At 70.7% G+C, this 48518-nt stretch carries 43 protein-coding genes, 1 rRNA gene, 1 other RNA gene and 1 pseudogene; 31 read left to right on the top strand and 15 right to left on the bottom strand.

Features of this window, described 5'->3' with window-relative positions; genetic code table 11:
* Positions 1-350 precede the first annotated feature (350 nt).
* Genes WBA97_RS08585 through WBA97_RS08575 form a run of 3 tightly spaced genes read left to right on the top strand, consistent with a single transcriptional unit; the run spans position 351 to position 2552 of the window.
* Positions 351-809 (top strand): hypothetical protein, encoded by a 459-nt coding sequence (locus tag WBA97_RS08585; RefSeq protein WP_424230184.1) that lies wholly within the window; start codon positions 351-353, stop codon positions 807-809.
* A 57-nt stretch (positions 810-866) separates the two neighbouring features.
* The gene (locus tag WBA97_RS08580; RefSeq protein WP_424230183.1) at positions 867-1964 is read left to right on the top strand and encodes a potassium channel family protein; all 1098 of its coding nucleotides are present in this window, start codon (positions 867-869) and stop codon (positions 1962-1964) included.
* 39 nt (positions 1965-2003) lie between these two features.
* Positions 2004-2552 carry a hypothetical protein gene (locus WBA97_RS08575; protein ID WP_424230182.1) on the top strand — a complete coding sequence of 183 codons (549 nt, stop codon included), beginning with the start codon at positions 2004-2006 and terminating at the stop codon, positions 2550-2552.
* Here WBA97_RS08575 and WBA97_RS08570 read toward each other — a convergent pair.
* Positions 2507-3844, bottom strand: coding sequence for a neutral zinc metallopeptidase (locus WBA97_RS08570; protein WP_424230181.1), 1338 nt, complete (start codon positions 3842-3844; stop codon positions 2507-2509). The genes WBA97_RS08575 and WBA97_RS08570 overlap by 46 nt on opposite strands.
* A gap of 67 nt (positions 3845-3911) precedes the next feature.
* On the opposite strand from WBA97_RS08570, the gene WBA97_RS08565 reads away from it, so the two are divergent.
* The 4 genes from WBA97_RS08565 to nudC all read left to right on the top strand — a co-directional run bounded on the left by WBA97_RS08565 (position 3912) and on the right by nudC (position 9365).
* Positions 3912-5666, top strand: a complete 1755-nt coding sequence (locus tag WBA97_RS08565) for a DUF2207 domain-containing protein (RefSeq protein ID WP_424230180.1) — start codon at positions 3912-3914, stop codon at positions 5664-5666.
* Positions 5667-5737: 71 nt separating this feature from the next.
* The gene (locus WBA97_RS08560; protein WP_424230179.1) at positions 5738-7021 is read left to right on the top strand and encodes a M16 family metallopeptidase; all 1284 of its coding nucleotides are present in this window, start codon (positions 5738-5740) and stop codon (positions 7019-7021) included.
* Positions 7018-8373 (top strand): M16 family metallopeptidase, encoded by a 1356-nt coding sequence (locus WBA97_RS08555; RefSeq protein WP_424230178.1) that lies wholly within the window; start codon positions 7018-7020, stop codon positions 8371-8373. Before WBA97_RS08560 ends, WBA97_RS08555 begins: the two co-directional genes overlap by 4 nt.
* Positions 8370-9365: an NAD(+) diphosphatase gene (nudC, locus tag WBA97_RS08550; protein ID WP_424230177.1), complete on the top strand. Its 996-nt coding sequence runs from the start codon at positions 8370-8372 to the stop codon at positions 9363-9365. Before WBA97_RS08555 ends, nudC begins: the two co-directional genes overlap by 4 nt.
* Here nudC and WBA97_RS08545 read toward each other — a convergent pair.
* Positions 9323-9781, bottom strand: a complete 459-nt coding sequence (locus WBA97_RS08545) for a hypothetical protein (protein WP_424230176.1) — start codon at positions 9779-9781, stop codon at positions 9323-9325. The two genes, nudC and WBA97_RS08545, sit on opposite strands and share 43 nt — an antisense overlap.
* Positions 9782-9846: 65 nt before the next feature.
* Between WBA97_RS08545 and WBA97_RS08540 the strand changes: the two genes are divergently transcribed.
* Positions 9847-10785 (top strand): cobalamin biosynthesis protein, encoded by a 939-nt coding sequence (locus tag WBA97_RS08540; RefSeq protein ID WP_424230189.1) that lies wholly within the window; start codon positions 9847-9849, stop codon positions 10783-10785.
* A 19-nt stretch (positions 10786-10804) separates the two neighbouring features.
* Here WBA97_RS08540 and WBA97_RS08535 read toward each other — a convergent pair whose 3' ends face one another.
* From WBA97_RS08535 to WBA97_RS08515, 5 genes are all read right to left on the bottom strand, one after another.
* On the bottom strand, positions 10805-11635 hold the full coding sequence (locus WBA97_RS08535; protein WP_424230175.1) for an SURF1 family protein: 831 nt from the start codon (positions 11633-11635) through the stop codon (positions 10805-10807).
* 25 nt (positions 11636-11660) lie between these two features.
* Positions 11661-12497 carry a fructosamine kinase family protein gene (locus tag WBA97_RS08530; RefSeq protein ID WP_424230188.1) on the bottom strand — a complete coding sequence of 279 codons (837 nt, stop codon included), beginning with the start codon at positions 12495-12497 and terminating at the stop codon, positions 11661-11663.
* A 5-nt stretch (positions 12498-12502) separates the two neighbouring features.
* Positions 12503-12973, bottom strand: coding sequence for a low molecular weight protein-tyrosine-phosphatase (locus tag WBA97_RS08525; protein ID WP_424230174.1), 471 nt, complete (start codon positions 12971-12973; stop codon positions 12503-12505).
* An 86-nt stretch (positions 12974-13059) separates the two neighbouring features.
* Positions 13060-13551: an NUDIX domain-containing protein gene (locus WBA97_RS08520; RefSeq protein WP_424230173.1), complete on the bottom strand. Its 492-nt coding sequence runs from the start codon at positions 13549-13551 to the stop codon at positions 13060-13062.
* Entirely contained in the window at positions 13548-14834 is a 1287-nt protein-coding gene (locus tag WBA97_RS08515; protein WP_424230172.1) for a helix-turn-helix domain-containing protein, read from the bottom strand. Before WBA97_RS08515 ends, WBA97_RS08520 begins: the two co-directional genes overlap by 4 nt.
* 540 nt (positions 14835-15374) lie before the next feature.
* On the opposite strand from WBA97_RS08515, the gene cobC reads away from it, so the two are divergent.
* The 17 genes and pseudogenes from cobC (at position 15375) to WBA97_RS08430 (ending at position 31593) form a co-directional block, all read left to right on the top strand.
* Entirely contained in the window at positions 15375-16385 is a 1011-nt protein-coding gene (gene cobC / locus WBA97_RS08510; protein ID WP_424230171.1) for an Rv2231c family pyridoxal phosphate-dependent protein CobC, read from the top strand.
* Complete coding sequence (locus tag WBA97_RS08505; protein WP_424230170.1) at positions 16382-17191, top strand: Nif3-like dinuclear metal center hexameric protein; 810 nt, start codon at positions 16382-16384, stop codon at positions 17189-17191. Before cobC ends, WBA97_RS08505 begins: the two co-directional genes overlap by 4 nt.
* Before the next feature lie 18 nt (positions 17192-17209).
* On the top strand, positions 17210-17947 hold the full coding sequence (locus tag WBA97_RS08500) for a zinc ribbon domain-containing protein (RefSeq protein WP_424230169.1): 738 nt from the start codon (positions 17210-17212) through the stop codon (positions 17945-17947).
* Positions 17905-19008 carry a bifunctional RNase H/acid phosphatase gene (locus WBA97_RS08495; RefSeq protein ID WP_424230168.1) on the top strand — a complete coding sequence of 368 codons (1104 nt, stop codon included), beginning with the start codon at positions 17905-17907 and terminating at the stop codon, positions 19006-19008. Before WBA97_RS08500 ends, WBA97_RS08495 begins: the two co-directional genes overlap by 43 nt.
* Positions 19009-19065: 57 nt before the next feature.
* Positions 19066-19465, top strand: an RNA gene (gene rnpB, locus WBA97_RS08490) — RNase P RNA component class A.
* A 472-nt stretch (positions 19466-19937) separates the two neighbouring features.
* A complete protein-coding gene (locus WBA97_RS08485; RefSeq protein WP_424230167.1) occupies positions 19938-20210 on the top strand; it encodes a hypothetical protein in 273 nt (90 codons plus the stop codon).
* 136 nt (positions 20211-20346) lie between these two features.
* A complete protein-coding gene (locus WBA97_RS08480; protein WP_424230166.1) occupies positions 20347-20727 on the top strand; it encodes a hypothetical protein in 381 nt (126 codons plus the stop codon).
* A gap of 169 nt (positions 20728-20896) precedes the next feature.
* Positions 20897-23788: an ATP-binding protein gene (locus tag WBA97_RS08475; RefSeq protein ID WP_424230165.1), complete on the top strand. Its 2892-nt coding sequence runs from the start codon at positions 20897-20899 to the stop codon at positions 23786-23788.
* 100 nt (positions 23789-23888) lie between these two features.
* Positions 23889-25928 carry a magnesium transporter gene (locus WBA97_RS08470; RefSeq protein WP_424230164.1) on the top strand — a complete coding sequence of 680 codons (2040 nt, stop codon included), beginning with the start codon at positions 23889-23891 and terminating at the stop codon, positions 25926-25928.
* A 1-nt stretch (position 25929) separates the two neighbouring features.
* On the top strand, positions 25930-26547 hold the full coding sequence (locus WBA97_RS08465) for a hypothetical protein (RefSeq protein ID WP_424230163.1): 618 nt from the start codon (positions 25930-25932) through the stop codon (positions 26545-26547).
* Between the two features lies 1 nt (position 26548).
* A complete protein-coding gene (locus WBA97_RS08460) occupies positions 26549-27559 on the top strand; it encodes a C40 family peptidase (protein WP_424230162.1) in 1011 nt (336 codons plus the stop codon).
* A 19-nt stretch (positions 27560-27578) separates the two neighbouring features.
* Entirely contained in the window at positions 27579-28052 is a 474-nt protein-coding gene (locus WBA97_RS08455) for a hypothetical protein (protein WP_424230161.1), read from the top strand.
* A 10-nt stretch (positions 28053-28062) separates the two neighbouring features.
* On the top strand, positions 28063-28251 hold the full coding sequence (locus WBA97_RS08450) for a hypothetical protein (protein WP_424230160.1): 189 nt from the start codon (positions 28063-28065) through the stop codon (positions 28249-28251).
* 74 nt (positions 28252-28325) lie between these two features.
* The gene (locus tag WBA97_RS08445) at positions 28326-29720 is read left to right on the top strand and encodes an RNB domain-containing ribonuclease (protein WP_424230187.1); all 1395 of its coding nucleotides are present in this window, start codon (positions 28326-28328) and stop codon (positions 29718-29720) included.
* A gap of 17 nt (positions 29721-29737) precedes the next feature.
* Positions 29738-30400 carry an NADPH-dependent F420 reductase gene (npdG, locus tag WBA97_RS08440; RefSeq protein ID WP_424230159.1) on the top strand — a complete coding sequence of 221 codons (663 nt, stop codon included), beginning with the start codon at positions 29738-29740 and terminating at the stop codon, positions 30398-30400.
* Positions 30401-30851: pseudogene (locus WBA97_RS08435) on the top strand (DUF4326 domain-containing protein).
* Positions 30841-31593 carry a helical backbone metal receptor gene (locus WBA97_RS08430; protein ID WP_424230186.1) on the top strand — a complete coding sequence of 251 codons (753 nt, stop codon included), beginning with the start codon at positions 30841-30843 and terminating at the stop codon, positions 31591-31593. Before WBA97_RS08435 ends, WBA97_RS08430 begins: the two are co-directional and overlap by 11 nt.
* On the opposite strand, the gene pip is transcribed toward WBA97_RS08430, so the two are convergent.
* Positions 31574-32509: a prolyl aminopeptidase gene (gene pip / locus WBA97_RS08425; protein WP_424230158.1), complete on the bottom strand. Its 936-nt coding sequence runs from the start codon at positions 32507-32509 to the stop codon at positions 31574-31576. The two genes, WBA97_RS08430 and pip, sit on opposite strands and share 20 nt — an antisense overlap.
* A gap of 23 nt (positions 32510-32532) precedes the next feature.
* On the opposite strand from pip, the gene WBA97_RS08420 reads away from it, so the two are divergent.
* Positions 32533-33465: a glutathione S-transferase family protein gene (locus WBA97_RS08420; RefSeq protein ID WP_424230157.1), complete on the top strand. Its 933-nt coding sequence runs from the start codon at positions 32533-32535 to the stop codon at positions 33463-33465.
* On the opposite strand, the gene WBA97_RS08415 is transcribed toward WBA97_RS08420, so the two are convergent.
* The 4 genes from WBA97_RS08415 to secA2 all read right to left on the bottom strand — a co-directional run bounded on the left by WBA97_RS08415 (position 33466) and on the right by secA2 (position 39480).
* Positions 33466-34086, bottom strand: a complete 621-nt coding sequence (locus WBA97_RS08415; RefSeq protein WP_424230156.1) for a dihydrofolate reductase family protein — start codon at positions 34084-34086, stop codon at positions 33466-33468.
* 88 nt (positions 34087-34174) lie between these two features.
* A complete protein-coding gene (gene panB / locus WBA97_RS08410) occupies positions 34175-35041 on the bottom strand; it encodes a 3-methyl-2-oxobutanoate hydroxymethyltransferase (protein WP_424230155.1) in 867 nt (288 codons plus the stop codon).
* A gap of 305 nt (positions 35042-35346) precedes the next feature.
* A complete protein-coding gene (locus tag WBA97_RS08405; protein WP_424230154.1) occupies positions 35347-37065 on the bottom strand; it encodes an NAD+ synthase in 1719 nt (572 codons plus the stop codon).
* Between the two features lie 39 nt (positions 37066-37104).
* Positions 37105-39480: an accessory Sec system translocase SecA2 gene (secA2, locus tag WBA97_RS08400; RefSeq protein ID WP_424230185.1), complete on the bottom strand. Its 2376-nt coding sequence runs from the start codon at positions 39478-39480 to the stop codon at positions 37105-37107.
* A gap of 163 nt (positions 39481-39643) precedes the next feature.
* On the opposite strand from secA2, the gene WBA97_RS08395 reads away from it, so the two are divergent.
* Complete coding sequence (locus tag WBA97_RS08395) at positions 39644-41251, top strand: alpha/beta hydrolase (protein ID WP_424230153.1); 1608 nt, start codon at positions 39644-39646, stop codon at positions 41249-41251.
* A complete protein-coding gene (locus tag WBA97_RS08390; protein WP_424230152.1) occupies positions 41239-41973 on the top strand; it encodes an SDR family oxidoreductase in 735 nt (244 codons plus the stop codon). The genes WBA97_RS08395 and WBA97_RS08390 overlap by 13 nt, the downstream gene beginning before the upstream one ends.
* Before the next feature lie 72 nt (positions 41974-42045).
* Here the strand turns inward: WBA97_RS08390 and WBA97_RS08385 are convergent, their stop codons facing one another.
* From WBA97_RS08385 to WBA97_RS08375, 3 genes are read right to left on the bottom strand one after another with little or no spacing between them, the layout of a single operon-like run.
* A complete protein-coding gene (locus tag WBA97_RS08385; protein ID WP_424230151.1) occupies positions 42046-43557 on the bottom strand; it encodes an MFS transporter in 1512 nt (503 codons plus the stop codon).
* A complete protein-coding gene (locus tag WBA97_RS08380) occupies positions 43554-44246 on the bottom strand; it encodes an LppX_LprAFG lipoprotein (protein WP_424230150.1) in 693 nt (230 codons plus the stop codon). The genes WBA97_RS08385 and WBA97_RS08380 overlap by 4 nt, the downstream gene beginning before the upstream one ends.
* A gap of 34 nt (positions 44247-44280) precedes the next feature.
* On the bottom strand, positions 44281-45243 hold the full coding sequence (locus WBA97_RS08375; protein WP_424230149.1) for a GlxA family transcriptional regulator: 963 nt from the start codon (positions 45241-45243) through the stop codon (positions 44281-44283).
* A gap of 101 nt (positions 45244-45344) precedes the next feature.
* Between WBA97_RS08375 and WBA97_RS08370 the strand changes: the two genes are divergently transcribed.
* The 3 genes from WBA97_RS08370 to WBA97_RS08360 form a co-directional block, all read left to right on the top strand.
* Entirely contained in the window at positions 45345-46610 is a 1266-nt protein-coding gene (locus tag WBA97_RS08370) for an MFS transporter (RefSeq protein ID WP_424230148.1), read from the top strand.
* 23 nt (positions 46611-46633) lie between these two features.
* Positions 46634-47977, top strand: coding sequence for a type I glutamate--ammonia ligase (glnA, locus tag WBA97_RS08365; RefSeq protein WP_424230147.1), 1344 nt, complete (start codon positions 46634-46636; stop codon positions 47975-47977).
* A 465-nt stretch (positions 47978-48442) separates the two neighbouring features.
* A 16S ribosomal RNA gene (locus WBA97_RS08360) occupies positions 48443-48518 on the top strand; the annotation flags it as partial.

Genomic DNA, 48518 nt, shown 5'->3' with positions numbered 1-48518 from the left:
CGTCAATCCCATCGATCACGATGAGTCACCGCCCCAGTCCACGACGGACGCCACGCCGCTACACGGGCATCCTTACGTGAGGCAACGACTCACCTTCCCGGGCATTTTCGATGAGTCAACGCGAACCCCGCCGCTGTCGGCACATCCCGGTAGAATGGGAAAGCCAGGCTGGCTGTCGCTTGCGGCCCTGAGCGGCGCGTTTCTCGGCACCGCCTTGGTGCGCGACCTTCCACGTTCTCCCGGGATGTCGCCTTGTGCAGTGTGGTTTGCCGTTCGTGCAGTTGTTTTCCTCCTCCTTTCCGCTCGTGCGACGTTGCCAGCGCAAGGGCAGCAAACCGAGGAGGTCGCCCATGGTTCGCAAGGGATTGGGAGTGTTGGTGGCGGCGCTGTGCATGGCCGTCGCCATGTCGTCGCCCGCTTCGGCGGGGGGCAAGGAACTGAGCCACAAGTCCGCCGCCGCCAAGCTCAAGGCCGCAGGCATCAGCTGGACGTCCAGCGGTGGCTGCAGCAACCGCAACAAGCCGAACTGCACCTCGTTCAGCGGCATCAAGTCCGGCACCGTCAGCGGGATCGTCACGTTCAAGAAGTCCAGCCACTGCAAGATCACCGTCACCGGTGGCACCGAGACCGGGCACGCGTCCGGCACCTACAGCCACTGGAACGGCTACAAGGTCGACATCGCGATCACGTCCTGCGTGAGCGGCTACATCAAGCGGAACTTCAGCTCCATCGGCGGCAACAAGTGGCGGTCCTCGTCCGGGAACGTCTACTACAACGAGGGCAACCACTGGGACATCACGTACTACTGACGCGAAACGTGTGGGGCCGCCATCCGCGTGGCGGCCTCCACGGCTAATCTCCCCCACGTGACCAGCCAAGACGAGCCAGCTCACCGGCGACTGCGCAAGCCGCGCCTCGCCGACCGGCTCACCGACCGGCCGGACTACTCGCTGGTCGGCGTGATCCGCATGCCGGAGAGCACGGTCAGCCCGATCACCGCGATCGCGCGGCGGGTCGTCTGGGCGCTCGTCGCGCTGTTCGCGGCCGTGCTGATCGTGTACCTGGACCGGGACGGCTACCGCGACGGCAACGGGGACGGGCTGTCGTTCCTCGACGCCGTGTACTACGCGACGGTGTCGCTCTCGACCACCGGCTACGGCGACATCACGCCGGTCAGCCCGTCGGCACGGCTCGTCAACGTCCTGGTCATCACCCCGCTGCGGGTCCTCTTCCTGATCGTCCTGGTCGGCACCACCCTCGCGGTGCTCACCGAGCGCTCCCGCCAGGCGTTCAAGCTGCAACGATGGAGGTCGAAGGTGCGTGATCACGTGGTGGTCGTCGGGTACGGCACCAAGGGCCGGTCCGCCGTGCGCTCGGTGCTGTCCGACGGCGTGGAGCCGGACCAGATCGTGGTGGTGGACACCGACCACGCGATGCTGGAGGCGGCGTCCGCGCTCGGGCTCGTCACGGTGCACGGGTCCGGCACTCGGTCCGACGTGCTGCGGGTCGCTGGCGTGCCGCGTGCGCGGGCGATCGTGGTGGCCGCGAACCGGGACGACTCGGCGGTGCTGGTCACCCTCACCGCGCGTGAGCTGGCGCCCAAGGCGCAGATCGTGGCCGCGGTGCGGGAGGCGGAGAACGTGCACCTGCTGCGCCAGTCCGGCGCCAACCAGGTCGTGGTGTCCAGCGAGACCGCGGGCAGGCTGCTCGGCATGGCCACGCACACGCCGACGGTCGTCGACATGGTCGAGGACCTGATCACGCCGGAGTCCGGGCTCGCGATCGCCGAGCGGGACGTCGAGGACAGCGAGATCGGCGGGTCGCCGAGGCACCTGCCGGACATCGTGCTCGGCGTGGTGCGTGCCGGGAAGCTCTACCGCGTGGATCACCCGGAGGCCGACGCGGTGGAGCCGGGCGACCGGTTGCTTTACGTCAAGAAGGTTACGCGCGCCGAAGAAGACTGACCCTGTCGGACCGCGGCGGGCGTCTGGGAACATCACCCGGTGCGGATCTGGGGCGTGCTCATCCCACCCGGTCACCTGAGGTGGGCGGCGGCGGGCACCGGGGTCGTCGTGCTCGGGGTGCTGATCGCCGTGCTCGTCAACACTGTCGGCCTGTTCGACGCTTCCCAGGAGGACGTGGGCACCAAGACCCGCGCGTCCGTGTTGACGGGTGTGTCCTGCGCACAGGCGGGCGCGACGGAGACGGTGTCGTTCAAGGCGGGCGGTAAGGACCACAGGGCGCGGTTCGACGGCTGCGGTCACGCCAAGGGTGAGGTCGTCGAGGTCACCGTGCCGACCGGCCCGCTCGGCGCGGGCCTGGTGGTGCACGCGGCCGACGCGGCGGTGGGCGACAGCCAGGACGGCGAAGGCCTCGGCCTCCTGCTGATCGTGGTCAGTGGTATGTCAGGCGCGGGCTACGCGTTTCTCCTGCGCCGAGGCCCGAGAACCACGCGCCTGCCCAACGCCCTCCGCATGGAACCCCGCGTGTCCAACCGGCGCGGGGGTCAGGAGACGTCTGCTGGTGGGGACAGCCACGTGTTGCACTGGTAGGTGCGGTTCAGCTGGGCGCCCTGTTCCCACCACGCGATGGCGTGTTGGTCGGAGCCGTGGTCGCGGGGGAGGCCCGCGGTGTGGTCGCCGCGGTCCTGGCTGGTGCGGGCCTCGGTGAGGATGTTGTCGTCCACCGAGCCGCGGCCGTACGCCGCGGCCAGGAACATGCCGGAGAAGCACTGTGCCTGCAGCTCGAACCGGCGGGACAGCTCCAGCCCTGGTTCGGTGTCCGCACCCGTGTTGTACCTGGCGTCCCCGTAGGTCTCCATGACGCCGCTCATGGCCTGCACGTGGTGCCCGTACTCGTGCGCGAACACCGCGAGGTACACACCGGGCCGCGCCCCGTACATGTCCGTCTGCAACCCGGCGAACGGCATGTACAGCGTGTTGTCGTAGCTGCAGTAGAACGCCGCGACCGCGCCGGCCCCGGCGGACACGTCACCACACGGGCTCGACCACTCGGTGCCCTCGGGGAACGCGATGCCCGGCGTGAAGAACGGCAGGCCCTGGTACTCCATGACCGGCCGCCACGCCGCGTCGAGACATGGCAGCGCGCTCTGGAAGAACGCGGCCGCCCCGGCCGGGCTCGTCTCCCAGCGGGTCAGGTTGCACGTCACCGCGGGCGTGCCGACGTCGCCGGCGAACAGTGGGTTGTCCTCCAGCGCGTACACCGGCCGCGGGCCCGCCTGCGTGGTCTCCGTCGGGGTGTCGTACGTGGTCTCTTCGTCGGTGGTGGTCGTCGTGGTCGTGGTCGTGGTCGGCCTGTCGTACGTCGTGGACGAGTAGTCCTCCGACGAGGTCGTGGTGGTGGTGGCCGTGTCGTCGTAGCCGGTGTCGGCGACGCTGTCGCCCTTGCCGTTCATGGAGATCACGCCGACCAGCGCGACCGCCGCGAACAGCACGACCACGATCAGCGTGCCGACAAGAGCGGCCGTGTTCGACTTCTTGCGGGGCTGCAGCAGGTGCTGGTGACCCGGGTACTGCAGCCAGGGCGGGTTGGCAGGGCGCGGCGGCGGGTACATGCCGGGCGGCGGGAACTGCGCGGTCGGGCGCTGCGGCGGATACCTGCCCGGCGGCATCCCGGGTGGCGGCCCGGGCGGCATCCCGTGCGGGGGGACCTGTGGCGGACCGGGTGGCATGCCGGGCGGCACGGCGTAGGGCCGGGTCGGGGGGCGCTGGAGGTGCTGTCCTGGCGGCGGGCCGTACCAGCCTGGACGGGGTGGCAGCGGCCTGGCCTGCGGCGGCGGCAGCGGTCCGGTCGGTCGCCACGGCCCCTGCGGCGGCTGCGTCATCCCCGTCTCCCCCTACTTGTGTCAGACAGCGCGTGAGCATATGGGCACTCGACTATCCTCCGCAGGCGTGTTGGCGAAGTGGGGGATTCCCGCGGCGGCGTTGGCCGCGTGCGTGTTGGCAGGGGCGGCTTCCTTGGCTGTGGCGGAGGAACAACCGACCCTGCCGTCGGTCCCCGTGCCACCGTCGGCCGTGCCGACGCTCCAGTGGCCCGGCCAGCCGCCGCCGAGTGGCGACCTGGGGGATCTCAAGCCGACCAAGCCGAGCGAACCGACCGAGTCCACCGGCTCCGGCAAGCCGCCGGTGGGCCGCCCGCTGCTCCCGGAGACCGTCAACATCGCGCTGAAGGTGGAGCGCGACGGCAGCCTGTCGGTCACCGAGCAGGTGTTCGTGCAGGCTCGCAAGACGATGACGCGGCACGCGCCGCTGCGCATCAGGGCCGGTGACGACCGGGACCGAGTCTTCTCCATCCGGGACGTGAAGGTCACCGGCAACGGCACCACCGAGGTGTCCGGCGACGAGTTCGTCATCAAGCTCGGTGAGGGTGCCACCACCGTGACGTACAAGGTGGACGGCGCGGTCTCCGACATCGCCGGGCACCAGGAGGTGCGGTGGCAGGTCGCAGGCGGCTGGGACACGAAGGTGCGCCTGCTGCGTGCCTCGTTCATCGCGCCGGACCGGCCGGAGTCGGTGGTGTGCCTGGCCGGGGCGTTGGGCACCGACTCGCCATGCCGGTCAGCACTGACCGACTCCTCGCAGGTTCTGCGTGTCGTGCAGGAAGCCCTTCCGGTCGGGCAGCGCGTCGACCTGACCGTGAACCTGCCAGAGGGGACGGTCGGGGAGAACGCCCGGTTCGACGACATCGGCACGGCGAGCGCGTTCGCGCTCACCTCCGCCAGCGGTGTGGGGCTTGGTGCGCTGGTGCTGTTGCTGATCGGCGGGTTCGTGCTGCTGTGGCTGGCCCGCGGCCGGGACGCGCGTGCGCTCGCCGCTGACGTCGGGCCCGTCGAGCTGCTGATGACCGGCGAGGGCGGCCGGGTCGCGTTCGCCTCACCGGACGGGGTGCTGCCCGGGCAGGTCGGCACCGTCGTCGACGAGCGTGTCGACGTCGCGGACGTGACGGCCACCGTGGTCGATCTCGCCGTGCGGAACTACCTGTCGGTGCGGGAGACCGGGCCGTCGGAGTGGGTGCTGGTGGGAAGCAACCCGCCGGACGAGTCGCTCACCGACTACGAACGCACGGTGTACCGGCAGGTCCTCGGCGGCGCCGCCGAGGTTTCCCTCGCGGCGCTCCGTGTCGACCTCGGTGCGGTACGTGAGGCGATGTACACCGACGTCGTGCGGCGGGAGTGGTTCGCGCGGCGGCCCGACCACGACCGGTCGCTGTGGTCGCTGGTCGGGGTGCTGCTGGCGGTGGCCGGGGTGGCCGGGACCGTCGTGCTGGCGCTGACCGCCGGGCATGCTCTGCTCGGGCTCGTCCTGGTCGTCGGCGGGCTCGGGCTGGCGTTCGGGGCGCGGATGATGCCATCCAGGACCAAGCGTGGTTCGGTGCTGGTACAGCAGGTCCGCGGATTGCTGAACTACCTGCGCACCACCGAGTCCGCGTCGATCCCCGCCGCCGACCGGGAGATGGTGTTGTCCCGCTCGCTGCCGTACGCGGTGGTGCTTGGCGAGGCCGACGGGTGGGTCCAGCGGTTCGCCGACCTCGACGCCGCCGAGGACGGGACGCCGGGGATCTACTGGTACGAGACCGAAGCACCCGCCGAGTTCCCGGCGCGGTTCGCCGCGTTCCTCCTGGCACTGGACGGCGCGCTGGGCCGCTGACTACGGCTTCCGCGTTCGCCGAGAGCGCACGGCGGACGCCGGGTGTCGGGGCGGACCCGTAGGCTGCGGGCATGCCAGGAAATGAGCTGACCCGGTTCACGCTTCCCAACGGACTGCGCGTGGTGCTCGCCCCCGACCCGACCGCACCGGTCGTGGGTGTCAGCGCGCACTACGACGTGGGGTTCCGCTCGGAGCCGGAGGGTCGCACGGGCTTCGCGCACCTCTTCGAGCACCTCATGTTCCAGGGCAGTGAGAGCCTGGAGAAGCTCGCCCACTTCCGGCACGTCCAGTCCTCGGGCGGCTCGTTCAACGGCTCGACGCACCCTGACTACACGGACTACTTCGAGGTGCTGCCCTCCGCCGGGCTGGAGCGGGCCCTGTTCCTCGAGGCCGACCGCATGCGGGCGCCCAAGATCACCGAGGAGAACCTGCGCAACCAGGTCGACGTGGTCAAGGAAGAGATCCGGCTGAACGTGCTCAACCGGCCGTACGGCGGGTTCCCATGGATCCTGCTGCCGCCGGTGCTCTACCAGACATTCCCCAACGCTCACAACGGTTACGGCGACTTCACCGAGCTGGAGTCGGCGAACCTCGATGACTGCGCGCAGTTCTTCGACACCTACTACGCGCCGGCCAACGCGGTGCTGACGGTGGCAGGCGACCTCGAGCTCACCCGCACCCGCGACCTCATCGAGAAGCACTTCGGTGACGTGCCCGCCCGCTCGGCGCCGGACCTGCCGGCGTTCGGGGAGCCGCGGCCGTCCGGCCAGCTGGAGGCCGAGCACGTCGACCCGCACGCGCCGCTGCCCGCGCTCGCGATCGGCTACCGCATGCCAGACCCGATCGCCGAGCTGGACGGCTACCTCGCCAACCTGGTGCTCGCCTCCGTGCTCGCCGAGGGCGACGGGTCGAGGCTGCAGCAGCGTCTGGTGCTGCGGGATCCGCTGGTGACCGACGTCAACGCCGCCTGCGGGCTCTTCGGCCCGTTCGAGGCACGCGACCCCGACACGTTCACGATCACCGCGGTGCACTCGCCGGACGTCACCCAGGACCGGGTGCTCGCGGCCGTCGACGAGGAAATGGACCGGCTCGCCACCACGGCGCCGTCCGACGAGGAGCTGGCGAAGGTGACCGCGCGCTGGGTCGCGGGCCTGCACCGCGAGCACGACCGGCTGGTCTCCCGCACGCTCGCCCTCGGTTCGTTCGAGCTGCTCTACGGCGACCCCGGCCTCGTGTACCAGCTCACCGACCGGCTGTCGGCGATCACGCCGGACGCCGTGTCCGCCGCCGCCAAGGCGCTGCGTCCCGACTCGCGCGCGGTCCTCACCGTGTCGCCCGCAGGAGGAGAGAAGTGACTTTTCGTACGGCTGCCGAGATCGGCCGCACCGAGAAGGGGCCCCGGCCGCTGCCGATCCTCGGTGAGCAGCGTTCGGCCACCGGGCTTGCGTCCGTGGACACGGTGCTGGACAACGGGTTGCGGGTTGTCGCGGTGCACCAGCCGACGGTGCCGATGGCAGAGGTGCGGCTGCGGATCCCGTTCGCGGGCACCGACCGGCGGCACGCGGCGATCGCCGAGGTGCTGTCCGCCACGATCCTCACCGGCACCGAGCGCCGCGACCGCGTCGCCATGGACACCGACATCGCGCTGGTCGGCGGCGACCTGGGTGCGGGGGTGGACCCCGAGCGGCTCGCGATCGGCGGCAACGCGCTGGCCAGTGGCCTTGACACGCTGCTCGACGTGCTTGCCGACGCGCTGACCGGCGCCGCGTACCGCGACGAGGAGGTCGAGGGCGAGCGGGCCCGGCTCGTGGAGCGGATCGCCGTCGCCCGGTCACAGCCGAGCATGATCGCGCGTGAGGCGCTGCAGCGGCACCGCTACGGCGACCACCCGTTCACCCGGGAGACCCCGGATGCGGCGGACGTCGCGACCGTCACCGTGGACGAGGTGCGCGCCATGCACCGCGACTCGTTGCTGCCGCGTGGTTCCGTGCTGGTGTTCGTCGGTGACGTCGAGCCGGACACGGTGATCGCGAAGATCGGTGCCGCGCTGGCGGGCTGGTCGTCGGAGCGGAGCGCGGTCGAGCTGCCGGACCTGCCGGACGTGGTGGGCGGCGACGTGCTGTTCGTGCCGAGGCCGGGTGCGGTGCAGTCGCAGCTGCGGCTGTCCGCGCAGGCCGTCCCGCGCACCGACCCGCGCTACTGCGCGCTGAAGCTCGCGAACCTGGTGTACGGCGGGTTCTTCTCGTCCCGGCTGGTCGAGAACATCCGTGAGGACAAGGGCTACACCTACCACGCCCGGTCGTCGGTCGAGTTCACCGTGGGCGGCGCGACGCTGCTGGTTGACGCGGACACGGCGAGCGAGGTCACCGCGCCCGCGCTGCTCGAGATGCGCTACGAGCTGGGCAGGCTCGGCGTGGTGCCGCCGACCGCCGAGGAGGTCGACACCGTCCGGCAGTACGCGATCGGGTCGCTGCTGATCGCGACGGCATCGCAGACCGGGCTCGCGTCGCAGCTCGCCGGGCTGGCGCCGCTCGGGCTGGGTGTCGACTGGCTGATCGAGCACCCGGTCCGGCTCGCGGAGGTCACGGCGGAGCAGATCGCCGAGGCGGCGCTGGAGTTCTTCTCGCCAACCAGGTTCACCGGCGTCGTCGTCGGCGACGAGGCCCAGCTGGCCGCGCTGCGATCCCTGGGCGGCGTCGTCGAGTGACCGAGCCCTTCCAGCTGGCGGAGGTGCCCCGGCTCTCGCGGTCCACTGTGGACCGCAACGAGCCGGCGCGCACCGACCCGGAGCGCCTGGCGAAGCTGTGGGAGACCGGGCGGGTGATCATCGTCGACCGCAAGGGCCGCACCCCGGTCCGCGCGGGCGCGACCGAACTGTCGCCCCGGCCGACCGCGGGCGAGCTGCCGCCGGACGCGGTGCTGCTCGGCGAGGCGGACGGCGTCGGCTACTGGGCGATGACGACCGACGAGGAGTTACCCGAGGGCGTGCCGTCGCCGGACTCGTCATGGGGTCTGTGGACCGGCGCGTCGAAGGACGGCGAGGAGTGGCACGACCTGCGCACGACCGGCGCGCTGCTCTCCGACACGGCAGCGGGTCTGTTCACGACGGCGGTCGCGCTGGTGAGCTGGCACGCCAAGGCGAAGTTCTGCGCGAACTGCGGCACCGCGGTCGAGCGGCGCAACGCGGGCTGGGCGACGCACTGCCCGAACTGCGGCCGCGAGGAGTACCCGCGCACCGATCCCGCGGTGATCTGCCTGGTGCACGACGGCGTCGGCGTCAACGGGTCGCACGTGCTGCTGGCGCGGCAACCGATCTGGCCGCCCGCGCGGTACTCGGTGCTGGCCGGTTTCGTCGAGGCGGGCGAGTCGCTCGAAGCGTGCGTCGCGCGGGAGATCGCCGAGGAGGTCGGCGTCGAGGTGTCCGGGATCCGGTACCTGGGCAGCCAGCCGTGGCCGTTCCCGCGTTCGATCATGGTCGGCTTCACGGCGGTCGCGGACGGCACGGTGCCGTTGCACCCGGCGGACGGTGAGATCGAGACGGCGCAGTGGGTGTCGCGCGAGGCGGTGCGCGAGGCGTTGACCACGGAGTTACCGGACCTGAAGCTGCCAGGCCCGACGTCGATCGCCTCCCAAATGATCAAGGGCTGGGCTGCGAGTCAGGAAGAGGAAGCGGCCGCGGCGTTCGCGTTGCGTTCGTAGTCGATCAGCACGACGTAGAACGCGAACAGGCGCACCGGCATGGGCACGTCCGACGGGACGTCCGCGGCGAACGAACGGTGGAACATTCCGTCGTGCTTGATCGTGCCGCGGGCCGAGCCGCGCTGGTGGACCTCCCATGCCGACCGCCATATCGACGGTTTCACGAGCGTAAGGTCGCCGGTCGCCGCCCGGATCGCCCACTCGCGGTGGGTGGCGCGGTCGGCGGTGGCGGCGCGGCCGTCCGGGCCGTGCAGCACGAACCGTTTCCGGCCGTCCCGTTCGATGCGGTACTCGGCTCCGGCCAGGGTGAACCCACAGCCCTCGCGGCGTGCACCCGCGAGTGTCGTCACAGATCCGCCGTCCGACTCGATCTCGTACTCCCGTCGGAAGACACCGTGCCTGCGCGCTCGCAACATGCCTCTCATTGAACCAGCGCGGCTGCGCTACGGTGTCGTGCGCACGGAACGGGGGGAGTCGGATGGTGAGCGTGGCACGCGCGGTCGGGCTTCTGCTGGGGGTGGCCGCGGACGGCGCGTTCGGCGACCCGCGTAGACGGCACCCGGTGGCGGGCTTCGGTCAGGTGGCGGAGCGGGTGGAGAAGGTCCTGTACCGCGACGACAGGATCGCGGGCGTCGTCCACGCGGCGGTGCTGAGCGGCGGCGTGGTGGCCGCGGGTGTCGCGATCGAACGGGCGGGCAGGCGTAACCCGGTGCTGCAGGCACTCACGACGGCCGCGGCGACGTGGCTGGCGCTGGGTGGCCGCTCGCTGGCCGTGCAGGGCGCGGCCATCGGCCGCGAACTCGACGCGGGCGACCTCTCGTCGGCCCGGGACCGGCTCCCGCACCTGTGCGGCCGCGACCCGAGCACCCTCGACGCGGAAGGCCTGGCACGGGCGGCGGTCGAGTCGGTCGCCGAGAACACCTCGGACGCGGTGGTGGCACCGCTGTTCTGGGGCGCGATCGGTGGCGTGCCCGGCCTGCTCGGCTATCGGGCGGCGAACACCCTCGACGCGATGGTCGGCTACCGCTCGCCGAGGTACCGCAAGTTCGGCTGGGCGTCGGCCCGCCTCGACGACCTGCTGAACCTCGCCCCGGCCCGGCTGGCGGCCGCGCTCACGGTCGCGAGCGCACCGGTGGTCGGCGGCTCGTGGCGAGGCGCGTGGCAGGCGTGGCACCGCGACGCGTCCGCACACCCGAGCCCCAACGCCGGCCGCGTGGAGGCGGCGTTCGCCGGCGCGCTGGAGGTCCGGCTCGGCGGCCGCACGGTGTACCGCCACGGCGTGGAGGAACGCCCGATCCTGGGCGAGGGCCGCACCCCGGACTCGGGCCACGTGACACGCGCGGTCGAACTCTCGCGAGTGGTGGGCGGCCTGACCGCCGCGGTCAGCGTGCTGCTGGCACTGCTCCGCGGCCGCCGCTGAAAGCGCACCCGCTTGCTCGCTACCTCAGTGCGCGTTCGCGGGCTTCTTCTTCCGCGATCTGCTGGGCCACCGAGACGCGGCGCGGGCGGTCGGGCCTCGGGCCGGCCAGCGCGCCGCCGGGTTTGATCTCGCGCCAGGTGAAGTACAGCCACGCGAGGATGGCCATCGCACCGAACGCGATCCACTGCAGTGCGTACGACAGGAACGGGCCCGCGTCCAGGTCGGGCAGTGGCAGCGCGCCGAGCACGCCAGGGTTGCCGTCCTCCAGCTGCAGGTAGCCGGGGCGGAGGTCGAGGCCCGTCGCGCGGGCGACCACGCCGGACCCGACCGCGTACACCTGCGGCCGCCCGCCATCGGACTCGGCGCGGCGGTCGCGGGGGTCGCGTTCGTCGGCGCGGAGGCGGGCGGTCAGGGTCACGGTGCCGGCGGGCGCGGCGGCGTAGCCGGGCACGGTGACGGACTTGTTGCCCTGGACGGGCCGCACGTACCCGCGGTCGACGACGACCACCGACCCGTCCGCGAGCCGGAACGGGGTGAGCACCTCGAACGCGGGTTGCCCGAGCACGGTCCGCAACCGGGCGACGACCTCCTCGCCCGCCAGGTACTCGCCGGTGACCCGCACCGTCCGCCACTCGGTGGCCGCGTCGGGACGGGTACCGTCCGGCAGCAGCCTCGGGAGGTCGGCCGGGTTCGCGTTGGCGGCGTGGGTGATGGCGGCGTTGGTGGTGGACCGCTCCTCGTGACGGTTGAACTGCCACGGCGCGAGCAGCGTGAAGCACACGCCGGCGAAGATCAGCACCAATGCCGTCAGTGCCAACCATCCCGGGCGAAGCAACAACCGCAACCGCACGCCACCCATGCTAGTGGCCCGGCCACTAGAGACCGGTCAGCGCCGCCCTGGCCGCCGCCACCGCCTGGGCCCCGTAACCACCGCCGAACAGCACGGTGTGCACGAGCAGCGGGAACAGCTGGTGCAGCGCGATCCGGACTCGCCACCCGTCGGCGAGCGGGTCGGCCTCGTCGTAGGCGGCGACGATCCGCTCCAGGTGGGGGCACCCGAACAGGTGGAGCATGGCGAGGTCGGTCTCGCGGTGCCCACCGTGCGCGGCCGGGTCGATCAGCCAGACGTGCCCGTCGGCGCCCCACAGGACGTTGCCGCTCCACAGGTCGCCGTGCAGCCGGGCGGGTGGCTCGGCGGGCCCGGCCAACTCGCCGATCCGCTCGCACACCGCCTCGATGGGCCCGTGATCGTGGAGGACGCCCTGGTCGACGGCGGTCCGCAGGTACCGCAGGATGCGGTGCTCGGCGTACCACCGAGGCCAGTCCGGCCCGGTCTCGTTCCGCATCGGGGCGAGCCCGATCCACGCGTCGGCGGGTCCACCGGGCGGCGGCGCCCCGAACCCACCCGCACCCGACCGGTGCAGCGCGGCGAGCCCACGGCCGAACGACTCGGCGGCGGCCACACTCGCCGATCCGGTCGGCACGGCGTCGATGACCAGCCATTCCGCGTCGTGTGTGACCACCAGTGGGCAGCGAAATCCGGCACTGTCGGTGCCCGCGACCGCGTCGGCCAGCCACCGCAACCCGGCCGCCTCGGCCAGCACGCCGCTCTCGTGGTCGTGCCGCTTCGCCACCACCTCGGTGCCGTCCTCGAGCCGCAGCCGGTACGCCCCGCCCAGCGGCACCGTCCTGACGACCGCCTGCTCCAGCAGCGCGCTCAGTCGAGGTGGGCGCGGATCCACTCGACCATTCCCGGCATCGCGGCCTCCACCAGCCCGAGCATGTCGACGAACCCCGTGAAGTCGCCGTAGTACGGGTCCGGCACCTCCGGCTCGGTGGCATGCGGGTCGAACGAGCGGAACATCACGAGCCGCTCGTCGCTGTCACCCTGGTGCTTGAGCAGGTCCCGCAGCGCGCCGTCGTGCCCGCGATCCATGGCGAGCAGCAGGTCGGCCGACAGGTGGTCCTCGTTCACCTGCGCGGCCACGTGGCCGGTCGGGTAGCCGTGGTCGGACAGCACCCGTCGCGCTCTCGGGTCGGCCGGTTCACCGACGTGCCACGGGCCGATGCCCGCGCTCGTCACCCGCACCCGGTCGGCGAGGCCGGCCCGGCGCAGGTGCTCGGTCAGGACCAGCGCCGCGACCGGCGATCGGCAGATGTTGCCGGAGCAGACGAAACACACGTGCACAGGTGCGAGTCTGCCCGATCACGGGGAGGGGCGTCGACCAGCACACAAGTGTCCGTACTCCTCGTCCCCGCCGCTGACGAAGCCCGTCACCTATGAGCGCGCTCGCCGTAGTCGGTCGTGCCGGCCGCCAGTGCGCGAAGTGCCCGCGCCAACCGGCCCGCCATGTCGGATCGCAACCGGTCAGCGGCCACCTCCGGTGGCACGAACTCCACGGCGGCCAGTTCCCCGTCGATCGGTCGGATGGCGGCGGCCTGATCGTCGGTCACCGTGCCCGCGTCGAACACGAAAACCAACTGGTCGTCCCAAGGGCCGTGTGGGCCGTCCCAGTCCACCAGCAAGGGGCGCCCCGCCACGATGACCAAACCCAGCTCTTCCCGCAGTTCACGTTCGGCGGCGGCACGCGGCGGCTCGTTCGCTTCGGCCATGCCACCCGGCAGGTCCCAGTGCTCCTTGTAGGTCGGATTGACCAGCAACACCCGTCCCGCCGGGTCCCGCACCAGCACATCCGCCGCGACCCGCTTCCGTGCCTGCTTGGCGTTGCCTTCGGCCAGGTACGCCCACCGTTCGGCGTCAGTCACACCGGCCACCCGGCATCCGTCGCGGGCTTGCGCGGGGTGATCGACGTCAGCGCGTCCAAGAACCCGGCGACCGCTGGCACGGACGCGTGCGGGCGCAACGCCGAACCCAGCCGGTCCAGCTTGGTGCGCACCCGCGCCGACGTCAGCTGCTCCGTCACCTGGCACAGTTCGGTCCCGATGACGGCGGCCTCGTCCACGCGGCCCGCGTCGACCAGGACCCCCGCCAGCGTCAGCTTCCCGAACGCGCGGGACCGCACCCGGTCACCCACACGCAGCTGAATCACCCGTCGAGCCAGTTGTTCGGCCCCCGCAAGATCGCCCAGCTGCCGCAGGCACAGCGCCGCCTCCGACGCCAGCGCGGCCTCGTCGAAACCGGCGATCCATTCGGCAGGCGTCTCACCTTGACCCGAGGTGAGGGCGTGCTCCGAGGTATCCAGCGCGGTCGTGCACGCGCGCCGGTCGCCCTGTGCGGCCAGCCCTCGTGCCCGCATCGCGTGAAGCCGCGCCACCAACCGTGTGGTGCCCGACGTGCCCGCTGTGCGATCCAGCCCGACCCCCGCGATGCGGACCGCGTCCCCGGCCTGGTTCAGTTGCCCCGCCAGGTGGGACATCGACGCGCACACGTTCGCGGCGAGCGCGGCATGGTCGGCGGCGGACGCCAACCGGTATGCCCGCCCGAAGTGGTTGCGGGCAGCCGCGTCGTCACCGGAGTCATGCGCGAACCAACCGGCGATGTGTGTCAGTGAGCACGCGGCCGCGAACAGGTCGGCATCCGCCGGGCCGGTGGCGTCCACCAGGCGCGGCCCGATCTCGGTACGGAGGTATCGCACCACCGTCCCGTACATCTGGCCGCCGCCGACCCGCCGGTCAGCCGCCTGGAACGCGTCGGCCATGGCGCGGATCGCGGCGACGTCAGGCGGGGACTCGCTGAAGTGGCCGCTGTCGGACCGGGACGGGCCGGACGAGGAGTCCGGGCGTCGTTCATCCCACAGCGGCCGTACCGGGCGGCGGTGCGTCCCGCTTGGGCGGAATCCCAGCTCGGCGTCGGAGAGCGCCCCCAGCACCCCGCGGAACGCCGCCCGGTAATCCGCGTTCGGCCACCGGATACGTCCCCGCTCCAGCCGGGCCACATACCCGTCGTCCAGGATGCCCGGCCGGTCCGTGTTCGACGTCAGCCAGCCGTTGGCTGACTCGGCCAGTTCGGCGCGCGACATGTGCGCGTCCGGCACCCGCAGCGACGGTGTCGCCTCACGCGCGGCCCGTAGCCGATCGTTCCGCTCCATGACGGCTCTCTCCGTCGTGCGTCCAATGCCCCCTCATCTTGCCCCCCGCGATGCCCTGGGCACATGCCGTGTTGATCAGAGCCCTACCAACCGACGCTGATCGTGTGCCCGCCACAGACCACGGCCAACCCGGTACGTCCCCGACCGCCGGGGCGGCCGTAAACCGCGGGTGCCCGTGCGGCGTGGGCCGGTCGGCGGACGACCGGACGCTGGGTCTACCGCGTGGTGTCGATGCCGGGCCGATACTGGCTGAACCGCCGGGTGTGCGGCACCTGGCGAAGCTGGGCAATGACGAGTGCTGGTACACGCTGTGTGGCCCAAAGGTCCCAGATGGACATCGGTGCCCCACAGCGGCCGAGTTGCGAGCAGCGGGCGTGTGGACGCTCCTGTCTTGCTCTGGGTGTCACCAGGTGTACCTCGTCAGCTAGGCGCGCATCCTTGACCACCTTGTCGACGGCGTTGCGTGGCCCGTGTCCGGCGAGTCCTCGACGCGCACGCTCCTCGGCGTGGGCCCGCGGGGTACCGCCTAGGATCTGGTACGTGACTGACCTGCGGCATCACGGTGACGTGGATGCGGAGCCGGGGCTGGCTGACTTCGCCGTGAACGTCCGCGGCAGTGCCCCGCCGGCCTGGCTGCGCGAGCGCCTGGTGGCGGCCGTCGACCGGCTCGGGACCTACCCGTCCGCCGCCGACGACCGCCGGGCCCGCGAGGCCGTCGCCGCCCGCCACGGTCGCGATCCCGACGAGGTGCTGATCCTCAACGGCGCGGCGGAGGGCTTCGCGCTCCTTCCGGTGCTGCGACCAAGGCTGGCCGCGCTGCCGCACCCGTCGTTCACCGAGCCCGAGGTCGCGCTGCGGGACGCGGACATCCCCGTCCACCGCGTCTTCGACGGCAACGTCCCGGACGACGCGGACCTGGTCGTCGTCGGCAACCCCAACAACCCGACCTCGGAACTGCGGCCCGCCGGGGAGATCGCGCGGCTCGCCAGGCCGGGCCGGGTGCTGGTGGTCGACGAGGCGTTCATGGACGCGGTGCCGGGCGAACGCGAGTCCCTCGCGGGCGCCGGCCTGCCGGGGCTGCTGGTGCTGCGCAGCCTCACCAAGACGTGGGCGCTGCCCGGCCTGCGTGCCGGATACGCGCTCGGCGCGCCGGACCTGCTTCGACGGCTGGGAAGGCACCGTCCGCACTGGCCCGTCGGCACGCTCGCCCTCGAGGCCGTCGCCGCCTGCTCGGCGCCGCACGCGGTCGCCGAGGCCGAGCGGGTGGCGGTCGAACTCGCCGGGCACCGGGAGTGGCTGACGGCCGAGCTGAACCGTTTGCCCGGTGTCGACGTATTCCAACCGGCTGCCGCGCCATACCTACTGCTACGGGTGCGCGACGGCGAACGGGTCCGTGCCGGGCTGCGAGATCGGGGGCTCGCGGTCCGGCGCGGCGACACCTTTCCCGGGCTGACCCCCGACCACCTGCGGGTGGCGGTGCGTGAACCGGCCCGATGTCACGGCTTGCTGACCGCACTCGCGGAACTGACTCGGGAGGTACTGACACAGTGACGACCGTCGGCGACGTCGTCGAGGTGCTGGAGGCGGCCTACCCGCCCGCGCTGGCCGAGTCATGGGACGCGGTCGGGCTGGTGTGCGGGGATCCCGCCGAGCGGGTGGACCGCGTGCTGATCTGCGTCGACCCGGTCGAGTCCACAGTGGACGAAGCGCTCGCGATGGCGGCAGGGCTGGTGGTGGCGCACCACCCGCTGCTCCTGCGTGGCGTGCACGGGGTGCCGGCGAGCACGCCGAAGGGCGGGCTGGTGCACCGGCTGATCCGCGCGGGCGCCGGGCTGTACTGCGCGCACACCAACGCGGACTCGGCGAGTCCCGGCGTGTCCGACGCGCTCGCCGACGCGCTGGGCCTCACGGTCGTCGGCCCCATCGACCCCAAGGAGGACGGGGTCACCGGCATCGGCCGGATCTGCGAGCTGCCCGAGGCGGAGCCGTTCGGTGCGTTCGTCGAGCGGGTCGCGGCCGCGCTGCCCGCGACCGAGGCCGGCGTGCGCGGCGCGGGCGACCCGGATCGTCCCATTAGGACAGTCGCGGTGTCCGGCGGCGCTGGCGACTCCTACCTCGGCGCCGTCGCGCGGCTCGGCGTGGACGCCTACGTGACCGCTGACCTGCGACACCACCCCGCGAGCGAGCACGCGGCGGTGCCCGGCGCGCCCGCACTCGTCGACGTCGCGCACTGGGCAAGCGAGTGGCCGTGGTGCGAACAGGCGGCGGCGATCCTGCGTGATGCCTTCGGCGGTAACGTCGACATCACCGTATCCACGCTTCGCACCGACCCCTGGACCGTCGTAGCGGCCAGGTAGTACCCGGAGGTTCCCAGGGTGAAAGCCGATCCCGCAGTGCAGCGCAGGCTGCTCGAGCTGGCCGATGTCGATGCCGAGCTCGCCAGGGTCGACCACCGGCGCAGGACGCTGCCCGAGCTCGCGGAGATCGCCGAGGCCGAGAAGTCCGTGCAGACCCGCAAAGATGCGAAGGTCGCGAACGAGACCGCTCTCGGGGATCTGGACCGCGAGGTGAAGCGGCAGGAGAAGGAGATCGACGCGGTGCGGTCCCGCGAGGACCGCGACCGCGCGCTGCTGGCTGGCGGGACGGTCAACTCGAAGCAGATGACCGACCTGGAGCACGAGCTGACCACGTTGCAGCGCAGGCAGACCACGCTCGAGGACGAGCTGCTGGAGCTGATGGAGCGGCGCGAGGCGGTCGAGCTGGACGGGCAGCACGCCGGGGTCGAGCTGGCGAAGGCCGAGGAGAAGTTGTCGGACGCGGCGAACCGGCGCGACCACGCCCTCGCCGACCTGGAGACCGTGTGGGCGCGGCGGACCGAGGACCGGGCGAAGCTGGTGCCGGGGATCCCCGAGACGCTGCTCGGCCTGTACGAGCGGGTGCGCAAGAACAAGGGGATCGGCGCGGCGCTGCTGCGGGCCAGGCGGTGCGGCGCGTGCCGGATCGAGCTGGACCGCAGCATGATCTCGCGGATCTCGGGCACGGCCGCCGACGAGGTCGTCACGTGCGAGGAATGCGGCGCGATCATGGTTCGCACGACGGAAAGCGGCCTGTGAGGGTCGTTGTCGAGGCCGACGGCGGCTCGCGTGGCAACCCGGGACCGGCAGGCTACGGCGCGGTGGTGTTCGCCGCCGATGGCGCCGTGCTCGCGGAGCGGGCCGAGAGCATCGGCGTCGCGACCAACAACGTCGCCGAGTACCAGGGCCTGGTCGCCGGCCTGACGGCGGCGCGGGAGCTGGGCGCCACCGACGTCGCGGTCCGCATGGACTCGAAGCTGGTCGTCGAGCAGATGTCCGGCCGCTGGCAGATCAAGCACGAGGCGCTGAAGTCGCTGGCGGCGACGGCGAACGACGTGGCGTCGGCGTTCGAGTCGGTGACCTACACGTGGATCCCGCGTGCGCGGAACGCGCACGCGGACCGGCTGGCCAACGAGGCCATGGACGGCAAACCGTCCCGTGCGGAACGACAGGCGCCGCTGGACACGACCGCCCCCGCGCGGTGGATGGGCGCGACGGGCACGCCGACGAGGTTCCTGCTGCTGCGGCACGGGCAGACAGAACTGTCGGGGGAGCGCCGCTACTCGGGCAGGGGCGACGTGCGGCTGACCTCTGCCGGGCAGGACCAGGCGAAGGCCGCGGCGGCCCGCCTGTCACAGCTGGACTTCGCGGCCGTGGTGTCGTCCCCGCTGACCAGGGCGAGGCAGACGGCGGCCGCGATCACGGACCGGGTGGAGGTCCACGACGGCCTGGTCGAGACCGACTTCGGTGACTGGGAGCGGCTGACGTTCGCCGAGGCCGCGGCCCGCGATCCCGAGCTGCACGGCCGCTGGGTCCGGGACCCGGGCGTGGAGCCGCCGGGCGGGGAGAGCTTCGACGCGGTGCTCACCCGGGTGCGGGAGGCGCGGGACGACCTGGTGCGGCGGTACGCGGGGGAGACGATCGTGGTGGTCAGCCACGTGACCCCGATCAAGTCGCTGCTGCGGCTGGGCCTGGACACCGGCCCGTCGCTGCTGTTCCGGCTGCACCTGGACCTGGCATCGCTCTCGGTTGTGGAGTGGTATCCGGACGGTAACGCTTCGGTACGCCTGGTGAACGACGTCTCGCACCTGACCGTGTGACAGGTGCCGGGCCTCCGGCGTTCATGATCCACTTCGGGGCTACCCTGGTAGCGCGGACGAGTCGGCAGGGCGGTCGCGGCGGGCGGTGTCAACGACACGGCTCGCCGAGGAAAGTCCGGACTCCGAAGGGCAGGGTGGTTGCTAACGGCAACCCGGGGTGACCCGCGGGACAGTGCCACAGAGAACAGACCGCCTGGCGTGACCCGTCAGGTAAGGGTGAAACGGTGGTGTAAGAGACCACCAGCACCCCGGGTGACCGGGGTGGCTCGGTAAACCCCACCCGGAGCAAGGTCAAGAGGGAGTCCTTCGCGGGACTCCTGCGCAGGCGTTCGAGGGTTGCCCGCCCGAGCCTGCGGGTAGGCCGCTAGAGCCTGCCGGCAACGGCAGGCCGAGATGGATGACCGCTCACCGGCCGCGAGGCCGGGGACAGGATCCGGCTTACATGCCGGCTCGTCCGCCCGAAGGGCCGCAGCAGTGTGTGTGCGGCTTTTTGATCACGATCGAACCAGCCGGGAAAAGGATGGCCGATTGTGCATGAGTGACAGGATGTTGCGCCGAATGGGGTAATGCTCCAGGGCGGTGTGGCGAACACACCTCCGTCAGTTCCGCTAGGCCAAAAGAGTTAGCGCAGGCAGGTAGTAGCCGGTTGACCCCGCCCCTTCCGCACCTACAGTCATGTGTCTTCGCCGCAGGCGGGTGAAGATCCGTGCAGATTGGTCCGGACGAGTGGCGGATGCGACTTACCGCGCCTTCGACCCGCATCATGTGTGTGGTCAGATGGCACGTCCGAGAGCACTGAGGAGAATGTGAGTGCACCAGGTGTGGATCTACGGAGCGCGTCCCCGCCACTACACATCGTGATGTGGGCGTGCTCTACTCGACTACGAACGCACAACCGCGCGCCGCTCCGCGCACATGGGAGTTAGAACATGATCGCCATGGCCACCCTTGAGTTTGCCCAGGAAACCGGTGGTTTGGGCACGACGAACGTCCGCGACTGGATCCTGAACAACATCATCCCGTTGCTGCTACTCGTGGTGGCTCTCATGCTTCTGTGGCTCGGCGGCGGCAAGGGAGACAACGCGGGCGTCATGCGCCGCCTGGGCGGAGTGATCGTCGCGCTGGCCATCATCGGGTTGGCGGTGACCACGGACGCGGGCAAGAACATCGGTACGTGGATCGCCGGCCTCTTCACCGGCTGAGCAGAGGGCACCTGTGCGTATACGTACCGACGACGAGGTTTACCGCGTCGACGCCGTTTGGCTCGGGCCCCCACGGGCGACGATGCCGTGGCGAGCCCGCTATGTGGCTTGGGGCGTCGGAGTCTTCGTCTTCCTCATGGTGCTCACGGTGGAGCGCCGCCTCGGCATCGACCTGTTCTGGTCGATCGCGTGGGGCATCGTCGCCACCATCCTGCTGACCAGGCTGATCACCTCGAAGATCAGTCACGAGCGGCCGCTGACCGCGGCGGCGGCCATGTGGCTGCGGGAACTCACCGCGCCGAGAGAGGCAACCACGGGTGAGGGTGGCGCCGTCAGCGCTACGAGGGTCCGGGTGAACGCCGACCGGCCGAGGAAGCAGACGCGGGCACAGCGCAACCGGGCTAGAGCCCAGGCGACGTCCCGCCAACGCGGCAAGCAGCGTAACCGGCCCAGGAGGCAGGAGACGAAACGCGGGAGGAGTGGCGGTGTTCGCACGCCGACGCAAGCGCGCGCCTGAGGCGCCCGCACCGTTTTCGCCGGCAGGGCAGCACGCCGGCGCCACGGGCGTTCCCTCGGCCCGGCGCCGGCAACCACAGCAACATTCCCAGCAGCAGCAACAAGGGCAACAACCACAGCTTCACCACGGCCGTCAAGCGGCCCAGGAGCACGGCCTGCCCGACCCACCCATGGCGAGACAGGTGAGACCGCCGGCGCAGTACCGACCCGCCGCCGACAGCAAGCGCAACCGACGTCTTCCAGGGGAGCAGTCCATTCCCACGTACACCCCGTCGATCGCCGCGAGGAGCATCGACGGTCATCTGCTGCGCAATGGCACCGACGTGTTCGCGTGGTACCGGCTCGCGCCCCAGCGCTGGTCGTTCCGCTCGGACTCGCAGCGCCAGGACCTCATCGCCGCCATCGCGGGCCAGTACGCCGAGCTGCACGGCAGATGGATGCACCTGCGGGTCACGACGCGGCCGTACCCGATCCGCATGTGGGCAGAGGCGCACGTGCACAACGCGGTCAACCGCCTGCCCGACGCGGCGGGCGCGCTGTCCTTCGACGACTACCTGATCGGCGAGCAGCAGCAACTGCTCGGCCGGTCGATGGCGGAGAAGGAGGTGTACCTGGGGGTCCAGGTGCAGACCCGCAACATGGTGGACCGCGCGGTCGAGCGTGCCGCTCCGCTGCTGCGCAGGATCTTCCCGGCCGCGGTGGACGCCGAGCTGCTCGCGATCGACTCCGAGGTGGAGCACCTTGACCAGGTGATCGCCTCCGCCGGGCTGGAGGGGCGGCCGGTGACGGCCGAGGAGATGTCCTGGCTGATGCACCGGTCGTGCTCGCTGGGTCTGCCCGCGCCCCGCAACCTGCCCGCGGTGCCGGGTGCGGCGTGGGAGCCGGAGGACCTGGCGTCGTTCACCGACGCGGCGGACTTCCACCAGGAGCCGTACTCGCCGACCGTCACGGTCCGCGGCCGCACCGGCTCGAACGCCGGCATGACGCGGCACGTGGTGGTGCTGACCGTCGGCCAGATGCACGGGCTGCAGATCCCGGACATCGACGACCCGTGGGTACAGCACAGCGACCGTCTCGCCGCCTCTGTGGAGTGGTCCGCCCGTATCTATGTGCGGCGCCCCGAGGAGGTGTCTGGTGAGCTGCAGCGGCAGATGAACAAGGTCCGCTCGCAGGTCCGGCACTACACCGACGAGCACGAGCTGGAGCCGCCGCAGTCTCTGGCGCGGCAGGCGTCGCGGGTGCTGGAGATCGACGACGAGATGACGTCGGGCTTCACCGCGCTCGCCACCCGCGTGCGGTCGTGGTGGCGGCTCTCGGTGTCCGGCACGACCGAGCGGGACGCGCTGCGGCTCGCGCAGCAGGTGCTGGAGCTGTACAAGCCGAAGGTCGCGATCGAGCACCCCGAGGCGCAGTACGCGCTGGCCCGCGAGTTCATCCCGGGTGAGTCGCTGTCGTCGTCGGCGTACATGCGGCGCGGTTCGGTGGTGTGGGCGGCGGCCTCGGTGCCGACCGCGACCGCCGAGGTGGGCGACCGGCGCGGCATCCTCCTCGGCGAGACGTGCACGGCGACCAGGCGCCCGGTGGCGTGGGACCCGTGGATGGCGCAGGAGATCCGCGACGGGTCCGGTCTGACCGCGATGGTCGCCGGTCTCGGTGGCGGCAAGTCGTTCCTGGGCGGTGGCATCGTCTACAAGACGCTGCGCGCCGGCGCGCACTGGACGATCCTGGACCCGTCGGGTCCGCTGACGAAGCTGTGCGACCTGCCGGAGCTGCGGCCGTACGCGCGGCCGATCAACCTGCTGAACGCGCAGCCGGGCATCCTCAACCCGTACCGGGTGGTGGCGGAGCCGCAGTACGAGCACTTCGTCGAGGAGGACGACCCGGAGCGGGCGTGGCGCCGGGAGAAGGCGCTCGCCGCGGCCACCCGCCGCCGCCTCGCGCTGGACGTGCTGACCGGGTTGCTGCCCTACGACATCGCCCGGATGCCGCAGACCAGGATCGTGCTGCTGCGTGCGGTCCGGATGGTCGGCGGCCGCGTGGACGCCGACCCGAGCCTGGTGTTCGAGGCGCTGCGCCGCGACGCGTCCGAGCACCACGAGCACGCGGTGGTGGTGGCGGACTTCCTTGACGAGATGCGGGAACGCATGTCGCTGCTCATCCCGGAGAAGGACGCCGACCCGTACAACGAGACACGCGACGACCGGCTCACGGTGATGACCATGGCCGGTCTGACCCTGCCGAAGGACGGCGTCGGCCGTGAGCACTGGACCGACGCCGAGTCCCTCGGTGTCGAGATGCTGAACCTGGCGGCGTGGCTGACGCAGCGGTCGATCTACGAGCGGCCGAAGGACACCCGCAAGGGCGTGTGGATCGACGAGGCGTTCTTCCTGTCCGAGGTGCCGACGGGCCGGGTGCTGATGAACCGGTTCGCGCGTGACTCCCGTAAATGGAACGTCCGGGTGCTCCTGTCGTCCCAGATCCCCGCCGACTTCCTCCGCATCCAGGGCTTCGTCACGCTGCTGGACTCGGTGTTCGTCGGACGGCTGGACGACGACCAGGCGCAGGAGGACGCGCTGCGCCTGCTGAAGGTCCCGGTCGGCGCCGGCTACGAGCAGGTGGTGGCCTCGCTTGGCCGCCGCCCGGGCGGCCAGCGCGACACGGTCCGCGACACCGCGCCCCGGCAGTTCATCTTCGCCGACGGCGCGGGCGGTGTGGAACGCATCCGCATCGACCTGTCCGGCCCGCACCTTGACCACCTGCGCAAGGTCATGGACACCACCCCGGACGCGCTGCGCGACATGACGCCGGGCGCGGTCCTGTCGCCAGACTCGCACGCCCCGGAGCTCCCGTCCGACGATGACGGCGAAGGCCCCCCGCTCGACGGCTCGGTCGACGACGAGGGCCGCTACGCCGACGCCGAGGACGAGTTCGAGATGGCGGCGGACTTCGAACTCGGCCTCACCGACGACGACCCCAGCGCGGACGTGGACCCGGCAGGCCCGCCGGACGGTTCCGGCAACGGAAAAAAGGCAGGCAAACGCGGGCGGGTCGATGCCGCATGAGCGGAGCTGGTCATCCCCTCGGCGGTCACCAACCCACAAGCATTCGACTACCCCGGGGCTCGGCCGGGGCCGGCGAAGGCGGCACAGCATGATCACGATCATGGCGGTGGTAGCCGCCGTGCTGTTCTTCGCAGCGCGGCGGCGAAAAAGACGCGGTACAGCGAATCCGGCCAGGCGTAGGGGCCGGATTGCTTCACTCGCGATCGTCGCGGGCATCCTCGGCATGCAGGCGATCTTCGGATCGCCCGCGATGGCACAGCAGCAGGACACCAGCTGCGCGCCGTTCCCGGAACGCCCCGGCGCCGGCATGGTCGGCGCGATCGACCCGTCGCAGGGCAACGGTGAGGCGGGTGGGCCGTACACCAACGACAAGTTCCCGAACAGCCCTTACCTGGACCACGGGTACGCGGGAATGGTCTGGCACGTCTACGACCCGAACTGCCAGCAGCCACTGTCGATCTCCGATCCCAGCGTCACGATCGACACCTGGGCGGGCAACGAGCTGTTCAACATAGGCAAGAACATCGTCGGTGCCACCAACTCGCTGCACTACACGCTCTACAACGGTGGTGTGCTCGGCGGGTTGAACGAGCAGATCGGCGCGGCAGCGAACGCCATCTTCGACAACATCTACACGCAGCTGTTCAGCGTCTTCATGCTGGTGCTCGCGGTACTGATGTTCCGGCAGATCTGGCGGGGTGACCTGGCTTCGGTGTCCAAGCGCGGCCTGTTCGCGCTCGGTGGCATGTGGCTGGCGGCGTCCACACTGGTGCTGGTCAACAACTACGACGCCATCGACCGGCTGATCGTGGAGACCACCACCGGCATCCAGAACGGGTTCCGCGACCCGGACGAGGACCGGATCCAACGGGACGTGCTGCCAACCGAACTGCACACCAGGATCGTCTACGAGAACTGGCTGCGTGGTGAGTTCGGGCAGCCGGACGCCCCGCAAGCCGAGGAGTTCGGCCGTCCCCTCCTGGCCGCGCAGGCGTGGAAGTGGGACGACCTGGTGTCCGGGAACGACGCCAACGATCAGGCCGAGGCGGCGAAGCGGGCCGAGTACCAGAGGATCTACAACGAGCTGGGTTCCGCGCAGGGCTACTTCAGCGGCACGGAAGGAAGCCGTACCGGGTCGGGGTTCCTGGCGTTCTTCCAGTCGCTGGTCTACTCGCTGTTCCAGTTCCTCGCGAAGCTCGCGGTCCTGCTGGCGCAGCTGCTGCTCCGCATCTTCACGCTGGCGGCGCCGGTGATCGGCCTGGTGGCGCTCGTCCACCACGACATCCTGCGCAAGGTCGGCAAGGCGGTCGGCGCGGTCGTGCTGAACGTGCTGATCCTGGCCATGCTGGCCGGCATCCACTTCAAGTTCCTGCAGCTGATCTTCGGCCCGGACGTGAAGCTGTCGATGCTGACGCAGATGCTCCTCGCGGGCATCGTGACGCTGGTGTTCATGCTGGTCGGCAGGCCGATGAAGCGGATGTGGCAGATGGTGGAGCTGTCCGTCGGCGCGGTCGGGGCCTCCGTGCCCACCGCGGCGAGCGGCGGGCTGTTCTCCCGGTTCCGCCGTCGCAAGGGCGAGGACCAGCGCGGGCCACAGGACGATTTCTGGGACAACCTGCGGGACGAGGAGCTGGCGGGCGACACCGTGGCCACCACATCGCGGCCCGGCGGGCGCAGGCCGCGGCCGGAGGCGACGGGGCCGGTCATGGCGACCGCCGAGCGGCTCGACACGCAGCGGCAGTCGCTCGGGCAGAGCGCGCTCGGGCTGCCGCCCGCGCGGGGCGACGGCGATGCCGTGCTCATGCCGAGTGGCCCTGGCGGTCGCAACGACCCGGCCGGTGCGCTGCCACCACGCCGCAGCAGGGTCGTGGACACGAACCCCGTGCACGACCGGGACTGGGGCGAGGACGCGATGGTCGTCCCGTCGCAGGTCAGCAGTCCACGCAACGAGGGCAGGCTCGACGCGGCACCGATCGCGGCGCCCAGGGCGAACCCGAGGGCGGCGGACGTCGAGATGGTCGCCGGGCGACCGGTGCACGTCGTGTACCGGCCGTCGCGGGGCCTCGAGGTGCGTGAGCCCGCACCGCGCCGCATGCCGTTGCGGGACGGGCCACGCGAGACCGACGCGGTGGTGAGGTGACATGCCGATTCGTACCAACCGCGGGCGCGCCGCGGTCTACCGGCGCCTGTGGGGCTGGCCCATGCGCTCGCCCCGCCACCTCACCGTCGTGGTGTGCGTGGTGGCCGTGCTGGTCATCGCGATCGGCATCCTCGTCCCCCAGCTGACCGGCGGGACCAAGCCGGGTGGCGCGGCGGCCGAGTCGTCGGACACCACGACGACCACGGCGCCGAGCTGGCCCGGCACCACGAACACCCCGGGCGTGACGGGCTCGACGAGTGCCCTGCCGACGAGGATCACCGAGCCGCCGTCCGCGCCGACGTCCGCACCGCCGGACCCGGCCGCGCTGGATGTCGCCGACTCCTGGGCCAAGGCATGGGTGAACCACCCGGTGGGCGTCAGCGTGGAGGACTGGCTGGCGGACCTGCGGCCGTTCACCACCGAGGAACAGCTCACGGAGATGGCGACGGTCGAGCCGGGCAACATCTCCGCCACGAAGGTGACCGGCGACCCCGAGACCGTGGAGTCCTTCACGAGCTCGGTCAAGGTGGAGCTGCCGACCGACGACGGCAACCTGCTCATCACGGTGATCGACACCCCCGATGGCTGGCGGGTCGCCTTCTACGAGCAGGTGAGTTGACGTGAAGAGTGCGGTGATCGTCGGGGGGTTGGTCGTCGTCGTGACGGTCGCTGTCGCCGGGGTCAGTGCGGTCACCCAGGTGGTGACGCAGGACCAGGCGGCCGACCAGGCCAGGGCGAGTGGCGCCCTCACCTGCAACGCGAGCCTCGGCCCGATCACGTCGGGCCCGGCAGGCAGCGGCGCGGGTGACGCGTCGAAGCTGAGCGGCGAGCAGCGCGACAACGTCGCCATGATCATCGCCATCGGCAAGGAACGGCAGCTGCCGCCGCTTGCGTGGCAGGTCGCGATCCAGGCGGGCATGACAGAGTCGGGGCTGCGCAGCCTCAACCACGGCGACCGCGACTCGCTCGGCATGTTCCAGATGCGCCCTTCGATGGGCTGGGGCTCGCCCTCGGAGGTCACGGACCCGGACTACGCGATCAACAAGTTCTACGACGTGCTGGAGAAGGTCCCGAACTGGGACGAGCAGCGTCCCGGCGAGTCGGCACAGGACGTGGAGCGGTCGGCGTTCCCGGACCGCTACCACAAGTGGGAGCCGATGGCGGCCCACCTGATCGGCAACGTCGGCCTGGTGCCGGACCCGACGGGCTGCGGCCAGGGCACCGGCCTGCTGGTGCCCGCACCGACCAAGGCGGCGGGCAACGCGATCCAGTGGGCGCTTGGCCAGCAGGGCAAGCCCTACCAGTGGGGCGCGGCGACCTCGCACGAGAACTCGTTCGACTGCTCCAGCCTGATGCTGCAGTCCTACCGCGCGGTGGGCGTCACTCTCCCGAGGGTTTCCCGGCAGCAGTACCGGGCGGGCGCGATGCTGCCGGTGGAGCAGGCACAGCCAGGTGACCTGCTGTTCTGGGCCTACGACACCAGCAACCCGGACACCATTCACCACGTTGCGATGTACATCGGGGACGGCAAGATCGTGGAGGCTCAGCAGACCGGTGTGCCCGTGCACATCCGCCCGGTCCGCTGGGGCGAGGCGGAGCTGATGGGCCAGGCCGTGCGGCCTGGCGTATGACCGAGGGGGCGCGAAGACCATGTACACGCCAGAACCGAGCCGGCCCCGGATGGGCAGGCCCGCGCCGAGCACCCCGCTGCAGGACTACCTGCGGAACCCGCACCCCGGCACGCCCGCCGACTACGTGGTGCTGCCGAAGTCGCTCGTGGAGGCGATGCCACTGCCGTGGCAGAACGCGATGACGCAGATCCTGCAGGAGTTCCACCAGGCGTACGGGCACCTCGACTGGCCGGAGTACCGGGTCGTGCCGTCCCGCAAGGAGATGCTGGTCAACCTGGACGAGGAACAGCTCGCCGAGGTCGGCTACCTCGTGGAGATCGATGTGGACGGTGAGCTCGTGTACCGCGAGCGCAGCGGTCGGCGCATCGACAACCCGGAGGACACCGAGGTGCTGGTGTCCGTGCTGGACCCGATCCCCGACGAGTACCGCAACGCCAATGAGGACACCCCCCCGCGCGGATTCCCCGCACAGCAAGTGGGTCCCTGGTCGTAGGCTATTTCCCATGGCTGACAACAACCCGGACCCGGGCTGGTACTTCTGCACGAAGCACAACCGGGTAGAGCACGGTGAAGTGTGTCCCGCGATCAACCGCATGGGGCCCTACCCCGACAAGGAGACCGCGGCCAACGCGCTGGAGATCGCCAGGCAGCGCACGGAGGCGTGGGACAAGTCCGAACGAAACTGGGACTAGTCCGCCTCCCCGGCAGGCCCAGACCCTCGCACAAGGATCCATGACCCCTGGCCCGGGGTAGGGTGCCCCGCGTGGTGGTGCGCACGAACAATGACCGGATCGGGTTCGGAAACGTCCGGGAGGAGTTCGCGCTGCCGCCGGACTTCCCCCCGGCCGTGCTGGACGAGGCGGCGCGAGCGGCGAACCGGACCCATGACGGGCACAAGGACGCCACCGACCTGCCGCTGGTCACCATCGACCCGCCGGGCGCCAAGGACCTCGACCAGGCCATGGCGGTGGCGCGGCGCGGCGCGGGTTTCCGCGTCCACTACGCCATCGCCGACCTCGGCGCGTTCGTCGCACCCGCTGGAGCGCTGGACCACGAGGTCCGCGGCCGAGGGCAGACGATCTACCTGCCGGACGGCAACGTCCCGCTGCACCCGCCGGTACTGAGCGAGGGCGTGGCGAGCCTCCTTCCCGGACAGATCACGCCCGCCGCACTGTGGACGCTGGACTGCGACGCCGACGGCGCGCTCGAACAGGCCCACGTCCGCAGGGCCCTGGTTCGCTCCCAGGCCCGCTACGACTACGAAACGGTCGACGCCGCGCTGAAGAACGGCACCGTGCATCCGTCGCTGGCGGCGTTACCCGCGATCGGGCGCCTGCGGCGGGAGCGTGCCGTGCGGCGCGGCGCGGTGGAGCTGCAGCTGCCGGACCAGGAGGTGGAGCCGGACGGCGACGGCTGGCGCCTGACGTTGCGACCACGCAGCGAGGTCGACGCCTGGAACGCCGAGATCTCCCTGCTCACCGGCATGGCCGCGGCGGAGCTGATGCTCGACGCGGGGATCGGCATCCTGCGCACGCTGCCCGACCCGGAGAACGGCGCCGTGAAGTGGCTGCGCCGCTCCGCCCGCTCGCTGGGCATCACGTGGCCGAGGAACATGGACGCCGCCGAGCTGCTCGCCGGTCTCGACCCGAATCGCCCCGAGGCGCTGGCCCTGTTCATGGACGCGACCCGCCTGCTGCGCGGCGCCGGCTACACGGTGTTCGACGGCACCCATCCCGAGCTGGCCACGCACGCGGGGATCGCCGCCCCGTACGCGCACGTCACGGCGCCGCTGCGCAGGCTGGTCGACCGGTTCGGCGCCGAGATCTGCCTCGCGATCGCCGCCGGCGACGAGGTGCCGGAGTGGGTGCGCGAGGCGCTGCCCGCGCTGCCCGACGTGATGGCCGGTTCCGACACGCTCGCGAACAAGGTCGACAAGGCCTGCCTGGACCAGGTGGAGGCATGGGTGCTGCGCAACCGGATCGGGCAGGAGTTCGAGGCGATCGTCCTGCGTGCCGAGGGCAACTCCGCGGACGTCTTCCTGACCGGCCCGCCGGTGATCGCCAAGTGTGCGAATGGTGACCTTTCGGAGGGCGAGACGATCCGCGTGCGTTTGACTGGGGCGGACGCGGAGGCTCGCAAGGTGGTCTTCGAGCGCGCGTAGCACCAAAGGAGATTGCGTTGACCGACGTGACAGGCCTGACGGTGGGGGTGCTCGGCGGCACCGGTCCGCAGGGGAAGGGCCTCGCGCTGCGCTGGGCCAAGGCGGGCATCAAGGTGATCATCGGGTCGCGCAGCGCCGAGCGTGCGCAGGCGGCCGCCGACGAGCTTGGCAGCGACGTGCCCGGCGTGACCGGCGCCGACAACGCCACCACGGCCGCCGACGCGGATGTGGTGCTGGTCGCGGTGCCGTGGGAGGGCCACGACGCGCTCCTGGAGTCGCTGCGCGACCAGCTCGCTGGCAAGATCGTGATCGACTGCGTGAACCCGCTCGGCTTCGACAAGCAGGGCCCGTTCGCGCTGCCGGTCGAGGAGGGCAGCGCCGCGCAGCAGGCCGGGAAGCTGCTGCCGGAGTCGCGGGTGACGGCCGCGTTCCACCACGTGTCGGCCGTGCACCTTGCCGACCTGACGATCGCCGAGCTGGACACGGACGTGCTGGTCCTCGGCGACGACCGCGAGGCCACCGATCTGGTTCGCGCGCTGGCCGACGCGATCCCCGGCATGCGCGGCGTGTACGGCGGCCGCCTGCGCAACGCGCACCAGGTGGAGGCGTTCACCGCGAACCTGATCGCCATCAACCGGCGCTACAAGGCGCATGCCGGCATCCGCATCACGGACGTGTAGATGGACGCGTCGCCACATAGCATCGAGATGTCCGAGGCCGAGCGGGAACTCGCGCTCGCGGTCCTCTCCGGCGAGACGGTGGTGGTGAACGTCCGCAAGGGCGGCCCGCACAAGCGCCTGGTCCCGTGGCTGGCCGACGAGGGTCTGCTGACCTACGTCGGCCACGCGGGCAACCGGCACGACTGGCCGGAGTCGCCGTTCGCGAACCCGTTCGTCAAGCTGGCCAGCGCCGACCGGGCCACCATGGTGACGAGAGGGCGCGCAAATAGGGCATGGCGGCGCCCGCCGCGCCTATTTGCGCGCCCTCTAGTACCGCGAGTGGCTGCACCAGCAGCCCGTGCTGCTGCGCCGGATCCCCGAGCTGGCTGGCCGGGCGCTGGGCTGCTGGTGCGCGCCGGCGGCGTGCCACGCGGACGTACTGGCGGAGGAGGCCCGACTTGCTGGTGGATGACCTGGGAGAGCCGGTCCCGCTCGCCGCGACGCCGAAGCGGGTGGTGAGCCTGGTCCCGTCGCTCACGGACGCGATCGAGGCGAGCGCCCCCGGCCTGGTGGCTGGCGCGACGGACTACTGCACCCACCCCGAGGGCCTGGACGTTCCGCGCGTCGGCGGCTCGAAGTACCCGCGCGTGGACGCGGTGCTGGACCTGCGACCCGACCTGGTGGTGGCGAACGCGGAGGAGAACCGCCCCGAGGACGTGGCCCGCATCCGCGCGGACGGCATCCCGGTGTGGGTGACCATCGCGGCCGCCACGGTCCCGGAAGGGCTCGGCTCGGTGCGCAGGCTGCTCACGCAGGGCCTGGAGCTGGCGGAACCGGAGTGGCTGGTGGCCGCGGAGGATGCGTGGCGCACGCCTGCGCCGGTGTGGGCGCGGGCGGTGATCCCGGTGTGGCGCAAGCCGTGGGTGGTGGTCGGCCGCGACACGTTCGCCGGCGATGTGCTGCACCGCCTCGGCGTGGCGAACGTGTACGCGGACCACAAGGACCGCTACCCGAGGCCGTCGCTGGCGGAGCTGAACGACGCGGGCGCCGACCTCGTGGTCCTCCCGGACGAGCCGTACGAGTTCACCGCCGACGACGGCCCGGAGGCCTTCCCCGGCCTGCGGTACGCCCTGGTCGACGGCCGCCACCTGACGTGGTGCGGCCCGTCACTGGCCGAGGCACATGCGGCGCTCCTCAGCGGAATGCGTCCGTAGCCTCGATCAGCGCGTCGAGGATGCCCATGTCCGTGACCGCGTGCCCGGCGCGCGGCACGATCGTCAGCGCGGAGTCCGGCCACGCGCGGTGCAGGTCCCACGCGGTGACCGGCGGGCAGACCACGTCGTAACGGCCCTGCACGATGCGCCCCGGAATGCCCGCGAGCTTGCCGGCGTCCCGGATCAGCTGGTCGTCGTCGAGCCAGCCCGCGTGCGTGAAGTAGTGCAGCGCGAGCTTGGCGAACGCGATCGCGAACCTCGGGTTGCCGTACGTCGCGACCAGGCCCGGGTTCGGGGTGAGCGACACGATCGCGCCTTCCCAGCCGCTCCAGGCCGCGGCCGCGTCGGCCGCCCGATCGGGGTCGTCGAGCTGCTTCTGGTAGCCGGCGAGGATGTCGCCGTCGGGGACCTGCGCGGCGAACGCGGCCCACTCCTCCGGGAACAGCGCGCCCGCACCGCCGCGGTAGAGCCAGTCCAGTTCGGACCGCCGCAGCAGGAACACCCCGCGCAGCACGATCTCCGTCACTCGTTCGGGGTGAGTTTGCGCGTACGCCAGCGCGAGCGTGGCGCCCCACGAACCGCCGAACAGCTGCCACCTTTCGATGCCGAGGTGTTCGCGCAGTGCCTCCATGTCGGCGACGAGGTGCCACGTCGTGTTGTGCTCGTCGGGGTCGCGGGTGGCGACGTGCGGGATGCTGCGGCCGCACCCGCGCTGGTCGAACAGCACGATCCGGTACGCGGCGGGGTCGAACAGCCTGCGCTGCAGTGGGGAGGTGCCGCCGCCGGGACCGCCGTGCACGAACACGACCGGTTTGCCGTCGGGGTTGCCGCTCACCTCCCAGTACACCGAGTGCCCGTCGCCGACGTCGAGCATGCCGTTCGCGTGCGCGTCCAGCGGCGGGTAGAAGAAACGCATGCGTGAAGCCTAGATTCGGGGACATGGCAACCGTGCAGTTCGGGAAAGAAACCTCAGGGCGGGGCGAGTTCGTGCGACAGAGGAACCGCTTCACGGACCGCATCACGGCCGACGGTTCGTCCGGCTGGCAGGCGGCGCCCGGCAAATACCGGCTGGTCGTGAGCCTCGCGTGCCCGTGGGCGCACCGGGCGCTGATCGTGCGTGGACTGCTCGGCCTCGACGACGCGATCTCCCTGGCGGTGGTCGACCCGGTCCGCGACGAGCGCGGCTGGCGCTTCACCCTCGACGAGGGCGGCCGCGACCCGGTGCTGGGCATCGAGTACCTGTCGCAGGCCTACCTGGCGTCCGACCCGGAGTTCGACGGCCGGTTCACGGTGCCGTCGATCGTCGAGAGCGAGTCGGGCAAGGTCGTCACCAACGACTACCCGCGGATCACGCTGGACCTGTCCACCGAGTGGCGCGAGTTCCACAGGCCGGGCGCACCCGACCTGTACCCGGAGCACCTGCGCGCGGAGATCGACGAGGTCATCGAGCCGATCTTCCGCAACGTGAACAACGGCGTGTACCGGTGCGGGTTCGCGGGCAGCCAGGAGGCGTACGAGGACGCCTACGACGCGTTGTTCGCCGAGCTTGACCGGCTGTCGGCGCGTTTGGAGAACCAGCGCTACCTGGTCGGCGACCGGCTCACCGAGGTCGACATCCGCCTGTTCACGACGCTGGTCCGGTTCGACGCCGTCTACCACGGCCACTTCAAGTGCAACCGGAACAAGCTGACCGAGATGCCGGTGCTGTGGGCGTACGCCCGGGACCTGTTCCAGACCCCGGGCATCGGCGACACGGTCGACTTCGACCACATCAAGCGCCACTACTACTACACCCACGACGCCATCAACCCGACGCGGATCGTGCCGAAGGGCCCGGTCACCGACTGGGCCGAGCCCCATGGCCGAGGCTGATCACAGCCCGTAGGACCCGTAGGTCGGCGCCCCGGTTGGCCGGTACACGGACGCGACGACCCCGCCGTCGGTGGTCCGCGACGACACGAGCTTCAGTCCGGTCGGCACGGTGCCGTCGAACAGCCGCTTGCCGGTGCCAAGGAACACGGGGAACACGGTGAGCCGGAACTCGTCGATGAGCCGGTGCCGGATGAGTGTCTGGGCGAGGTCGACGCTGCCGAGCACCTGGATCTCGCCGAGGTCCCGCTCCTTCAACCCGGTCACGGCGGCGACCACGTCACCGTCGAGCACCGTCGAGTTCGTCCAGTCCGCCGAGGTCAGGGTGCGCGACGCGACGAACTTGGGTGCGTCGTTGAGGATCTTCGCCATCGGGTAGTCGTCGTGGTCAGGGCCGATGCGCGGCCAGTACCCGGCGAAGATCTCGTAGGTCTTGCGGCCGAGCAGCAACGCGCCCGGGTTCGCGTGCCACGGGCCGATGATCTCCTCGCCCAGCTGCTGGGTGAAGTGCGGCACCTGCCAGCCGCCGTGCTCGAAGCCCGAGTCCCGGTCCTCATCGGGTCCGCCGGGCGCCTGCGCGACGCCGTCGAGGGTCAGGAACATGTTGATCGCAAGAGTGCTCATGCCCATGCGTCGAACGAGCCGACCCCGGATCGACATCGACACGACGGGTGCCCGCGACCTTCCCGTCGCGGGCACCGTCGTTACGAACTCAATGGAACACGTGCTCTGGGGCGGGGAACTCACGTCCCCGTACCTCGGCCGCGAACTGCTCGACCGCGCCCTGCATGACACCGGCCAGGTCGGCGTACCGCTTCACGAACCTCGGCGCCTTGCCCCGCCGCAGACCCATCATGTCCTGCCACACCAGCACCTGCGCGTCACAGTCCGGGCCCGCGCCGATGCCGACCGTCGGGATCGCCAGCTCGTGCGTGACCCGCTTCGCTGCCTCGGCGGGCACCATCTCCATGACGACCGAGAACGCACCCGCCTCCTGCAGCGCGATGGCGTCCTCGAGGAGTTCGTCGCCCGCGTCACCCCGGCCCTGCACGCGGTAGCCGCCGAGGTTGTGCTCGCTCTGCGGCGTGAACCCGATGTGGCCCATGACCGGCACGCCTGCCGTGGTGATGGCCTTGACGTGCGGCGCGAACGCCCGCCCGCCCTCGAGCTTGACCGCGTGCGCGCGGCCTTCCTTCATCATCCGCACGGAGGTCGCCAGCGCCTGTTCCGGGGACAGCTGGTAGGAGCCGAACGGCAGGTCCGCCACGACCAGTGCCCGCTTCACCGACCCGGTGACCGCACGTACGAGTGGAATCATCTCGTCGACGGTCACCGGCAGCGAGGACTCGTAGCCGTAGACGTTGTTGGAGGCCGAGTCGCCGACCAGGAGGACCGGGATGCCGGCCTCGTCGAACAGTTCGGCGGTGTACATGTCGTAGGCGGTGAGCATGGGCCACGGCTCGCCGCGCTCCTTCAGCTCCCGCAGGTGGGGGATGCGCACGCGCTTCGCCGGTTTGGCCGGGGCGCTGGCCCCGGTGCCGTACGGCGCGGCCACCTCGGGGTTCGATGCCGACGTCATTGTCTACCGTCCTTCCCTCGAAGCCCACGTCGTGTGGGTCCCCGGGTATTCGTGGATGGCTTACGAAACCAGCGTGACACCAACTGGGCGGTCGCACAGCGGCCTGCGACGAGCTTCACACGCCCGCCCAACTCCGCCTCCCCGGGTTTTTGAAGTGTTGGTGTCGACCCAGCGCATCCGCGGATCGTGGGTGGTTGGTGGCTGGGTGCCGTCACGTTCCCCTGAGGCATCTGTTGGTCAGGCGTGGACCTTCGCGCAAAGATCCATGAGCACTTCTTCTGTGCCCTCGTGCTCTGTGCCTCGCGCTACTTGCCCTCGCGCCATGCGTTGGTCATGGGTAGTCGCCGGTCCCGTCCGAACGCCTTGAACGTGATCTTGGTGCCGGGCGGGTACTGGCGGCGCTTGTACTCGGCCCGGTCCACCATCCGCAGCACCTTGTCGATCAGCTCCGGCGCGAACCCGGCGGCGACCAGGTCGCCGTACCCTCGGTCACCCTCGATGTAGTCGTCGAGCACCCGGTCGAGCAGGTCGTAGTCCGGCAGCGAGTCGGAGTCCATCTGCCCTGGCCGCAGCTCGGCCGACGGCGGCTTGGTGATCGAGTTCTCCGGGATCGGCGGGGTCTCGCCACGGGCCGCCGCGGCCTCGTTCCGCCATCTCGCCAGCTCCCACACGAGGGTCTTCGGCACGTCCTTGATCGGCGCGAACCCGCCGACCGCGTCGCCGTAGATCGTCGAGTAGCCGACGGCCAGCTCGGTCTTGTTGCCGGTCGCGAGCACCAGGTGCCCGTGCTGGTTGGACAGCCCCATCAGCGTCACGCCCCGGCAGCGGGCCTGCACGTTCTCCTCGGCGAGGCCGGTCAGCCCGAGTGGGCCGACGAACGCCTCGACCATGCCCGCGATCGGCTGCTCCTTGTAGTGGCACCCGATGCGGTCGGCGAGGTCGGCGGCGTCGGACTTCGAGTGGTCCGACGAGTAGACCGACGGCATCGACACGCCGTACACGTTCTCGGCGCCCAGTGCGTCCGCGGACAGCGCCGCGGTCACTGCCGAGTCGATCCCGCCCGAGAAGCCCAGCACGACCGAGGTGAACCCGTTCTTACGCACGTAGTCACGCAGGCCGAGCGTGAGCGCGCGCCACATCTCCTCCAGCTCGGACAGCGGCTCGAACGCGTCGGGCAGCGGCCGGGCCGGGTACGGCCGCGGGAGTGCCTCCGACAACGACACCCTCCGCACCGCGAAGCCCTCGATGTCACCCGCCTGGGTCGGTGCACCACCCGGCAGGTCGAGGTCCATCACGGTCAGGTGCTCGACGAACTGCGGCAGCCGCGTCAGGAGTTCACCCGATGCGGCGACCACCATCGAGTCGCCGTCGAACACGAGGTCGTCCTGGCCGCCGACCATGTTCACGTAGACCAGCGGCGCGCCCGCCTCCTCTGCACGGCGTGCCACGAGTGGCTCGCGCTGGTCGTCCTTGTGCCGCTCGTACGGGGACGCGTTCGGCGACACCACCAGGTCCACCCCGGCCGCGCCGAGCGCGGAGATCGGCCCGCCCTCCTGCCAGATGTCCTCGCAGATGACCAGGCCGATCTCGAGGCCGTGCAGCCGGACGATGTCCAGCGTGTCGCCCGCCTTGAACAGCCGCCGCTCGTCGAACACCCCGTAGTTGGGCAGGTGGTGCTTGAACTGGGTGGCGACGACCCGGCCGTCGTACAGCACGGCGACCGCGTCCCTCGGCCCGGCGGAGTCCCGGTCCAGGTAGCTCACCACGGCCGCGACGGACCCGTGCCCGTCGGCGTCCAGGCGTGCGGCAAGCTCGGTCAGCGCCTGCTTGGACGCGGCCGCGAACGACTCACGCAGCGCGAGGTCCTCGACGGGATAGCCGGTCAGCACCATCTCCGGGAACACGACCAGGTGCGCGCCGCCTGCAGCCGCCCGTGCCGTCCACGACGCGACGAGGCCCGCGTTACCGTCCAGGTCGCCGACCGTGGCGTTGACCTGCGCGAGCGCGATGCGAAGTTGTGGCATGCGACCATCCTGACACGTTTTCGCCCATCAGGCGAAAAGTTACCTGCGTGACCCGCCTCGCACCTTCTTGATCATCGCGCGGACCCGCTGCAGCGCCTGTTCGGCATCGGTGTCGAACGGGTTGTCGTGGACCATGTACGTCCAGGTCGACGACGGCCTGCGCAGACCGTCGGCGGCCAGGTCGACGCCCTCCGGCCCGAACTCGACCTCCTTGAAGGTCTCCGCCGCCCGCTCCGAGATCTCGTCCGGCATCTTGCGGAACTCGGGGATCGCGGTCCGGTGGAACTCGTCGATCGGCGTCTCCTTGGCGAGCGCACGCAGGTGGATGGTCTCCCGCACGTCCGCGAGGAACGCCAGGTGCTCGGTCCAGCGCTGGTCGAGGTGGTACAGCATGATCTGCCGCGCCGACTCCTCGAGCACCTTCTCGTCCACCTCGTCGGACAGCTCCTCCCACCGCTCCGCGCACACCGCGGCCAGCTCCGTGGCGGCCAGGTCGGTGCGCAGCAGCTCGTCGCGGTGTTCCAGCAACGCCCTGCGCTGGTGCTCGATGAGCCTGGTGTACCGCCAGGTGTTGCGGTGGATCTCCAGCTGGACGCCCTCGGCGACCTTCTGCGCGTGGTCGACGAACCGCTTGGTCGTCGGGTCGGTGAGCCTGCCCTCGTCCTCGTCGTCGTCCGGTTCCGCGCCCGCGGTCGCGTCCGGCGCGTACTGGATCACCTGGTCGTCGGACAGGCTCGCGAACATGATCGACCCGCCGGGGTCGCCCTGGCGGCCGGACCGGCCGCGCAGCTGGTCGTCGAGGCGGCTCGACGGGTAGCGGCCGGTGCCCATCACGAGCAGTCCGCCAAGGTCGGCGACCTTGTCGTGCTCCTCGACGTCCCTGTCCTTGCCACCGTCCCGGTCGGTCTTCTTCTTGCCGCCGAGACGGATGTCGGTGCCGCGGCCCGCCATCTGCGTGGACACCGTGACCGCGTCGTACGCGCCGGCATCGGCCACGATCGCGGCCTCCTGCGCGTCGTTCTTCGCGTTCAGCACCACGCACGGCACCTCGGCGTCGTCGAGCATCTTCGCGAGCCGCTCCGACTCGGCCACGTCCCGCGTGCCGATCAGGATCGGCCGCCCGGTCTTGTGGACGGCCGCGATCTCGCGGACGATCGCCTCTTCCTTGTGCTCGACCGTGTCGTACAGCCGGTCGTCCTCGTCCTCGCGAACGCACGGCGTGTTCGGCGGGATGACCGCGACCCGCAGCTCGTAGAACTCGCGCAGCTGCTCGGCGACCGCGACCGCGGTGCCGGTCATGCCGCACACCGTCCGGTACCGCCCGATGAGGCCCTGGACGCTGATCGAGTCCAGCACCTCGCCGCTCTCGGTGGGCCGTAACCGCTCCTTCGCCTCGACCGCGGCCTGCAGTCCGTCCGGCCACCGCTGCCGCAGCGCGATCCGGCCACGCGAGGAGTTGATCAGGTGCACCTTGCCGTCGCGGACGATGTAGTCCACGTCCCGCTCCAGCAGCGCATGGGCGTGCAGTGCCGCGTTCACGGCGGCGAGCCGGTCGCTGTGCTCGCCGGAGTACAGGTCGACCCCGCCCAGCGCCTTCTCGACGGCCTTCGAGCCGCGGCCGGTCAGCCACGCGTTGCGGCCGTCCTCGTCCTTCTCGTAGTGCTGGCCTGGCTTGAGCGTCCGGACGATCTTGGCGACCTCGGGGTCGGACTGGCCCTCGTCGGAGGAGCCCGCCAGCACGAGCGGCACCTTGGCCTCGTCGATGAGCACGGAGTCGGCCTCGTCGACGATCACGACCTCCGGCGCACGGCCGACCATGTCGTCCACGGAGGTGCACAGCCGGTCCCGCAGCACGTCGAACCCGATCTCGCTGACCGACCCGTACGTCACGTCCGCCGCGTACGCGGCCCGCCGCTCGTCCTGCGACGAGGTCTGGCTGACCCAGCCGACGGAGACGCCGAGCAGCTCGTACACCGGGCCCATCCACCCGGCGTCGCGCTGGGCGAGATAGTCGTTGACCGACATGACATGCACGGCCTTGCCCTGCAGCGCGTACCCGGCAGCGGCGATCGCACCCGCGAGGGTCTTGCCCTCACCGGTCGCCATCTGCACGACGTGCCCGGCGAGCAGCTCCATCGCGCCGAGCAGCTGCACGTCGTACGGCCGCTCGTCGAGCACCCGCCTGGCCGCCTCCCTGGCGATCGCACACAGCTCGATCAGCTCTTTCTCGTCGAACCCCGGTTCGTCGCCCGCCCGCCGCAGCTTGGCCGCCGCCTCGGTCAGCTCCTCGTCGGAGAGTTCGCCGACCTTCTTCTCCCGCCATTCGATCGAGGTCAGCAGCCCCTCGTACCGGGAGATGTCGACGGTGGCCGGCCGGTCCAGGAACCGGCTGAAGCCGGCCTTCACGCGCCGCATGAACGCCGCCACCGACGCTCACCTCCTCGCTCGCAGTTCACTCACCGTTTTGTACTGCCCACCTGCACGGTAACGGTGCACCCCGGCCCGTGAGTTCCGACCGGCCGTACCGACGTTCGCCACGCAGGCTCCGCACAGCACCGTGAATGGCAGGATCACGGGCGTGACAAGCCGTCGGCACGCCATCGTGACAGCATCCATCCTGCTCGCATTCGCGGTCGGTGTCGGAGCGGGGGCGTGCACGACCTCCGTCGACGGCAGTCCCGGCCCGCGGCTCCCGTTCGAAGAGCAGCACGAACCGGCGGGCCCGGTCCCGCCGGGGCTCGAACAGTTCTACAGCCAGCCACTGACGTGGGAGGGCTGCGCCGACTACGCGGAGAGCGACTTCGACGCGGAGGCACTCGCCGCCGACGGCCTGCAGTGCACGCACCTCACGGTGCCGCTCGACTACGCGAAACCCGAGGGCGACACCATCAGGCTCGGCATTCTCCGCAGGCCAGCGAAGGACGGGGACCAGCGGATCGGATCGCTCGTCATCAACCCGGGCGGCCCCGGCGCGGCGGGCCTGTCGACCGCGGCCTCGCTGGCCGACGTCAACGAGACCCTCGCCGACCGGTTCGACTTCGTCGGCTTCGACCCGCGTGGCGTCGGCTCGAGCGAGCCGACCGTCGAATGCCTTTCCGACGAGGAGATGGACGAGGAACGCGCGAACGACGACGAGCTCGACGTCTCTGCCGAAGGTGTGGCCAAGCAGGACGCGGAGTCCAAGGAGTACGCGCAGAAGTGCGCGGACAACACCGAGTTCGGCGCCGCGATGCTCGCCAACATCGGCACCCGCGACGTCGTGAAGGACATCGACGTGCTGCGTTCCGCGCTGGGCGACGAGAAGCTCACCTACCTGGGCTACTCGTATGGCACCCGCATCGGCAGCACCTACGCGGAGACCTTCCCTGGCAACGTGCGGGCGATGATCCTCGACGGCGCCCTCGACCCGTCGCAGAGCCCGGTCGACGAGGTCGTCGCGCAGGGTGCGGGTTTCCAGAAGGCGTTCGACGACTTCGTGGCGTGGTGCGTCGACGAGGACGACTGCGCGCTGGGCAAGGACAAGAGCCAGGCGTTGGGCAAGTTCCACGACCTGGTCCGCCCGCTGGGCGAGAACCCGGTGGAGGCGGGCGACGGCCGCAGGCTCTCCTACGAGGACGCCACGACGGGGGTCGTGCAGGCGCTGTACTCGGAGGACCTGTGGGAGTACCTGAACACCGGCCTGAACGAGCTGAAGCAGAACGAGGGCGCGACGCTCATGTGGCTGGCGGACCTCTACCTGCAACGCGACCCCGACGGGACCTACTCGACCACGCAGGACGTGTTCACGGCCGTCCGCTGCGTCGACGACCCACGCGTGACCGACCCGAACGTGGCTCTCGAGCTCAACCGCGAGTACAAGGAGGCGGCGCCGTTCCTCGACGACGGCAACCCGCCCGCCCCGGTGCTGGACTCGTGCGCGTACTGGCCGGTGCCCAACACGAGCGAGCCACACGTGCCGAACGTGCCGGGCCTGCCGAAGGTGCTGGTCATCTCCACGACGGGGGACCCGGCCACGCCCTACGATGCGGGGGTCGCACTGGCCAAGGGCCTCGGCGGCGGCCTGCTGACGTACGAGGCGACGCAGCACACGGTGTTCCTGCAGGACAACGAGTGCGTCGACGATGCGGGCGCCAAGTACCTCACCGATCTGGCACTCCCGGCGGAAGGCACCCGGTGCAAGCCCTGAGAAAGCACATCCTGATCACCGGTGCCAGCGCGGGCATCGGCGCGGAGCTGGCGCGGCAGTTCGCGCACCGGGGCCGTTCGCTCGCGCTGTGCGCCCGCAGACTGCCCGCGCTCGAGGAGCTGCGGGCGGAACTGCCCGGCCGGGTCCTGGTCAAGCAGCTGGACGTGACCGATCCGGACGCGGTCTTCGCGGTGTTCCGCGAGTTCGCCGACGAGCTGGGCAGACTCGACCGGGTGATCGTGAACGCGGGCATCGCCAGGGGCGGGCCCATCGGCACGGGCGGGCACCAGGCCAACCGCGAGACGGTCGAGACCAACGTGCTTGGCGCGCTCGCCCAGTGCGAGGCGGCGATGGAGATCTTCCGCAGGCAGAACTCCGGGCACCTGGTGGTCGTCTCCTCGATGGCCGCGCTGCGTGGCCTGCCCGGCTCGGTGACGACGTACGCGGCGACCAAGGCGGCGTTGTCGTCGCTGGCGGAGGGCATCCGGGTCGACGTGGTCGGCACGCCCATCAAGGTCACGACGATCCTGCCGGGCTACATCCGGTCGGACATGAACCCGGAGCCGGGCCGGTTGATCGCGGAGACGGTGCCCGCGGTGCGCTCGATGGTGGCGGCGATCGAGCGGGAGCCGAGGGCGGCGTACGTGCCGCCATGGCCGTGGCGCGTGCTCGCGCCGGTGCTGCGCCACCTACCCGCACGAGCACTGAAAAAGGCGACTTAGAGGGCGCGCGAATAGGGCATGGCGGCGCCCGCCGCGACGACGGGCATCCACCGACCCTATTCGCGCGCCCTCTCAGACCCGTTCCCGTGGCTCTTTACCGATCAGCAACGCGAGCAGCGCCCCCACCACACACACGACGGCCGTGATCGCGAACGTCTCGCTGTACTGGGTCAGCAGCGCGTCGTTCACCGCGGCCCGGTACACCGCCATCTCCTGCTCGAACCGCGCCTCCGGTTTCCCGAACGGCAGCGGCGTGTCCAGGTTCGCGGTCAGCGAGTGGAACCGGTGCAACCCGAGCGCGGCCAGCGCCGCCACGCCCACCAGCATCCCCGTCATCCGCGCCACGACCACCCCGGCGGCGGCCACCCCGTGCTGCACCGACGGCACCACCCGCAAGGCGGCAGCGGAGAGTGGCGCGATCACCAAACCGAGCCCAAGACCAGTGATTACCAGATCGGTGTCGAGGCGTGGCAGGTCCACGAAACCCAGGGAGTGCGGCGACGACAACACGTCGACCGGCCACATGGAGACCAGCCAGAACCCGGCCGCGGCCGCCAGCAACCCGGCGAACGCGGGCACGCGGTCACCGAACCGGCCCGCCAGCCACCCACCGGCGAGCGCGCCGACCGGCAGCGCGACCAGGAACCGCACCAGGAGCAGCACGCTCCCGTTGTCGTCCTTCCCGAGCAGCGTCTGCCCGAACAGGTCCACGTTCACCAGCGTCACCATCAACGCGGCACCCGCCGCGAGGCTCGCCCCCAGCGCCGCGAGGAACGGCCGCAGTGCCACCCCGGACGTGTCGATCAGCCGTGTCCGCGCCCGCGCCTCCCACCCCAGGAACGCCACGAACACGACCGCGGCGGCGATCAGCAGCGGCGGCCCCCACGACGGCAGCACCTGGTTGCGCGGGTCCGGGTTGTACAGCCCGACCACCAGCAGCCCGAGCACGACCGCCAGCAGCACGGCCCCCACGACGTCCACCCGAGGGCGGTCACCCACCCGGTTCCTGCGCGGCACGGTGAACTGGACCGCCACCATCGCCACCACGGCCAGCGGCACGTTCACCCAGAACACCCCGCGCCACCCGAGTAGTGCCGCGAGCGCGATCCCGTACACCGGCCCGAGCACGCTGCCCAGCTCCTGAGCCGCGCCGACCGCGCCCAGCACGGCCGACCGCTGCCGCTCGGCCCACAGGTCCGCCGCCAGCGCCATCGTCACCGGCAACAGCGCGCCGCTGGCCACCCCCTGGATCACCCGGCCGGTGACGAGCGCCGTGGTGTCCCCGGCGGCCGCCGTCACCACCGAGCCGACGATGAACCCCAGCAGGCAGACCTGGAGCAGCAGCTTGCGCCCGAACCGGTCCGACGCCTGCGCCAGCAACGGCATCGCCGCCACGTAGCCCAGCAGGTACCCGGTCACGATCGGGGTCACCCGCTCGAGCCGGTTCAGCGGGATCTGCATGTCCTCGATGATCTGCCGCAGCACGCTGACCACGACGTACGTGTCGAGCGCCCCCAGCAGTACCGCGAGCCCGCCCGCCCCGATCGCGATCGCGCGGCCGCGGGGCCGCACCTCGGTGGTCACTGCGGTGCCGTGATCTCGACCTGCTTGTCGATGTCCGACAGCGTCACGTCGACGGTGCCCTGCTGCGCCTTCACGCTCGCCTTCACCGGCTGGTGCCCGTCGTCCTGGCGCAGCCAGAAGGTGATGTCGACGTCGGAGTCGATGCCCGGCACCAGGGTCGACACGACGTCCTTGGTGACCCGCCCGGTCACCTTGTAGGTCGACACCCCGTCGATGTCCTCAGAACCCTCCGTGCGCGCGTCGGTCACGTTCTTCAGCACGTTCGCGATGCCCTTGTCCGGGTCGAGGATCGCGGCCGGGTCGTACACGCTCCGCACCATCGACGCGGGCAGCTCGGTGAACCCGCCCGTCGGCCCCTTGATGTAGAGGGCGTCGTCGACCAGGACGAACTCGCCCTCGAACAGGCTGCCCATCAGGTCCATGGAGACGGTGCCCTTTGCCGCACCGGCCGGCCCGCCCTCCCTGGTCAGGTCGCCCTCGGCGCTCTTCACCGACAGACCGGGGATCTCGCCGTTCACCGCGAGCGTGAAGTGCGCGCTGCGGATGTCGGCCGTCGACGCCGCCGACTCGGCCAGCAGCTGCTTGCCGTCGGGCTGGTTCCCGTCGGAGGCAGGCGGGTCATCGGAGGAACAGGCCGTGGCGACCGCCGCGGTGAGCGCGAGCGTGACGAGCAGAATCCGGCGCATCATGCGGGAATCCTAGGGCCGGTGTGCTGAGAGGTGTTCAGCCCGCCCGGAACGTTTTCCGGTAGGCGAGCGGCGAGACACCGAGCGCGGTGCGCATGTGCTGCCGCAGCGACGCGCCGGTGCCGAGACCCGCCCGCTCCGCGACCACGTCGACGGACAGGTCGGTCGTCTCCAGGAGGTGCCTGGCGTGCTCGATCCGCTGCTTGGTCAGCCAGGTACCCGGCGACATGCCGGTCTCCGCGCGGAACCGGCGGGAGAACGTCCGCACGCTCATCCGGGCGTGCCCGGCGAGCGCGGCGAGGCCGAGCGGCTCGTGCAGCCTGCCGAGCACCCACGCCCTGGTCGGCGCGATGCCGTCGGTGCCGTGCTCGGGGACGTGCCGGTCGATGTACTGCGACTGCCCGCCCTCCCGCCACGGCGGCACCACGCAGAACCGCGCGGCCCGGTTCGCCACCTCGCTGCCGTGGTCGCGCCGCACGACGTGCAGGCACAGGTCAACGCCCGCGCCGAGCCCGGCCGAGGTCAGCACGTCGCCGTCGTCCACGAACAGCACGTTCTCGTTGAGTGACACCTTCGGGTACAGCGCGCGGAACTCGTCCGCGTACGCCCAGTGCGTCGTCGCGGGCCGGTCGTCGAGGATCCCGGCCGCGCCGAGCACGAACGCGCCGGTGCAGATCGACATGACCCGCGCGTGCGACGGCACCGTGGCCAGGGCTTCCCCGATCTCGGGCGGCAGGACGCCGTGCCTGCGCGGCCCCTCGACCTTCGTGCCGGGGATGATCACCGTGTCCGCCTCGGCCAGTATCGAAGCGTCATGGTCGGGCACCATCGTGTAGCCCGACGCCACCCGGACCGGTGACCGGTCGAGCCCGCAGATGCGCACCTCGTACAGGCGCTCCCCGCGCTCGCCGGTGGCCTCGGCGAAGACCTGCGGCGGGATCGCCATGTCGTAGCCGACGACCGTGTCCAGGGCCAGGACGGCTATCCGATGAACGGCCATGGCCAGATCCTTTCATATATTGGCGATCGGGCCACTCGTCCGGCGGCACGAAGCACCGCAGGATCAGAACCGTGACCCAAGTCGAGCCGCGGGTGCGGCCTGTGCGAACCCGGATCCACTGGGCATGGCTGGTCGCCGCGGCCGCCTTCGTGACCCTCATCGGCGCGGCGGGCTTCCGCGCGGTCCCCAGCGTCCTCATCGACCCGCTGCACGACGAGTTCGGCTGGTCACGCGCCACGATCTCGGCCGCCGTGTCCATCAACCTCGTGCTCTTCGGCCTGATCTCACCGTTCGCCGCCGCGCTCATGGACCGCCTCGGCATGCGCCGCGTCGTCGCGGGCGCCCTGGTCCTGGTCGCCGCGGGCAGCGGCCTCACCGTCTTCATGACGGCGAGCTGGCAGCTCCTCCTGTGCTGGGGCGTGCTGGTCGGCATCGGCACCGGCTCGATGTCCATGGCGTTCGTCGCGACCGTCACCAGCCGCTGGTTCGTCACGCGCCGCGGCCTGGTCAGCGGCATCCTCACCGCCGCGGGCGCCACCGGGCAGCTGGTCTTCCTCCCGCTCGTCGCGACACTGGCCACCGAACACGGCTGGCGCACCCCGGCCGTCGTCGTCGCGGCCGCCGCGCTCGCCGTCGTGCCGATCGTGCTCGTCCTGCTCCGCGACTACCCGAGCGACGTCGGCACCACCGCCTACGGAGCGACACCCGAAGACGTGACCGTCGCCGGGCCCGTGACCGGGAGTAGCGCCGCCCGCGCCATCCGCGCGCTCACCACCGCCGCCCGCACCAGGACCTTCTGGCTGCTCGCCTGCGGCTTCGCGATCTGCGGCGCCTCCACCAACGGCCTGGTCGGCACCCACTTCGTCACCGCGGCGCACGACCACGGCATGCCGCACACCACCGCGGCGTCCCTGCTCGCGCTGATCGGCCTCTTCGACATCGCGGGCACCATCTTCTCCGGCTGGCTCACCGACCGGGTGGATCCGCGACTACTCCTCGGCGCCTACTACACGCTGCGCGGCCTGTCGCTGATGATCCTGCCGTCGCTGTTCGCGCCCGGGACAGAACCATCCATGTGGGTGTTCATCCTGTTCTACGGCCTGGACTGGATCGCGACGGTGCCGCCGACGGTGGCGCTGTGCCGCGACCGCTTCGGGATGTCCGGGCCCGTCGTGTTCGGCTGGGTCTTCGCCGCACACCAGGTCGGCGCGGCCATCGCGGCGCTGGGCGCAGGCGCGATCCGCGACACACAGGGCAACTACGACATGGCGTGGTACTTCGCCGGTGGCCTGTGCGTCGTCGCCGCGCTGCTGTCCATCGCGATACGCCCGACCCGGGATGCGATCAGCGCCGAAACACGCAGTTAACACGATCTACCTAGGCTGCCGACATGGACCGTCAGCAAGAGTTCGTCCTGCGCACCCTCGAGGAGCGCGACATCCGCTTCGTGCGGCTGTGGTTCACCGACGTCCTCGGCTTCCTGAAGTCGGTCGCGGTGGCCCCCGCCGAGCTGGAAGGCGCGTTCGCCGACGGCATCGGCTTCGACGGCTCTGCGATCGAGGGTTTCGCCCGCGTCTACGAGTCCGACATGGTCGCGCGGCCCGACCCGGCGACGTTCCAGGTGCTGCCATGGGAGGACCCACAGGGGCACCACTACGCCGCGCGCATGTTCTGCGACATCTCCATGCCCGACAGGTCACCCTCCTGGGCGGATCCCCGTCACGTGCTGCGACGAACCCTCGCCAAGGCGAGCGAGTCCGGCTTCACGTGCTACGTGCATCCGGAGATCGAGTTCTTCCTGCTCAGCGAGGTGCCAACGGACGGCCGTGAGCCGATCCCGGCCGACAACGGCGGGTACTTCGACCAGGCGAGCCATGAGACCGCTACCCATTTCCGGCGTCACGCGATCGAGACTCTCGAGGCGATGGGCATATCAGTCGAGTTCTCCCACCATGAGGGAGCCCCCGGCCAGCAGGAGATCGACCTGCGGTATGCGGACGCGCTGACCATGGCCGACAACGTGATGACCTTCCGGTACGTGGTCAAGGAAGTGGCCATCACGCAGGGCGTCCGCGCGTCGTTCATGCCGAAGCCGTTCACCGACCAGCCAGGGTCGGGCATGCACACGCACGTGAGCCTGTTCGAGGGCGACCAGAACGCCTTCTACGACAGCGAGGACCCGTACGAGCTCTCGAAGACGGGCAAGGCGTTCGTCGCGGGCCTGCTCAAGCACGCGCGGGAGATCTCCGCGGTCACGAACCAGTGGGTCAACTCCTACAAGCGCCTGATCGTCGGCGGGGAGGCGCCCACCGCGGTGTGCTGGGGCCATGCGAACAGGTCTGCCCTGGTCAGGGTGCCGATGTACTCACCGGGCAAGGCGTCGTCGCGGCGGGTGGAGATCCGCAGCCTCGACTCCGCGTGCAACCCGTACCTGGCGTACGCGGTGATCCTCGCGGCCGGGCTGAAGGGCGTCGAGGAGGGCTACGAGCTGCCGCCCGCGGCCGAGGACGACGTGTGGTCGCTGACCGACGCCGAGCGTCGCGCGGCCGGCTACGGCAACCTCCCGCAGAACCTGGGGGAGGCCCTCGTCGAGATGGAGGGGTCCGAACTTCTGGCCGAAACGCTCGGGGAACACGTCTTTGATTTTTTTCTTCGAAACAAGCGCCACGAGTGGGACGCGTACCGCCGATCGGTCACCCCCTATGAGCTGCGCACATTGCTTCCGCTGTTGTGAGCGCAAGCCTCTGACCAGCCGATTTGACTTGTGCATCTGCCGCTCTGTAACTTTCTCCTCGTCGCACAGAGCGGCGGACCGGACAGGAACTAGCAAGCCCTGACCCCCCTCCGACGCAAAACCCGGCCTCTGATACACTTCAGTGGCTGGATGCGAACGGGCCAAGCGGACTTGACACCGCGAAACGGACCGGATAGCATGTAGCGGCACTGCTAGAGCGGTAAGCCTCCCAAGTGGGACTGTCTAAGGTCTCCCAAGTAGGGATTGGCGCTCCAGCAGACCATAACGCAGTAAACCAACTGACGTCTGTCAGAGCGTGTCGCGGTGCGGCATGTGACGGCTGAGCGTGTGTTGTTTGAGAACTCAACAGTGTGCCGATTCAATATGCTAGTGAGCTTGTGCCTGGCCTCTATGTTTTGGAGCTAGGTATATATTGCTGGGATTTGTTTCTCTTCTAACAAAGCATTGTTGGAGAGTTTGATCCTGGCTCAGGACGAACGCTGGCGGCGTGCTTAACACATGCAAGTCGAACGATGAAGCC

It is taken from the genome of Actinophytocola sp. (genome assembly GCF_049647105.1).
GTDB lineage: Bacteria > Actinomycetota > Actinomycetes > Mycobacteriales > Pseudonocardiaceae > Actinophytocola.
The sequence above is the reverse complement of the archived record's forward strand: the minus strand, read 5'-3'. Positions and strand labels throughout refer to the sequence as shown.

Coding starts and splice junctions, on each gene's coding strand:
- WBA97_RS08585 (WP_424230184.1), top strand. CDS start 351: ATGGTTCGCAAGGGATTGGGAGTGTTGGTGGCGGCGCTGTGCATGGCC.
- WBA97_RS08570 (WP_424230181.1), bottom strand. CDS start 3,844: ATGACGCAGCCGCCGCAGGGGCCGTGGCGACCGACCGGACCGCTGCCG.
- WBA97_RS08560 (WP_424230179.1), top strand. CDS start 5,738: ATGCCAGGAAATGAGCTGACCCGGTTCACGCTTCCCAACGGACTGCGC.
- WBA97_RS08545 (WP_424230176.1), bottom strand. CDS start 9,781: ATGTTGCGAGCGCGCAGGCACGGTGTCTTCCGACGGGAGTACGAGATC.
- WBA97_RS08515 (WP_424230172.1), bottom strand. CDS start 14,834: ATGGAGCGGAACGATCGGCTACGGGCCGCGCGTGAGGCGACACCGTCG.
- WBA97_RS08495 (WP_424230168.1), top strand. CDS start 17,905: ATGCGGCGCGATCATGGTTCGCACGACGGAAAGCGGCCTGTGAGGGTC.
- WBA97_RS08485 (WP_424230167.1), top strand. CDS start 19,938: ATGATCGCCATGGCCACCCTTGAGTTTGCCCAGGAAACCGGTGGTTTG.
- WBA97_RS08480 (WP_424230166.1), top strand. CDS start 20,347: ATGGTGCTCACGGTGGAGCGCCGCCTCGGCATCGACCTGTTCTGGTCG.
- WBA97_RS08475 (WP_424230165.1), top strand. CDS start 20,897: ATGGCGAGACAGGTGAGACCGCCGGCGCAGTACCGACCCGCCGCCGAC.
- WBA97_RS08470 (WP_424230164.1), top strand. CDS start 23,889: ATGGCGGTGGTAGCCGCCGTGCTGTTCTTCGCAGCGCGGCGGCGAAAA.
- WBA97_RS08465 (WP_424230163.1), top strand. CDS start 25,930: ATGCCGATTCGTACCAACCGCGGGCGCGCCGCGGTCTACCGGCGCCTG.
- WBA97_RS08455 (WP_424230161.1), top strand. CDS start 27,579: ATGTACACGCCAGAACCGAGCCGGCCCCGGATGGGCAGGCCCGCGCCG.
- WBA97_RS08450 (WP_424230160.1), top strand. CDS start 28,063: ATGGCTGACAACAACCCGGACCCGGGCTGGTACTTCTGCACGAAGCAC.
- pip (WP_424230158.1), bottom strand. CDS start 32,509: ATGCGTTTCTTCTACCCGCCGCTGGACGCGCACGCGAACGGCATGCTC.
- WBA97_RS08420 (WP_424230157.1), top strand. CDS start 32,533: ATGGCAACCGTGCAGTTCGGGAAAGAAACCTCAGGGCGGGGCGAGTTC.
- WBA97_RS08415 (WP_424230156.1), bottom strand. CDS start 34,086: ATGAGCACTCTTGCGATCAACATGTTCCTGACCCTCGACGGCGTCGCG.
- panB (WP_424230155.1), bottom strand. CDS start 35,041: ATGACGTCGGCATCGAACCCCGAGGTGGCCGCGCCGTACGGCACCGGG.
- WBA97_RS08405 (WP_424230154.1), bottom strand. CDS start 37,065: ATGCCACAACTTCGCATCGCGCTCGCGCAGGTCAACGCCACGGTCGGC.
- secA2 (WP_424230185.1), bottom strand. CDS start 39,480: ATGCGGCGCGTGAAGGCCGGCTTCAGCCGGTTCCTGGACCGGCCGGCC.
- WBA97_RS08380 (WP_424230150.1), bottom strand. CDS start 44,246: ATGATGCGCCGGATTCTGCTCGTCACGCTCGCGCTCACCGCGGCGGTC.
- WBA97_RS08375 (WP_424230149.1), bottom strand. CDS start 45,243: ATGGCCGTTCATCGGATAGCCGTCCTGGCCCTGGACACGGTCGTCGGC.
- glnA (WP_424230147.1), top strand. CDS start 46,634: ATGGACCGTCAGCAAGAGTTCGTCCTGCGCACCCTCGAGGAGCGCGAC.